This window comes from Paenibacillus sp. B2(2019) (genome assembly GCF_008370385.1).
In the GTDB taxonomy this organism is placed as follows: domain Bacteria; phylum Bacillota; class Bacilli; order Paenibacillales; family Paenibacillaceae; genus Paenibacillus_AQ.
The window spans coordinates 1,095,758-1,138,413 of the sequence record NZ_VTZR01000002.1; the positions used below are offsets into that span (position 1 = coordinate 1,095,758).

Genomic DNA, 42,656 nt, shown 5'->3' on the forward strand with positions numbered 1-42,656 from the left:
GGATATGAGTCAGTGCTAGAACCTGCTTTGCTTCATACCAAGTTTCCACACGCACAATTCGCATTTTTCGGAGCAGATATGAAGCATATTAAAGATTCTGGTGATAAGTTAACGTTCGCAAATGAAATCGAAAGAGGAATTCAAAAGTTAGCATTGGACGATGTTGTGTTTATTCGGTTAAAGTTTGTTAACGACTCGGTCATTTATTTGCTTAACGTTAATCCAGAACATTGGGACGAGCTTGTGATTGAACTCCGTTATCTGATCTCAGAAATAGAACATCGTGTGAGAGAAACACATTTTATTATCAGTCAGAGCTTCGCGCACTTTGAGAGACTTGGTGAGATTTATCGAGACAATTACTTGAAGCTTACACGATACAGTTTCTACTTGCCAGAACGAAGTCTGATTGAGAATGATCACTTGCCGGGTCTTCCGGGAGCATATCAGGAAATTGATATGGGAGAATTAATGGACCAGTTGAGACGTAAGCAATTCCAGAAGGCATTTACAGAGTTTCTTGAATATGTCCATCTGCGTTCAATGGATTATCGCATTGATATTTTCGAATTTAAATCGCTATTGGGCAACTTTATATTTAACGTAGCGACCACGCTGGGAAAAATGAAGTGTGAGATCGGAGGTCTGGAGGAGACCAAATACGACTACTTTCGAAAAATAGATGAAGCGATGTATGCAAGTGATGCTATTGCTGTTACCGAAGCATTCATTCGAGAAGTTGAGCGCACGATTGGTGAGACGAATTCATCGGTTAACCCCAATATGACAAAGCTACTCGAATATATTCAGAATCATTATGCAGATCCGATCACACTGACAGGGGTAGCTAGACAGTTCCACTTCAATGCTTCTTATTTATCGAGTTATTTTACTGCCCATAATGGAGAAGGCTTTAGTGAGTACCTGAATAAAGTCCGTTTGGAAAAAGCTATGGAATTGCTCGAGACAACAGAAAAATCAATTTCTGATATTAGCGCAAGCGTGGGATATTCAGATCAGAGTTATTTCACCAAGGTATTTAAAAAGCAGACTGGCATTTCTCCAAGCCGGTACCGGAGACGGGACGTAGAGCAGCCATGATTGGAAATTTCATTAACAATATTAGAAAGCAGGGCTTATTCCTCAAGCTGTTTCTCGTGACCCTAATTAGCATCGTAACTGTATCACTCTTGACGCTGGCTATTACAATTAGTATGTCGGAGAAATTATTTTTACAGACCTTTAGTATTACAAACGGCAAACTGCTGAATCAGATGAAGTCAAACCTGGAATCGTATAACAACATTATTGCTACCGGTGCTACTATGATGGCTCAAAATGAAGCTATCCGGAATTATTTATCTAGCGGAGAGACGGATGCAGTGAATCTTGCGATCAAAACATATCACATGACAGAGGGCATGCGGGCAATCCGCTCTAACCTCAGCGCCGTTGATGTTGGTATCATGATCGTGGGTGTAAATGGCAGGAGTTATTCAACAGATCCATGGTATTGGGACATTTCCGCAGATGAACTAATGGCTCACCCAATAACGAAGGAAACCATATCCCATCCTGATCAAATCCTGTATCAGCTCGATCTAAGGGAAAATAAAGAGAACGTGAAAGAGCCTATGCTGGTAGCTTCCAAAGCTTTATTTGATCATTCGACCGGAAGAATTTATGGCACCATGTACGTAGCCATTCGTGACCGAGATTTCAAGCCCTTTTACGCTAACTTTACGAGTGAGGGTAATGACGTCGTGTTGCTGAATAAGAAGGGATTAATTGTATCCAGCAGCAAGACAGAAATGATTGGGCTCCGCGATAAAAAGCTGCTGCAAGAAGTAGAGGATGGAGGTAAAAATGGCGATTCTACCTATGTGATGGGGAATGAACGAATTGTTTTCTCGGAATACTTACCTGAATTTGATTTTTATATGGTGAACCTGATAGATAAGAACGCCGTGACCGGACAGATGGTGAATGCCAAAGCGGTGACACTGACAATCATGGCTATCGTGGCAATATCGCTCATTATTGTTTTTTTGATTACCCGAAAAATGACGAAGTCCTTGCGTGTACTCGTTAAACAGATGTCGAGTATTCCTACAGGTGATTTCGATAATCATGTAGATGTCACTAATAGTAGTTATGAAGTTAAGGAGTTAGGTAACGCCTTCAATTTTATGCTTGATTCACTTCATGATTATGTTGATAAGCTGATGGAGACTCAAAAGCAACAACGTAATGCGGAGCTGGCGGCACTCCAAATGCAGATTAACCCACATTTTTTATATAATACGCTGGCTTCTATCAAATTTCTGGTGCAGCAGGGCAATAAGGAAAAAGCAGCTGGAACGATAAATTCACTAATCTCACTCCTGCAAAATACAGTAAGCGATGTTCATTCTACTATTCCTGTTAGTCAAGAATTGGAGTCGTTGAAGCATTATGTGTATATCAATCACGTGAGATATGGTGAGAAGATCCGTGTGAATTACTTTGTGGAGCCAGAGAGCTTGGATTATCATATGCCGAAGCTAATTCTTCAACCTTTTATCGAAAATGCATTCTTTCATGCATTCAACCTTAAAGATGAGGGAAGAATTCTCATCATGATTTCCGTGCAGGAAGAGCAACTAGTATGTGAAGTTGTAGATAACGGTGATGGAATGGATCTTGACCCGAATTTGCTGGAAGAGGAGCAGCTACCAGCTTCGAAGCACAAACGCCAACTGTTCTCTGGGATCGGTATACGGAATGTGGATGACAGAATCAAATTGTTATACGGTGAGAGATACGGGATTAATATTACAAGCAAACGGAATGAAGGTACACAAATCGTTGTTACGCTTCCATTGTTAAAAAACTAAAAATTTTACATGAATCTAAAAATAGTACCAGAGTCGATATGAGAATCAAAATAGGACCCAATAATATCACCAAAGCTAACAAAGATACTGCCAAAGAAAACGAATACAAAATGATAAGATGGAGGCGTAGCAGAGAAAACGCTTCCATCTTTATTATTTTTCAGACTATCAAGGGGGTTTACGTAGTGAAAAAATTATTATCCGTAATGCTAGCTAGTGTGGTTCTACTGTCGGCATGTTCCACAGGTGGAACGAAAAATGAAACGAGCAACTCTGGTAACTCCGGTGCCGAAGGTAGCAGCAAGCCAAAAGAGATTACAGTTTGGGCTTGGGACCCGGCGTTTAACATTGCCGCTATGAATGTTGCCAAAGATGCTTATGCGAAAGTTAATCCGGACGTAACGGTTAACGTCGTTGAGAACGCGCAAGCTGATATCGTTCAAAAGCTGAATACGGGGCTAAACTCTGGTTCCACGAAGGGTCTGCCTAACATTGTGTTGATCGAAGATTATCGTGCACAGAGCTTCTTACAAGCATATCCAGATTCTTTTTATGAATTGACGGATGTTGTAAAGGCTGCTGACTTTGCGGATTATAAGATTGGCCCTACCAGTGTTGACGGCAAACAATACGGTGTTCCGTTTGACTCTGGCGTAACTGGAATGTATGTACGGACAGACTATCTCGAGCAAGCAGGCTACAGCCTGGATGCATTACAGGATATCGACTGGAAGCAATATATCGAGATCGGTAAAGCTGTAAAAGAGAAAACCGGAAAAAGCATGCTAACACTTGATCCGAACGATCTAGGACTTATCCGAGTGATGATCCAATCGGCGGGCGCATGGTATACCGGAGATGATGGTCAGACTCCGACCATAGAAAGCAACCCTGCTTTGAAAGAGGCACTTGTAATGTACAAAGAAATGATGGATTCCGGTATCGTAAAAGTAATTTCAGACTGGAGTCAGTTTGTAGGTGCATTCAATGGTGGTGAAGTGGCTAGTGTACCTACAGGTAACTGGATTACACCTTCGATTAAAGCAGAAGCTTCTCAATCTGGTAAATGGGCAGTAGCTCCACTACCTAAGTTAGGAGCAACAGAAGGCTCTGTTCACGCTTCCAACCTTGGAGGTAGTTCCTGGTACGTAATGAATGTAGATGGTAAAGAAGCAGCAGCTGAGTTCCTATCTAAGACTTTTGCCTCTGATGCTGAACTGTATCAGATGTTGAATACAAAAGTTGGTGTTATCGGCACCTTGAAAGCTGCGGCGAGCGGTGAAGCTTACTCAGCTGCGGATGAATTTTTCAAAGGCCAAAAGGTCGTATCAGACTTTGCAGCATGGACCGAGCAAATTCCTAACGTCAACTATGGCATGAACACTTACGCAATCGAGGACATTATGGTTGTAGCAGTACAATCTTATCTAGGTGGCAAAGATGTAGATACTGTTTTGAAAGATGCGCAGAAGCAAGCGGATACTCAAATTCGCTAATCGCACTTAGGCTGTACAACCGATGCCCTTGCTCCTTCTTCTCCTGTAAATTGGATTTATACAGAAGGATAGGTAGCAGGGGCTTTCATCTCTAATATATAAGACAGAAGGGTGCGGAGTGGAGTGGAAACTATAAAGACAGGGCTAAGCCCGCAAAAACATAAGAGCTCTAAAGGGTCACGGCAGATCCGTCTGACGGGTTGGTTATTCGTCCTTGTGCCGGTCATTATGATCAGTATTTTCTATTTTTATCCAATGATCCAAGCGTTAATTCTATCCTTTAAGACGGGTAGAGGCAACAATCTTCAGTTTACCGGACTAGATAACTATATTCGATTGTTTAGCGATACTACTTTTCTTACTGCCGTCAAAAATACATTTATTTATTTGATTATTCAGGTTCCAGTCATGCTGGTACTGGCGCTCTTTATCGCCGTCCTGCTAAATGACGATAGACTGAAATTTAAGGGTTTTTTCAGAACGGCTATATTTCTGCCGACGGTAACCTCACTTGTAGCGTATTCCGTTGTTTTCAAGTACATGTTTGGAGCCGAAGGGATCATTAACAAATTTCTGGTGAATCTTCATCTAATCAGCGAACCGATTCAATGGATTACTGACCCCTTCTGGGCCAAAGTTACCATCATCATTGCCATTACTTGGCGCTTTACTGGCTATAATATGATTTTCTATTTATCATCCCTGCAAAATGTAGACAAATCTATTTATGAAGCTGCTCACATAGATGGCGCTAGTGCATTTACTCAATTTTTCAAAATCACAATTCCTCTATTGAAACCGATTATCTTGTTTACGACGATAACATCGACCATTGGAACACTTCAGTTGTTTGATGAGGTGGTTAACATCACGAAAGGTGGACCCGGCAATGCAACCATGTCGATTTCCCAATATATTTACAACCTTTCTTTTGAATACACACCTGACTTTGGATACGCTGCAACCGTCTCCTACTCGATTGTTGTTATGGTACTCATTCTGACGCTGATTCAGAACAAAGTAGGAGGAGACAAGAGATAATGAAAACTAAACGCATGTTTACTTACCTGTTTCTAGTCATCGCTGCGCTGATCTCTATCTTTCCATTTATCTGGATGGTTATTAGTGCCACAAATCAGTCGGTTGATGTAACTAAAGGGACATTACTTCCGGGTACGCATCTCTTTAAGAATATAGACAATCTCTTTAGTTCAGTGGATATGTGGCAGGCTCTTTGGAACTCTGCAAAAATCTCTGTTGTTACTACTTTACTTTCACTATTGGTAGCATCGGCGGCTGGATATGGTTTTGAAATGTACCGCAGCCGTGGTAAAGATATCGTATTTAATATCTTACTAGCCTCTATGATGATTCCGTTCGCGGCAATCATGGTACCTCTATTTCAAATGTTTGCCAAAGTATCGAGTGTTGTGCCGTTCCTTGGTATCGATACAGCAGCAGCAGTTATTATGCCGACATTTACAACAGCATTCTTAATTTTCTTCTTCCGTCAAAATACAAAAATGTTTCCTAAAGAAATGATGGAAGCCGGTCGCATCGATGGTCTTTCGGAATTTGGTTTATTCTTCCGCATATATATGCCAACGATGAAATCAACTTATGCTGCCGCGGCGATTATCACCTTCCTTAACAGCTGGAACAACTATTTATGGCCTTTGATCGTATTGCAATCACCAGAAAATATGACCGTGCCATTGCTAATATCGAATCTTGGATCGGGTTATGCGCCTGACTATGGTCTGATTATGTCCGCGATTGTCATTACGACCCTGCCGACTGCACTTGTATTCTTCATGATGCAAAAGCAATTTGTGGCTGGGATGACGGGTTCAGTTAAATAAGCTAACGATCATTTTAAAGCAGAAGGAGGAAAATTAGATGAAGCAGCAGGTTGAACGGGGCGTCGCTCCAAGTTTGGAATGGTTGTCAGACCCTTCCATTTATGCAGTAGGCAGAATACACGCGCACTCCGATCATCGGTATTACGAGACGAAATTTGAAGCTGAAGGGCTTGGAGATATGCGTTGGCGCCATAGCCTGAACGGAAGCTGGAAATTTAGCTACGCCCACAATGCTATGGAACGACAGGCGCATTTTTATAAGGAGAACGTGTCCTGTAGAGGGTGGGATGATATTGAGGTTCCTGGACATATCCAGCTTCAGGGTTTTGGGCAGCCTCAGTACGTGAATACGATGTATCCATGGGATGGTCATGAGCATCTTAGACCTCCAATGATATCTGAGGATCACAATCCTGTAGGCAGCTATGTTAAATATTTTGAAGTGCCTTTAGGCTGGGAGCAACGTCCACTGTATATCTCTTTTCAGGGAGTTGAATCCGCTTTTTATATCTGGCTAAATGGGGAGTTTATTGGCTATAGCGAGGATAGCTTTACGCCGAGTGAATTTGATCTGACACCGTACTTGACGACAGGTGAGAATAAGCTGGCGGTTGAGGTCTATCAGCGTAGTACCGGAAGTTGGTTGGAGGATCAAGATTTCTGGCGCTTCTCCGGAATCTTTCGCGATGTGTATCTATATACTGTGCCTGATGTTCATGTGCGGGATCTCCACGTTCAGACGGATCTGGATGAGCAGTTTGAGCAGGGAACGCTAACGGCTGTAATGCAGTTGATGGGTAAGCCTGCTTCGAAAGTGGTCCTTGAACTTAAGGATAAGGCAGGTAATCTTGTAGTTCGTAGTGAGACTGGAGCTTCAGGAGATTCCGTTTCGCTTACAGTTGAGGCATCAAAGGTTCATCTGTGGAGCGCAGAAGATCCTAATTTGTATACCCTTTACGTATCTGTCTTCAACGCATCCGGGGATCTTGTGGAAGTTGTGCCGCAAAAGGTTGGATTTCGAAAATTCGAGATGATCGATAAGATTATGCACTTAAATGGTAAACGTATTGTATTCAAAGGTGTCAACCGGCACGAGTTTAATTCGCGCTTTGGACGCAGTATTACGAAAGAAGATATGCTGTGGGATATAAAGACTTTGAAACAGGCGAATATCAACGCTGTACGGACGTCGCACTATCCGAATGAAACACTCTGGTATGAGCTGTGTGATGAATACGGTGTGTATGTTATTGACGAGATGAATTTAGAGTCGCATGGATCATGGCAAAAAATGGGTGTTGTAGAACCGTCTTGGAACATACCGGGCAGTAAGCCTGAATGGCAGGATATCGTAATGGATCGTGCGATTTCCATGGTGGAGAGAGACAAAAACCATCCATCGATTCTGATTTGGTCCTGTGGCAACGAGTCTTTTGCCGGAGAAGTCATTCGGAACGTAGCGAATTATTTTCGTGAGAAGGATTCTACTCGTCTGGTTCATTACGAAGGGGTGTTCCATAACCGGGATTATGATGATGCGAGTGATATGGAAAGCCGGATGTATGCGAAAGCAGCAGATATCGAAATGTATCTAAAAGAGAATCCATTAAAGCCATATATTAGCTGCGAATACATGCATGCGATGGGGAATTCCGTTGGAGGATTGCATAAATACACAGAGCTAGAGCAGAAGTATCCAATGTATCAAGGTGGATTTATCTGGGATTTCATGGATCAGGTCATCGTAAAAAATGATCGATATGGCAAACCTTATATGGCTTATGGTGGAGACTTCGATGACCGTTCAACCGATTACAACTTTTCCGGAAACGGAATTGTGTATGCGGATCGCAGATGGTCTCCGAAAATGCAGGAAGTGAAATTTCTATATCAGAACGTCAAACTTTCCCCTGACTGCTATGGGGTTATCATCAGAAATGAGAACTTATTTGTTGGCTTAGATGCTTATAAATTGAACTATTGTCTGAATTATGAGGGCGAGGAATTCCATCGTGGCATTGTATTCGCCCAGGTTAAACCCGGAGAAGAAAGATATGTAGAACTTGATTTACCAGAGACTAACCGGTCTGGTGAGTATAGTTTAGATGTTTCTCTTGTGCTCAAAGAAGATTCGTTATGGGCAAGCGCTGGTTACGAAATCGCTTTTGGACAGTATGTATTTCAAGTGGAGAACAAGTCAGAAGATGAGGTTATAACACAGCCTAAGGTAAGCACTAATGTAAATGATTTTCGCGTAGTTGAAGGGGATGTAAATATTGGCGTTCACGGTCGTGACTTCTCTGTAATGTTCTCGAAGCAGGCTGGTACACTAATATCCGTCAAATATTCAGGACGGGAAATGATCTCTTCGCCGCCGGCACCGCTCTTCTGGAGAGCGATGACAGACAACGACAAGGGGGCGGGAATGCATTTCGACTCTTCCACTTGGTATGCTGCAAGCTTGAGCCGAAGAACCTTAAGCTTCGAGCTTATGGAAGAAGAAGACCGAGCGACTGTGACTTACGTGTATAAACTGAGTGTGTCAGAGGGAGTACGAGTAAGTGTAACTTACACGGTGTTCTCCGATGGGAGCATAAAGGTAAAATCAAGCTACCATGGAGAGCCGGGTTTACCGAAGTTTCCCCTCTTTGCTTTAACCTTCAAGGTGCCAGCGGATTATTACCAGCTGAATTGGTATGCGAATGGGCCAGAAGAAAATTATATTGACCGTTCGTTTGGCGCGAGATTGTGTCGCTTTCAGAATCATGCGGTGGACAATGTATCGTCCTATTTGGTACCGCAGGAATCAGGCAACCGTACAGGTGTGCGCGAAGTATCCGTAACCAACGATCTTGGTCAAGGGATTATAATATCCTCACCAGTCTCAGCCCCTGTTGAAGCCAACATATCGCCATATTCGGCAATGGAGCTGGAGAATGCGACGCATCATTATGAGCTGCCGAACATTCATCATACCGTTGTTACGATTGCCGGTCGTCAAATGGGCGTTGGCGGTGATGACAGCTGGGGAGCACCAGTTCTTGATGAATATTTAATTGATCCATCAATAGATTTGGATTTTGAATTTACAATTCGCAGAGCATAATTAGAGACGGATAGCAGTTGCCTCAATGGATAAGGTTGGGGCAACCAAATCCTATTTGTGAATGATGTAATAATTTATTTATACATACTTGTAATCGTTTACATTTTATGGAGGAGGTGTTTGGAATCTAAAAAATAGTTTGCAATGTTGATCGGAAGATAGTAAAGAAGTGGGTTCTATGATTATTTTTATGAGAAGGGGGTAATCTGGATGATTACTACAGTTAAACGAAGGTTGACCATGTCTTTTCTTTCTATTTCTTTAGTCGCACCTATGTTTATGGGTTTAACAGGTCAGAAGGTAGATGCAGCGAATACTACGATTAAATTAGATCCAAACCATATGAAGCAATCTTGGGAGGGATGGGGAACCTCACTTGCCTGGTTCGGTAATATCACTGGTGGTTGGAACGATAAAGTCAAAAATGCAATGGCTGATGCACTATATTCTCCAGACGGATTGAATTTTAATATTGCTAGATATAATATAGGCGGCGGAGAGAATCCTGCTTACAATACGATGCGCCAAGGAGGGGAAGTACCCGGATTCTCGCCATCACCTGGAGTATTTGATTGGGCGCAAGATGCTAATCAGCGTTGGTGGCTGCAGGCGGCTAAAGAACGAGGTGCCAACATTCTGGAAGCGTTCTCCAACTCTGCTCCGTATTATATGACGGAAAGCGGAAGTACGACTGGTCACTGGGATTCGGGGAAAGACAACTTGAAGCCGGATGAGTACGAGAACTTTGCTAATTATTTGACAGAAGTGGTTAAGCATTTCAAAGATGACTGGAATATTGACTTCAATTATCTATCACCAGTGAATGAACCTAGTACGAGTTACTGGGGATTCGGTGGGGGACAAGAGGGTTCCCACTGGGATGTTGGTTCTCAAATGAAGATCATAAATACAACACGTGCTAAATTGGATGCAGCAAATCTACAATCTGTACAAATAGCTGCCATGGATGAATCTATTCTGGACACCTTTGTAAGTAACTGGAACTCTTATGATGAGACAACTAAAGCTAATGTTGGTAAAATGAATGCCCACTCCTACGGTGGTTCAAAGCGAGCTGAGATCAGAGATGCCGCCAAAGCTGCAGACAAAACGTTGTGGATGTCTGAAGTGGATTTAGGTCCTTCTGGGGTTGCCCACGACCATGATGATTTCGAACCAGCACTAGCATTGGCAGAAAGAATTATGACGGACATTACTTGGCTAGAACCTACGGCGTGGATCACTTGGCAAGCGTTTGAAAGCGAGAAGAATATGCAGAAGGATAAGGAGAACATGAACTGGGGTCTCCTTCATGCAGATTTCGACACGCAAGAATGGTGGTATACGAAGAAGTATTATGCCATGCAGCAATTTAGTAAATTTATTCCGCAGGGTGCACGTTTCATAGAGGATACAGACGATAACACGTTGGCCGCTTATGATCCTTCAACTAACAAAATTCATGTTGTATATAGAAATCCTAACGTAACCAGTCAAAATATTTCTTTAGACTTGTCACAGTTCGATACGATCTCTGGAGATGCAACGCCTTATGTTTCTTCCGCGACAGAGAATGTCGTACAGAAGACTAAAGTTCCTGTTCTGGATAATATGTTGCAAACGACTGTTGGAGCAAAATCCATCACAACCTTCGTAATTGATGGCGCTACCTATACAAGCGACTCTCTAATTCCTCAGAGTGATATGACGGCAACAGCAAGTAGCGCTCAGTCTGGTGAAGAAGCTGAGAGAACATTGGATGGAGATGCTTGGACAAATTGGCACACTTCATGGGACCCTTATAATGCGGGACCGCATTCGATAACCTATGATCTTGGAGCCGAATATGATGTCAACAAGCTGAGTTATATGCCTCGGCAAGATAAAGATGAGAACGGTATTGTAACGAAGTTTACCATCGAAGTGAGTTCGGATGGCGATAACTTCACACCGGTTGCGAAAGGAACCTGGAAGAACGATAAATCCGAAAAAACTGCAACGTTTTCTACGCAGAAAGCGAAGTTTGTAAGGTTAAACGTAGATGAAAGTAATGGGTCTGGAGCACAGTACGCATCGGCTGCAGAGATAAATATTATGAGAAAGTCCAATTTCACAGTGGATACGACTTCACTCGCTAATGCAATTTCTAGAGCAGAAGACTATATCTCAGCTAATAACGCAAATGTAAATGTATCGGATTTGCAAAAGTTGGTGGTTGAAGCCAAAGTTGTTCAAAAGAACACTTTAGCAACACAGGAAGAGATCACACAAATCCTTTACAAACTGAACGTCGAATATAGCGTTTTAGGCCAAGGACTTATCCCACAAAGCCAGATGACGGCAACGTCTGACAATTCCGCATCTGAGGATGGACCGGAGAAGACTATTGATGGCGATCTTTGGACCAAATGGCATACTGCATATAACAACGATTATTCAACACTTCCGCATTCCATTACTTATAATCTCGGTAAAGCATATAACGGTATCTATAAACTTCAATATTTGCCACGACAGGATGTAGACTGGAATGGTGTAGTCACTAAGTTCGAAGTTTCTGTAAGTGACGATGGTGATAAATTCACCAAAGTAGTTGCAGAAGGAACTTGGAATGCCGATAAGACAGAGAAAACAGCAACCTTTAATGCGCAGGGTGCTAAATATGTTAGATTTACTGCACTTGAATCGAGAAGCGATGCAGGTAAGCAATATGCATCTGCTGCAGAGATCAATATTTTTAACAAGCAGGGATATAAAGTGGATTTCTCCAGCTTAGACAGCGCAATTCAAGCTGCAGAGAAGTTCAAAACAGATTCTGGGAAAGATGAGTCTTACTTCAAGAATCTGGACGCGATCCTTAGTCGAGCTAGTACTCTGCTAAATAGCGCAACAGCGACACAAGAAGAGATCGCGAAATTTGCCAGCCGTATCTTAACTGAAATATCCAATATTCAAAACAGTGATCCAAATATTAAGGGAATGAGCCTTTTCTATACACCAGAAGCTTATTACGCGAATCCAGCCAATCTAATGGTGGATAACGACATATCTACCTACTTCGAATCGAACTGGGACAAGAATGGAGTGAAGTATAAATCTGGCGATTATATCGTTGTAGATCTGGGTGAGAGCATGCGTGACGTTGGTAAGGTGCTTGTTACACCAAGACAAGACAAGGCAAACGGTCGCATCAAACAATTCAAAATCTATTACAGCGATGTGAATCTGAAGGATTTACCTGCTGACGCTGTCGGTACGCAAGCTTATTTGGACAAGAATTTCAAATTTGCAGCAAATGGCTCTTTTGATGACTATAGCACGAGTGTTCAATCCGCAACGTTCAAATCCGTTGAAGCTCGGTATATCGCGATTCAGGCTATAACTACTGGCGGTGACGGTAACACACTCAGCGCTGCAGAAATTGCAGTTAGTCAGAAACAAACAGCGACTTTTGATACTAGTAAACTACAATCAGCAATCGATCAATTGCGTACGTTGTCAGACATTAGTCCAAAAGTGGAAGCTGCGATAGAAAAGCAAATTACAACGATCGGTGATCTTAGTGATTTAACCGAAGAAAGCATTTCGCAATACACCAGACAGATAAATGACTTATACAATCTCTATTTGACTGTAAATAACAGAAACTCCATAAAGAGCGGTGAAGTATGGTTGGATACGGAAGGCGTGCCGATTCAAGCACATGGCGGAGGCATTCTGTACAACGAGAAGAATAAGACATATTACTGGTACGGTGAAGACAAGACGGAAGGTTATCTTCCTACTGGAGTTCACGCATATTCGTCCAAAGATTTGTACAAATGGCAAAATGAAGGCATTGTATTGCCTGTCTTCAATAACCCTCAACTTGGCGAAGCTGTAGTGTCGGCTGGAAATGACCTGCCATTATATCTAGATGAAAATTCTGAAACGTACAAGAATAGCGGGGTTCCATACGATCCGGATAGGAAAGTAGAAATTAAAAGTAAAGATGAAGATTATACAGGTAACATGAAAGCACCAAACAATACGCTCAGTAAACATAATTCACCAGCTCGAATCGCTGAGCTAAATGCGCTGTATGCGAATTATTCGAATGAAGAGAAGCAAAAGATGTATAAAGATTTCAACTGGGATAAAGTTGTCGAGCGTCCTAAAGTCGTCTACAACAAGAAGAACAACAATTATGTGTTGTGGTGGCATCAAGACGGACCGATTGCTGGCGAATATTGGACAGCCGAAGGTGGTGTTGCTGTCAGTGATTCGCCGACTGGACCATTTAAATATCTCGGCTCATCCCGATTGCCAAATGTAGGTGATGAACATGGCAATGAAGGAATGCTTCGTGATATGACCTTGTATGTCGATGACGATGGTAATGAAGCGACGGATGACAAAGCCTACTTGATTTTTTCTTCCGAAGAAAATGCTACGACCATAATCATGATGTTGAACGATGATTATACTGGTCCAGCCCAGAATGAGAAGGGTGAATCCTTAGAAGGAACTCACTATGTGAGAGCGTTTAAAGATTGGAGAGAAGCACCAACGATCTTTAAGCAAGACGGAGTCTATTATATGATTACGTCCGGTTTGTCCGGTTGGGATCCTAACGAAGCCCAATACCGCGTCTCCACTGAGGGAATGTTTGGACCGTGGGAAAATAAAGGCAATCCTATGGTTAATGACAATAGAAATACCTTCAGGAGCCAAAGCACGTTTGTACTGCCTTATCGGGATGGTAATGGTGTTCTGGTACCGAATAAATTTATCTTTATGGCCGATCGCTGGTACCCGAGTAATTTGAGTGATTCCAGATATGTTTGGCTTCCGATTGAACTCGATAACGAGAATCGCAGAATTGCGGTAAGTTGGCATGATGAGTGGGATACTTCTCTATTCAAGACCGGTACGACTATTAACTTCAATAGTAATGGAGGAAGTTCGATTTCTTCCTTGTATGGGGTTGAAGTCGGTACGAAAATTACTGCGCCTACAGAACCGACTCGTGATGGATTTAAATTTGTGAATTGGTATCAAGACGCAGCCTTGAATACAGTATGGGATTTTACTGTTGATACGGTTCCGGCAAATGATATTACTCTCTATGCGAAATGGGAGCCTGTAGCTGCACCAGTGATTACAAATATCATGCCAGTCAATGTAGCTACGGTGATTGGAACTCCACCTGTACTGCCAACAGTTGTAACGGCTGTATACAGCGATGGAACAACCCAAAATAAATCAGTTGTATGGGACGTAATTGATCCTTCACAGTATGCCGAAGCGGGTGTCTTTAGCGTAAGTGGAGCGGTAGACGGCACAGTGATCCCAGCTGTTGCGAATGTAATCGTAAGCGATGATGTTAATAGAGCACAACTTGCCGCACGAATCGCAGATGCACGAGCCATTCATGATTTAGTCGTGGAAGGAACGGCTGTTGGTCAGTATGCAATAGGTTCGAAACAGAAACTGATGGATTCGATCATGGAGGCACAGCAAGTGCTTGACAATGATTCAGCTACACAGTCTGAGTTAGATCAAGCAACAAATGATTTGAATTCAGCAATTCAAGTGTTAGAGGCTTCAAAGAATCAACATGTTAAAGTACAGTCTATCTCAATCACGAGCGTTTCGTCGTCCATTGAAGTGAAGAAAGGAACTCTGCAGTTACAAGCGGAAGTCCAACCGGCTAATGCTACGAACAAAACCGTTACGTGGGCGGTCTATGAAGCAGATGGAAAAACTATAGCGGATAAAGCAATCATCAATACAAATGGGTTGTTAACGGCTGCGAAGAACGGCGTTGTGAAAGTCGTTGCAACATCCTTTGATAACACCACAGTTTACGGAATAAAAGAGATTATGATAAGCGGTCAAAATGACAGCCCAGAGCCTACTCCAAGCCCAGGAACAAATCCAGGCAACCCAACGACATCAACGAGTCCTACACCTACACCAACGACCCCTCCTACAAAAGAAGATCCACATCGTTATGTGCCAACTAGTAAAGAACTACAAAATGAAACTGCACAGAACGGAACAACAAGCCTGACCATTAACATTGATAAGGAAGCTTTAGCGAAGAAGTTAGAAGCACTTAACAAAACTACAGGAACCCCTAATCTTGACATCGAGATTCCGGGAATGAATTCATGGAATGCAGTCAATTTGCCATTGGATGTCTTGTACAACAGCCTGAAAGCAAATAAGGAAACAATCATAACACTAAGAAGCCATTTAGGCAGTTATGAACTTCCACTTGCCAATCTTAATCGTGAAGAACTTGAGAAAGCAGCTAAAGTTGCGGGTGCAACCTTAATCATTCGAATGGATAATGTGACTTCACAGCATGAGCAGAAGTTTGAACAATCCATAGTAGAAAAAGGAATGAAACGAGTAAGCGACATCATCGCGTACAAAGTCATTCTTAAATCGAATGATAAAGAAGCAGAGCTTCAACGTTTCGGAAATCCGTTTATGACACGTGTCATAAATATGGATGGCGTTATTCAAGATCCATCGACTGCGACCGCTGTTATGCTCGATCCGGTTACAGGACAAATGCGGTTCGTACCATCGGTGTTTAATGTGAAGAACGGCAAGACTGAAGTCTCGATCTTCGGACATGAAAATGGTCTATACACCATCGTTCAGAACAAGAAAACCTTCGATGATATGATTGGACATTGGGCACAAAAGGATGTTGAAACCTTAGCCTCTAAACTGATCATTAACGGAATGTCGGATCGGACGTTTGCACCAGCAGGCCAAGTTACACGTGCTCAATTTGCGGCACTACTGGTAAGAGGACTGGGGTTATCGACGGAGTCGTTAACGAATATGTTTGCAGATGTTAGTACAACTGCGTGGTATGCACAAGATGTGAATACAGCAGCGAAACTTGGTTTGGTTCAAGGCATTGGTGAAGGGAAATTTAGTCCGGATTCACGGATTACGAGAGAGCAAATGGTTGTGATGATCATGAACGCTGTTCAGCTCGTTCAAGGAGATCATAGAACTGAAGCTCAATTGCGCACTCCATTTGCCGATCAAGCAAGTATCTCTGATTATGCTACCCAAGCCGTAACAGAAGCAGCAAACAAAGGGTTAATCAAAGGCAAAACAGAAACAACATTTGCTCCGCAAGATGCAGCCACACGTGCTGAGGCAGCGGTTATGATCAAACAAGTTTTGCAATACTTGAAGTTTATGAACTAGATAAATGTTAGAAATTGTGCTCGGTTCACACTGATCTGTGAACCGAGCACAATAATTATCAACTAGTTATATAAGGAGGAGGGAATGATCTTGATTAAAATCAAACCTTTAGCTAAACATTTGATCGTGAGCGCTTTATCATTGAGCCTAATTATTCAGCATCCTTTATCTATCCCCATAGCTAAAGCGAATCCTGTAAGCGTTATCACCGGATTGTCCGATGCACCGAAACATAAATTGTCCCTATGGTACCGACAACCGGCGATAAATTGGGAAACTGATGCGCTTCCAATTGGCAATGGCCTTATGGGAGGGATGATCTTCGGTGGCATCGAGCAAGAACGCATTCAGTTAAATGAAAAAACGTTGTGGTCCGGTGGTCCAGGTTCTTCTTTTGTATATACTTGGCCTTCCACGGATGAACCAACAACTTCTAACCCGTATACATTCGGTAATCGCGAGGGTAGTGCAGATCATTTAGAGAGAGTCCGAGCTAAACTCCGCGCAGGGGATATCGATGGTGCTCACAAAGAAGCGGATGAGAATCTTACAGGCTTGAATGAAGGCTTAGGAAGTTATCTAACCTTTGGTGACTTGTACCTGGACTTTGAGAAGTCCTCAACAACCAATGTAGAGAATTATCGCCGGGAGCTTGATCTTGAAGACGCGATATCTCGAGTTAAATACACGCTGGATGGAGTAGAGTATACACGTGAATACTTTGTCAGTTATCCAGATAAAGTAATGGTTACTCGCCTGACAGCCAATCAGCCGGGTAAGCTGTCCTTAGATGTACGCCCGACAAGTGCTCAGGGAGGGACCGTCACGGCGAATGGCAACAACATTAATATTAGGGGTAATGTACTAGACAACAATATGCTATATGAAGGTAACTTCCGCGTCCTAAATCAAGGTGGAAATATAACATCAGGTAACGGAAAGATCCATGCAGCGAATGTAGATTCATTAACCATCCTTACATCATTAGGCACCAACTATGCCAACAGCTATCCTAATTATAGAGGCACTGATCCGTATAATGAGGAAGTGGCGATATTGGATGCCGCTGAGAGTAAATCTTACGAAACATTACTTGAGAATCATATGAAAGATTATAAGTCATTATTTGATCGTGTGAAATTAGATTTGGGCGAGTCCAAGCCTACGATTCCGACAGACGAGCTCTTAGCCACCTATGCAGGAACGAAAAGTAAAGCGCTTGAGGTTTTATTTTATCAATATGGCCGATATTTGTTGATTTCATCTTCTCGTCCCGGTTCACTACCGGCCAACTTACAGGGCGTGTGGAATAATTCTAATAGAGCGCCTTGGAGCAGCGATCATCATTTTAATATCAATATTCAAATGAACTATTGGCCAGCGATGGTAACGAATCTCTCGGAGACAATGACACCACTGATCGATTACATAGATTCGCTGCGTACTCCTGGGCGTATTTCTTCCGAAAAATATTATGGCATTACTAATGCGTGGTCGATTGGAGTGGCAAACAATCCGTTCGGATATACTGCGCCGGGTTGGAATTTTGATTGGGGCTGGTCACCAGCATCCAATGCTTTTATCTCGAATAACATTTGGGAGAGTTATAAATTTTCCGGAGATATCGATCTACTAAAGTCACGTGTTTATCCAATATTGAAGGAAACGACGCGATTTTGGACCCAGTATTTAGTAGAAGATACGGATGGGACATTGGTATCCACACCTTGTTACTCACCAGAGCAAGGTACGATCAGTACAGGATGTGCCTATGACCAGCAGCTTGTACAAGACTTATTTACTAACTACTTGGAGGCAAGTACAACATTAGCTGTCGATTCCGATTTTCGTGAGGAAGTACAAAGTAAATTAAATCAGGTGTCTCCAATCAAAATAGGAAAGTACGGTCAAATTCAAGAATGGAAAGAGGACATCGACGATCCGAATAACAAGCATCGCCATTTGTCCCAACTAGTTGCTTTATATCCAGGCAAGCAAATTAACAAAAATACACCTGAGCTTATGGAAGCTGCCAGAGTGTCATTGCAGCATCGCGGAGACGAGGGTACCGGGTGGAGCAAAGCTAACAAAATTAACATGTGGGCTCGTGCGCAAGATGGCACACATGCACATACGATTCTAGAGGGTCAGCTTACTGGAAGTACATTAAACAACTTATTCGATACGCATCCACCATTCCAAATCGATGGCAACTTCGGAGCTACGTCCGGCATGTCTGAAATGCTGCTACAAAGTCATTTGGACAATATTGATGTTTTGCCAGCGCTCCCTGCTTCATGGCCGAAAGGAAGTTATTCGGGCTTTGTTGCCCGCGGGGGATTTGAGGTCAGTGTGAATTGGAACAATGCTAGAGCTACAAGCATCAGTGTCAAATCTAATAAAGGCAATCGTGCGGTTGTTTCTTATCCAAGCATAGCTGGAGCAACTGTCATGAATCAAGCGGGACAAAGTGTAAAGTATTCCGTAGACAATAACAATCAGATTTCTTTCGACACTCAAGTTGGAGACGTTTACACGATTGGCTCAATTCCTTTACAAGATGGACAATTGTTGACAATGACAATGAAAAATAGTGGTTATTTGCTAGATATTGAAGGGGCATCGGAGCAAGAACAAGCAGCGGTTGTTCAAATGACAGCAGGATCGTTATCACAGAGTCAGCAGTGGTATGCAGAAAGCGTAAGTGATGGATACTACAAAATCACAAATAGCTTGAGCAGTAAAGTGATTGCTGTGCTAAATGAATCAATGTCTGATGGTGCCAAACTCGTACAGCAAACCTATACTTCAGACACTACTTATAATGATGAGTGGCGTCTCGTTGATAAAGGGAGCGGTTATTATCAGTTGGTTAATCGCGGAAGTGGTAAAGCTCTTACAGCATCAACCAACAGCACAGAGACAAGGAAGCAGTTGATCCAATCTTCAATAACAGATTCAGATGAGCAATTATTGGAAATTGATCCTGCAAGTGATCCGTTTGATCAACAAAAGTTCAACCTTACGGTTCAACACAGTAATCTTCGTATGGACGTGAACGAGGATTCCAAATCAGATGGCGCTGCTATCATCCAGTGGTCCGAAAGTTCGGGTCAGAATCAACAATGGATGTTTATGAAGACAAACCCGGGTTATTACAAAATTACCTCAATGAGCAGTTCAAAAGCACTTACTGTAGAGAATGCGTCAACAGCGGACGGTGCAGGAATCATTCAAGCCACGTATACCGATGATGCTACCTACAATGATGAATGGTCAGTCGTAGATGCAGGTGATGGCTATTATCAATTGAAAAATCGGGCTAGCGGAAAAGTGATTGAAATACCTGACAACAGTGTTTCAAGTGGTGAACAATTCGTACAAAACAAAGCTGGTACGGGCAGTAACCAGAAGTTTGCATTCTCGTTAGATAGAACCGTGAATGACAATGTAACCGGGTCAGGAAGTGACCAGTTTGTATACGGTGCGGGTTGGGATTATAGTTCTTCGGAATCTGGGGCTTTCAGTCGTGATAACCATTATTCTAACAAGGCGAGTTCATACGCGCTCTTACGGTTTTCAGGCTCAAAAGTGCAATTGTATGGAGCTAAAGACAATAATCAGGGTATCGTTGCATTCTCTATCGATGATGGTCCTGAACAATTGGTTGATACTTACGCCTCTTCACGTTTAGATCAACAACTGCTCTTTGAAAGCTCTGAGATGTTGAATCAGGAGCATGTACTCAAAATTCGGGTGACAGATCAAAAGAATGACAATTCGAACAACACATATATTTCAGTTGATCGAGCGGATATTCAGTCTCGTGTAGTTAAGAGCGTGGACAAAGCCGAAGATTATTATATACAGACTATAGAAACAATTAACGGAGTTAATCATAGCGTAATCACCCTGAATTATAAAGGTGAAGACGCAGGTGATGCAGTAAAAGCGGCAATCGAGGCTGCCAAAGCGGCGCAGAAGCCTGTCATCCTAGACTTTCCTACAGAAACGTATCATTTTAAAGCATCAACCGCAAATCAAGTGCAATATTTCATTTCAAATACAACCACAAAAGAACAGACACCTAGTAGCGCTCGTAAGGTAGGTCTTATATTCAAGGATATCGATGATCTTACCATTCGAGGGAACGGTTCGACCTTGTTATTCCATGGTGTGATGACACCTATCGTATTCGACCATGCAACAAATATTAAAGTGAACGGAATTAACATCGATTTCAACCGTCCTGTCGTATCGGAGATGACTGTTACTGAAGTAGGCAACAACTACATGAAAGCGAGTATACATCCGGATTCATGGTACTCTATTCAGAATAATCAATTAGTATGGTTCGGTGAGGAGAACTGGACAGAGAACGGAACACAAAATGTACGCGCTGTGCAAGAGTATAACCCAGCTACGAAACAGACATGGAGAGTGGCCAATCCTCTAGACGGCACAACAAGCACGAAGGATCTCGGTAAACGTGAGGTGCAATTCAACTTCCCTAAGAGCCCAGATTTGTCGGTAGGAAACACGTTTCAGTTTCGGGATACAACAAGAAGAGAACAAGGTGCGTTGATCTATCGAAGCAAGAATATTGCGTGGTCAGATGTTAACTTTTATGCTGCACCTGGGCTTGGAATTATCAGCCAATATAGTGAAAATGTATCGCTCGATAACTTGAACTTTGCACCTAAGACAGGCAGTGGACGGACGAACGCATCAATGGCAGACTTCTTGCAAGTTTCTGGAGGCAAGGGTGAGATTCGGGTGTTAAACTCTTATTTTTCCGGAGCTCACGATGATGCGATTAACATTCACGGCACTCATCTGCAAATTGTGCAAGTAATATCATCCCATCAGGTGAAAGTACAATTTATGCATCCTGAGAGCTGGGGCTTTGATGCATTTGCCGTCGGAGATACGATCGACTATATCAACAAGTCGACTTTACTTTCGAAGGAAAGTGCAGTGGTCACCGATGTGACACGTGTAGATGATACTCAAATTGTTCTTACACTAGATAAACCGGTACCATCTTCGATAACTCCGAATGAGTATGTGGTTGAAAATGCCACATGGACACCGAATGTTACCGTTAAGAATTCAACGTTTGAATCGATACCGACTAGAGGCCTCCTCGTGACAACGCGCGGCGTTGTTCGCATCGAGAACAATACGTTTAATGGCATGCAGATGAGCGCGATCTTGATCGCTCATGATGCTAGTAGCTGGTACGAATCCGGAATGGTGAAGGACGTCTTGATCCGTAACAATACGTTTAATAATAACGGGAACGCGGTGATTAGTATTGATCCGAATTCTTCCCTGACGAATCCAGATAAGACCGTGCATAGTCATATTGTGATTGACGGCAACCAGTTTAACAAGGTGGGCGGCAATTCTGAGATTTATGCAAAGAGTGTAGATGGGTTAACTTTTACGAACAATACTGCGAATCAAGGTGGTTTTGAGCTTTCATATGATGCATCTAAAGACGTTACTGTTACGGGGAATAGTGTTAAAGAAAGCGATGTTGACAAAAAGATCAACTTCAATCGCATGATCGTGGGCACGGACTCCGTTGAGGAAAGTCAAGGATTTGACATTACACGAACAAATGACTATACACCTGCTGGCTCGGACGCAAATGAGATTCCGCAAAGTGAAATGGCTGTGAAATCAACCAGTCATTACATCGGAAACGAAGCGGATAATGCCATTGACGGAGACCCTTCGACGATCTGGCATACAGAATGGGATCCTATAGCGGAATTACCACAGTCGATTACTCTAGATCTTGGGAAACCGAGAATGATATCAAAACTAAAGTATTTGCCAAGGCAGGATGGTTCACAAAACGGCAACATTACTTCTTATGAATTATCGACAAGTTTGGACGGAACATCATTTACACGGTTTGCAAGCGGAGATTGGAGTGATGACAGCAATAAAAAAACAGCACAATTCACTCCGGTAACAAGTAGATATCTGAAGCTTACTGCTACTGCAGGCTATGGCAATTTAGCTTCAGCTGCGGAACTCTATGTAAGCAAAGATGCTAGTGACGTACAGTATCAGGAGCTTGCTAAACTTATAACGAATGTGCAAGGCAAGCATGATAGCGCTGTTGAAGGCATCGGCAAGGGGCAATACCCGGTTGGTTCAAAACAAACGTTACAGACAGCCATAAATGAAGCGAAAAAGGCAGTTAACAGCAGTTCGATTACACCGGAGCAGTTACAGAAGACTTTAAATTCTTTGAATGCTGCGCTACAAACCTTCGAATCGCTTATAATCACTGATCCGAATGGCAAATCGATCAAGATCACAACCGAATCTAATCGTATCAACGTAAAGGGTGGAAGTCTTTCGTTAGAAGCAGTCGTGCTTCCGGTTGATCAGCCAATAACATGGGCTGTCTATGAAGTTGATGGTACTGCAACAGATAAAGTGCTTATCGATCAATCTGGCAAGCTAACAGCTGTGAAGGATGGAAGCGTGAAAGTCGTTGCTACAGTAACGGACGATTCTTCGCTTACCGATGAAAAAGTCATTATCATCACAGGGCAAGAGGATCAGAATCCAACTAATGATCCAACGAATCGAGAGGAATTGAATTTCAATACAGGCTGGTTATTCAAACGTGAGGATGTAAGCGGAGCCCAAGAATTAACATTCGATGATAGCGGCTGGGAGGGTGTTAATTTACCTCATAGCGTACGTCTAGAACCGAAAGTCAACGGGGGCATCAATCAAAGCTATCAAGGCTTTGCATCGTATCGAAGACATTTCTCGCTTGATAATTCTTACAGTGGCAAGAAACTGTTTATCGAATTCGAAGGGGCGATGACCAACGCAGAAGTGTGGATTAACGGCACGTATCTTGGCATTCATCACGGCGGATATACTCCTTTTACATTCGATATTACAAAGTATGTTCAATTAGGTGATGCAACGAATGTCATCACAGTAAAGCTTGATAACAGGGATGATCCGCAAACCCCGCCAGGAAAGCCGCAAAGCGGTTTGGACTTTGCATATTTTGGCGGACTTTATCGAGACGTTAAGCTGCATGTCATGGATAACTTGCACGTCACCGATGCTATATACGCAAATAAGGTGGCAGACGGCGGCATTTTTGTTACCTACCCACAGGTAAGTAAAGACGAAGCGACGGTGCAGGTGAAGACAAATATCATCAATGAAAACGCGAGCGCTAAGAACACAAGCGTTAAAACCACGATCGTCGACAGCAACAATCAAGTGGTCGCCACTATGGTGAGCGATGCTCAAAATATAGGGGCGGGTAGCGACCATACATTTGTCCAATCGACGAAGATTAGTAATCCGAAGCTTTGGCATCCTGACCATCCTAATTTGTACACAGTGTATACTTCAGTGAATGATGGGATCACTTTTGTGGATAGTTACAAGACCCGAATCGGGATCCGGCGGATTCAATTTACTCCTGATCAAGGATTTCTCATCAATGGAGAGAAACTAATGTTATATGGCGCGAATCGGCACCAAGAGTATCTGTATGTCGGTAACGCGATGCCTAACTCAGGACAGTACCGAGACGCTAAGCAGCTTCGAGAAGGTGGTTTCAATAACGTACGCACGGGTCATTATCCGCAGGATCCATCTTTCTTAGATGCGGCGGATGAACTTGGATTGACCGTAATCTCCCCGACACCGGGGTGGCAATTCTTCGGAGATTCTGTCTTTGAGGAGCGTTCCTATCAAGCCATCCGAGATATGGTACGTAGAGACCGAAATCATCCGAGCATCATTATGTGGGAATCCAGCTTGAATGAAACGGACTACTCGCTGGAGTATGCACAAAACGCGCATAAGGCTACTCATGAAGAATATCCGGGAGATCAGACGTATACGTCTGCGGATTACGGATTTTTTGGAAAAGAAGTTTATGATGTGAACTACAGAGAAGCGGATACGGCGTTAAAGCCGCTTTTTACAAGGGAATGGGGAGACGATTGGTCGGAAGCCGCGACAAGCCTCACGGGGTATCGATCAGTCCGCAAATTAGGCGAAACCGACATGCTCAACTCCCTCATCTTGCGTCAAAAAGGTCTTAATGGTGAAGGTCATTACGACTGGGCGGGACTCAATGCCAATCCACGTATAGCTGGACATGCTGTCTGGAGCTTTAGCGACAACAACCGCGGCATGGATACCGACCCGGCCTATGCAGGTCTGGTGGATCTGGACCGGTATCCGAAATTTAATTACTATTTCCTCCAAAGCCAGCGTAATCCTGGCTTGAAGCTAAGCGGCGTCGACTCTGGACCGATGGTCTTTATAGCCAATTATTGGACACCATCTTCATCAAGAAACGTCACAGTGGCGAGCAATACGGAGCAAATTAAGCTTTATTTGAACAATAAACTCATTGATACCCAAAATCCCGATAGCGGGCTTAAGCATGTAGCCCACCCGACATTTACATTTAATAATGTACCTTGGGCGGCTGGATCGTTACGGGCAGATGGTCTAATTGGCGGGGTGGTTGTGGCATCACACACCGTGAATACGCCGGGACAGCCACATCATCTGAATGTAGAGTACGATACGAAAGGGAAGGGGCTCGTTGCGGATGGTTCGGACCTGGTAATGGCTTACATTACAGTACGTGACGCAGACAATAACATTGTTCCGACGAATTCCGTTTCTGTCTCCTTAAACTTGAGCGGCCCGGGAGGGCTAGTTGGCAATGGTGTAACGCGAACTTTTGCAAACCCAGTTGCAGTGGAAGGAGGCATAGCCGCCGCGTTCGTGCAATCTTCTCGTACGCCTGGCACCTTAAAGCTGACGGCGAGAGCGAATGGTTTAGTCGCTGGAATTGCTGAAATCACTAGCGAGGCAAGTCAAAGCGTGTTCGTGCCAGGTGGAAGTGACGGAGGGGAACATTGGTTTGAAGGTGAGAATGTCGCTTTAAACAAAAGCATAACAACAAGCAGTGAGCAAACTGAAAATCCAGGCTCGAATGGTAATGATGGGAACGAGACGACCGCATGGATAGCTGCAAGCAGCGATCCAGGACAATGGTGGGAGGTCGATTTGGGCAGCGTCTTTAATATCACGGGCTCGGAAATTGTCTGGGGAAGTGGAAATTCCTATAATCAGTACAAAATCGAGGTATCTGAAGATCAAGGAAATTGGACGACGATTTTGGACAACACCCAAAATAAGACAGCAACGTCGCATCAAAGGGATAAGCTGTCTGCTAATGCACGGTATGTACGCATTATGATAACGGGGGCACAAACGGGTCAAGCCAGTTTCAACGAGTTGAAAGTGTTTGGAGTAGCGCCGTTTCAAAACGAGGCAACGCAGCATCCGGAATTGGTAAATGTCGCGTTAAATAAGTCCGTCAGCGCAAGCGGCTCGGCAAACGGTAATGAACCGTCCAAGGCGAATGATGGCATCAACGCCTCGTGGTGGGAGGCTAACAGTAGTGCGCCTGCATGGTGGCAGGTGGATTTGGGTGCTTCTTACAATTTGGTAGGCAGCAAAATCCTTTGGGGAAGAGACAACATGCATTATACCTACAGAATCGAAGTTTCCTCTAATGGTAAAGAATGGTCGCAAGTGGCGGGCCGTACGGCTTCGGGTCAAGATATGAATCCAGATAATTATACTGCAGCGGGGGTCAGGTACGTCCGAGTAACTGTGGATTCACTTGCTGGAGGTAGTGGTACGCAGAAGCCAGGGTTCAAAGAAATTCAAGTCTACAGCGCCCCTCACAACATAGCGCTTAATAAACCCGTAACCGCAGATAGTTCACAGTGGAACAACCCTGCTGAGGCCGGTAACGATGGAAATGAATCGAGTCGTTGGAGCGCAGACGACGGAAACACGGGACACTGGTACAAGGTTGACCTTGGGGCGATTTACGATTTATCGGGTACCCGGGTGAAGTGGGAAATGCACAATAAGAATTACGAATATCAAATTGAGGTTTCAGACGATGATGAGAATTGGGCGGCAATAACGCAAAAGACAAGCTCACATCAAGTGCAGTTCGACTATTTCAATACTCGCGCAAGGTATGTACGAATCCAAGTGACGGATATGTCTGATGGATGGGCAAGCTTTTGGGAATTTGACGTATATGGCGCGGTTCCGGTTGACACGTCGTTGATCCCACAGTCGCAAATGACTGCTACGGCAACGAGTGAAGAGACAAGCGGAGAAAATAATGATGCTTCGCAAGCCATTGATGGTAATCCGTCGACACTCTGGCATACGAAGTGGGATTTGTCTAATCCGCTCCCACAATCCATCACGCTTAATCTTGGTAATTCGCATGTCATTTCGAAACTAAAATATTTGCCTAGGCAAAATGGGGCACAGAACGGAAATATTACTTCTTACGAGATATTAACAAGCTTGGACGGTGAGAACTTCACACCAGTTACAGGCGGAAGCTGGGATGATGACAGCACTGAGAAAATCGTAGAATTCGCTCCGGTCGCAAGCAGATATCTGAAACTTACTGCCATCGCAGGTCATGGTGGTTTAGCTTCAGCGGCAGAGATTAACATCATGAAGAATGAGATGGATGAGGACTATCAAGCCCTTCAAGCGCTTATCACAAGTGTGCAAAGCAAGCACGACAGTGCAATAGAAGGGAATGAAGAGGGTCAGTATCCAGAAGGTTCGAAACTAACTTTACAAAAAGCCATTGATCAAGCGAAGGATGTACGCGATAGCATCTCTGTTACGCAACAGCAATTACAGCAGGCGGTGAAGGATTTAAATGCTGCATTGCAAGGGATGGAGGAGAGTATCAAAAATCATGTTAAGGTTCAATCGATCACGATCACAAGTGAATCATCGGTGATTACGACGAAGAAAGGAACTCTTCAATTAGGCGCTGCCGTGCTACCTACCCATGCTAATAAGTCTGTAACATGGGCTGTGTATGAAGTAGATGGCATAACAGTAACGGACAAAGCGAACATTGAACTATCCGGTTTGATGACGGCGGTGAAAGATGGAACCGTGAAGGTGGTAGCCACAGCAACGGATGGTTCTAATGTTCAAGGTGAGTTAGCTATTACCATAAGTGGTCAATCGGACATTATCGATCCGGGCACTGATCCTGTGAATGTTGAAAAGATTAACATTTCAAGTTCAGGAGATGTGTCAACGATTACCACTAAGAGCGGAAGCCTTCAACTTGGTGCTACCGTGCTGCCTGCTAATGCTACGAATAAGTCGGTAACATGGGCTGTATATGGAGCGGATAGCGTATCTGCAACGGATTTAGCAACCATTAATCTATCTGGACTGCTGACGGCGGTGAAAGATGGAACCGTGAAGGTGGTAGCCACAGCAACGGATGGTTCTAATGTTCAAGGTGAGTTGTCTATTACCATAAGTGGTCAATCGGACATTATCGATCCGGGCACTGATCCTGTGGATGTTGAAAAGATTAACATTACAAGTTCAGGAGATGTTTCAACGATTACCACTAAGAACGGAACCCTCCAATTTGGGGCTAACGTATTTCCTGAAAATGCTACGAACAAGTCTGTTATTTGGACAGTTTTTGGAGCGGATGGAGTAACACCAACGGATCAAGCAATTATTAATTCGAGTGGTTTATTGAAGGCTGTGAAGAACGGTGTTGTGAGAGTAGTGGCGACTTCCGTTGAAAATCCATCAGTTTACGGGATAAAAGAGATTACGATCAGTGGGCAAAATGATAGTCCAGAGCCTACTCCAGACCCAGGAACAAATAATCCAGGTACAAATCCAGGCAACCCAACGACACCAACGAGTCCTACACCTACACCAACGACCCCTACTACAAAAGAAGATCCACATCGTTATGTGCCAACGGGTAAAGAACTGCAAAGTGAAACTGTACAGAACGGAACAACAAGCCTGACCATTAATATTGATAAGGAAGCTTTAGCGAAGAAATTAGAAGCACTTAACAAAACTACAGAAAACCCTAATCTCAATATCGAGATTCCAGGAGTGAATGCATGGAATACAGTGCATCTTCCACTGGATGTCTTGTACAACAGCTTGAAAGCGAATAAGGAAACAATCATTACACTTAGTAGTCATTTAGGCAGTTATGAACTTCCGCTTTCCATTCTGAATCGTGAAGAACTAGAGAAAGCAGGTAAAGTTTCGGGTTCAACCTTAATCATTCGAATGGATAATATGACTTCACAGCTTGAACAGAAGTTTGAACAATCCATAATAGAAAAAGGAATGAAGCGGGTAAGCGACATTATCGCATTTAAAGTCATTCTTAAATCAAATGACAAAGAAGTAGAGCTTCCACGTCTCGGAAATACGTTTATAACACGTGTCATAAATATGGATGGCGTTATTCAAGATCCATCGTCGGCGACCGCTGTTATATTCGATCCGATCACAGGTCAAATGCGCTTCGTGCCATCGGTGTTTAATGTGAAGAACGGCAAAACTGAAATCTCGATTTTCGGTCAAGCAAATGGCTTATACGCAATCGTCCAGAACAAGAAAACCTTCGAGGATATGATTGGACATTGGGCGCAAAAGGATGTGGAGACCTTAGCCTCTAAACTGATCATTAACGGCATGACGGATCGGACGTTCGCTCCAGCAGGCCAGGTCACACGCGCTCAATTTGCGGCACTCTTGGTAAGAGGACTAGGGTTAACGACGGATTCATTATCGAATGTATTTGCAGATGTTAGTGCTACGGCGTGGTATGCACAGGACGTGAACACAGCAGCTAAGTTAGGCTTGGTTCAAGGCGTTGGTGAGGGTAAATTCAGTCCTGAGGCAATGATTACAAGAGAGCAAATGGTCGTTATGATCATGAAGGCTATTCATCTCGTTCAAGGTGATCAGGGGACGGAAGCTCAAATACGTACTCCATTTGCAGATCAGGAACGAATCTCTGATTATGCTACCCATGCAGTAACAGAAGCAGCGAGCAAAGGATTAATCAAAGGAAAAACAGAAACAACGTTTGTTCCGCAAGAGGCAGCAACACGTGCTGAAGCTGCTGTAATGCTCAAACATGTTCTGCAATATTTGAAGTTTATGAATTAAATAATATTAAATAGGCTCGGTTCAAACGATAAGTTTGAGCCGAGTTTTTTTGTTTCGTTGTAGTATGTAGGTACTCCGTACTCAGTCAGTTAATGGAATGGAGAGAATAAATTCAGTTCCTTCTCCTGATTTACTTCGTACAGTTACCTCACCGTTCATCGAACGGATCAGTTGATAAGAAAGCGTAAGTCCTAAGCCCGTTCCTTTGCTTTTAGTTGAAAAATAAATGCTACCTAGTCGCTCCATTTGCTCGCTACTCATTCCAACCCCATTATCATTTATTATTATTTTTGCCAAATTGGATTGACGCTCGATATGGATGCTTACACTACCTGTTGCTTGAACAGAGCAAGCTTCTATCGCATTTTTTATAAAATTAATGAATAGTTGTTTGATTTCAGTAGGGTTTGCAGATACATATAGTTTATCCTCTAAATGTTGGATCTCCAAAGTAACATTATTCATATTGGCGTATGGAGTTATGATATCTACAATCGAGTAGATTTGCTGCACAAGTTCAATTTTCTCTACCATTGAATGATTGGGTTTAGCTATCGATAAATATTCAGAAAGAATAACTTCTGTCCGCTTAATCTCTTCAAGGCAAATTTCAATATATTTCTGACTCTTTTCTCTTGTGATCGAATCATCCTTCAATAATTTTAAAAATCCCATTACGGCTGTAAGTGGATTACGAACTTCATGGGCTAGAGAGGCTGCGACATGAGCGATCGTCTCCGATTTTTCGCTTTGAAGATACCTGAGATATAATTCCTTATCAGAAACTGCTTTATTAAAAAGGGAAATCAATATCCAAATTCCGAGGAAGTTTTGCACGGGCATAACGAGGATATTGAACTTTAAATGCTGTATCATGTATTGGTATTCCGTGGCATACATAGTACCTATTGGAATAATGGAAAAGCATATCCCTGCAATGAAGGTAATCAGTTTTCGATATTCGGAACGACGACGGTATAGGATGGATAAGAGGGTAGATAAGGTAAAGGTGATGGAGAGGATAATAATCGCGGAAAATAGTCCCTGCCCACCTATAAGCAAGCGGTATGTTAGAAACTCAACGAGAAGAAACACTCCAGTAGTTATGCCGCCATACACCATTCCGAAAAACATGATCACGTATCGAATGTCGAATATGATTCCATTTTGTACACTAACAGGAAAGGTCATCGACATAAAAAGGCAAATCATACAGGTAATCGTAATGAATTGTTTTGAATAGTTTACGGCTTTGTCACGATAGTAAATCGTATAAAGGACAAAGGGAGTTAGGGCAAACAATAATTGCAGCAAAATATCCTTTACATACAGCATAGTAGCTCTCCCACCAGTTTTAAAAGATTTTGATATACTGTTATTCGTTATAACTATGAATTCTTCCTTCTGTAGAGAAGGTGTAAAAGCACAAGTCATAACTATTGAGTAGAAAGATACATATATTTAATCATTTCAAGTAAAGAGGCTGATGAACAACTTTTAATTATTAAAAGTTGTTCATCAGCCTCTAGTTGATCACCTCATCTGAGTTTACTCCATCTTAGATATCCCACCACTGGTCAGATTCACCTTGATATCAATCTTGTCGATGCTACTTGAATCGAGCGGTAAGACTCCCTTATCATTCAATTTGTTCCACTCCTTCGGAAGGTTGCGATAGAATATGCCCGATAGTCCATAGACATCAGCATTTATTTCTAAACCTTTCAAGTAAGTCTCCATAATCTGTTCATTAATTTCTTTTATCGCTTTCAGTTCAAGATCATTTTTATTGAGATTTGCACTCAACTCTGGAAGAGTGCCCTGCATAGAAACTTTTATGTCGAAGGCAGGTTTGCCATCCTTCATCTTAGGATGAATAGAAGATTTAATTTTGTTCATAACGATCACAGCAAGCACGGTTTGCTTTTCTTTGAGAAACAGAGGCGTCCTTTGCGTCTTTTTTTCCAACCATCGAACCCCTAAAATATCACTGGACTTCAGGCAGCCACGAAATTGCTCATTTTGCAGAAAACAGATCCCCGTCGTGCTAATGTTCGGAGAAGGTGCGATGTTGCTGGTCCAGTCTGGCGAAATTTCAATAAAAGGCAATTGAACCGTTTCGGCTTTCTCTTTCCATTTCCATATAAACTTGTACAGATACAGCGGAGCGATAATTGAGCTCTGTTCATAGGTTCGCATGGGACTGTTAAGCTGCGAGTAAATTACCGATAGATCAGCGATTGACGGAGTAGTCAGCGCTTTTTCCATGGGATCTTTGGTTGCCATTGTCCAAACAGTATAACGAAATTCATAATATCGATCCCACACGTCTAAAACTTGATTGATAACCCTACTCTCCTTTAGTGCAGCTTCACTAAATACGATCGTTTTCACATTGCTCCAGACAATTCTTTGTGGACTAGTAGCATATAAATTAAAGATTGCGGTATCAAACGAATCTCCTTCTGCTTTGCCGATGAAGGTTTTTTGTTCTTGGGTCTGACCCGCTTCTTTCTTTGCAATGCCACTAAAGTTAACCATTTGGATATAAACAACGACTTTGTTATCTACATAATCGACTCCTAATGTATTTACATAGATCATATGTTCAATTTCCTTTGATCCCCAACAACCTGTAAGCAGCATGGAGAGCAGAGAGGTAACAAGAATACATCGGATCAATTTCATGATCGTCCTCGTCCTTTATTTCCCGTATTGTCTGTGAACTTTCCCTTACCCCACGGCATTCTGAAGATAACCTTATAAAATTCCTTGAAGTGCGGCGGGGATAGAGGGGAAAGATAGTAGGTGCCGAATGAACGCAAATTGACCATAAAAAGGATCAGTGCAAGCAGACTTGTCATCGTACCAAATAACCCCAGAAACCCGCTAATCAAGAGCACCGCAATTCGAAGCAAGCTAACGACGCTAACTAATGACTGATTCACCAAGGTAAAGGTGGCCAATACTGAAATGGCTATAACCACAATCGTACCTGGACCTGCAATGCCGGCACTAATGGCTGCCTGACCGATGATTAAACCTCCTACTACCGATAAGGTCTGGCCGTAAGCAGTTGGTAATCTCATACCTGCTTCCCGAAAAATCTCGAATAAAATGAGCATCACAATCGCCTCCAAGGGAACTGGAAGAGGCACTCCCTGTCTCGAATTCACTAACGTTGCAAGCAACGTAAAGGGAATTTGATCCTGATGAAACGTAGTGAGTGCAACCCAAAAGCCCGGTAAAAATAAGGAAAGCATTACTCCGAATACTCTTAACAACCTAGTAAAACCAACAAAAACATTTACCATATGTGCATCTTCCGAAGTATTCAACAAAAAGCTAAAGCTCACTGGCGCAATAATCACCGTAGGTGAACCATTCGTCAAGAGCACAAATTTGCCATGAAGCAGTGAATTCGCAGCATAGTCAGGCCTGCCCGTATATGCGAATAATGGAAAAAATGAAAATCCAGTTAGGCTTTCTTCAAGCTGGGTACTACTCACCAATCCCTGGATTTGAATACTGGCTAGTTTTGACTTGATCTCATTTAGTACATGAGGTTTAATCGTCTCCTTGAGATATAAAAGATGAACTTCAGTCGCGGTTTGGATTCCAATACTGAATTGTTCAACAGCCAATAATTCGGTCTTGAGTCTTTTTCGAATAAGGGCAATATTGGTAAATGATTCTTCCGTAAAGCCATCCTTAGGCCCTCTTGTTGACACTTCTGTATTGGGTTCTTCAGGTTGCCGTTTAGGTGGATCAGCCAATTTCACAACATAGTATTGATTCGATGGCGTAAAAAGAAGGAAAAGATCACCATTAAGCACAGTATCAATCATTGAAGCATTAATCTCTTTTGATGGAAGGAGGGTCATGTGAAACGGAACCTTTTGCATAAGATCGAGTTCAGATGATGTGAGAATAGATTCCGGGATCTTTTTTAATTCCGGTATGATATATTCTTCCACTTTGATTTCATCGCACAACCCCTGGCAATACACCAGTTGAACGGCATTGTCCGAGTCAGACAAAGAGATAGTTAGTTTCTTAATGTCTGAACTTGAACCAAATACTCGTGTGAACACATCCTCGAACGTATTGGATTCCTTTTGCTCAGGCTCTTTCATGATGTTGCTTTCCCCTTTCGTTGAGCCAAGCTAATCAGCCCTGCAATAATTACAGAAAAAGCGAGTACCCCCCAAAAAGAAAAGGGAAGTACATAGTGAGCTAACATACTCAGAAAAAAATGGTCACTAAATGGAATGGCTGTGAACACTACAATAGCAAAAGAAATGCTTCCAAGAACCAACATTTTCACTTTTTTACTTTGAATTTGGAGTATATCGAGAATTAGAAACATAGTTAGAGAAATTCTCAGAAAAGCACCACTGAACCATTGATAAACGCTAAAAAAATCTAGATGCTCAATGTATTGTCCAATCGTCAGCAATCTCCATTCTTCATACGCGGGAAATCTGAGTTTATCAGCCTCATCCGGACCAAATTCAACAATTGCACCAATTATCGGACCCATGGTTAAACCTAAGATAAGCAGGATCATGATCATAAACGATAGATATGACAATCGGGATTTGATGTGATGTTGCATAAAGAAAAGCATGATGACCTCAACAAAACCTGCTCCTACGTACACGCTCCCTTTCCAAACGGGCTGCATACCGTGCTCAAGCATCGGTCTTAATAAGGAATAATCTTTATGAGTTGTATTAGAGAACATTATAAAAAAACCCAATATAATAACAAAAGGCAGCAAAATAGCAGCGGTATTCGCGAGCGAGTGAATACCTAAATAAGCATTTATCACAGAAATCAAAAGTAATACAAACGTAAGGACCAGTATAGGTGTCTCTGGTGAGAAGGTCAGATGCACCCAGTATACAGTGTCTCTAGTTGTAATCATGCATAAGACAAACAAGTATACACTAGCGACTACCGCAAGAATACGGCTCACGATAGGAGGGTAAGCTTTAGCCAGCCAAGCGAAAAGATGCTGTTTTTTGATTTTAGTAGTACTAATGTGCAGGATAAAGATCCAAACTAGCGCACATGCCCCAGCAAGCAGCACTGAGATCCAGGCGTCACGTTTTGCCGCGTCCAATAGGATGGGGATGATAATGACATGATTTAGAAGGCCTGTACTCAGCATAATAATCATGATGGATTGAATAAACGTAATATTTGTTTTGATTTTCCTCATCCTCCTAAATAAACCGGACCCACATCTACCTTATAATGCCATTCTTGGAGGTGATTTATTCTGGAGAATTGAGCAGTGCAAAACGTAAAGAGCCGAGCGGATATCCGCTCGGCTCAAAGTGTTATTATTTAGCGCTCCATAAGGCAACACGATCCTGCACATATTTGGTATAGCCTTTCTCCATTTTTTCTACTCCGGCTTTCTCCAAAGCTGCCATGTAGTCAGCCCAGATTTTATCGAAATCTGCTGGTTTGGCAAGAATGGCTTCCGGAATACGTTTCCATGTAATATCTCTCATTTTGTTACCTAAAATGGTGACCTCATCTTCACCTGGAATCGCGATATTCCACGCTGCACCATAGGCCTTTTCAGTGAATTCTTCTTCTTTCGGGAATAGATCCTTCCAAGTGGTTGCCTTGTAGGCAGCTAAAGTTTCTTTCTCAACATCGCTATACCCAAGTACAAGTTGTTCCGGGAAGTTTTTAGTGTAATAATTTCCACTTGCATCCTTAGCGCCGTCTCCGTAATGAACCATCATATTCCAGTAGAAGCCGATTCCTGTCTCCTTGGTGAAGGCTGTGTTGTCATTGTTGATGCGATCTTGTACATCTGTCGGAACGATCCGTTTGCCGTTCTCTACCACATAATGCTTACCTTCAATTCCCCAGTTATTCAAGATTTGTCCTTCGTCAGAAGCGAGAAAATCCAGGAACTTAATTGTACGAATCGGATCCGGATTTGTGCTGGAGATCGAGATGCCATAACCACCCATGAAGCCGGTAGGCCAGAAGCTAGTTTCCTTGTATTCTTTCGTTAATGTTACCGGATAATGACCATAAGTTTGATCGAACTTTCCTGCCGTTTTCAACGCTTGTTGAGCATCATTATAATCCCAATCTTGATCAATCAAGCCAAGCACACGTCCTGTGGCTACTTTAGCTTTGTACTGGTCATACTTTTGCACGAAGCTCTCTTTGTCTAGCAATCCGATATCATTCATATGATTCAGCCAGCGGAAATACTCTTTCTCCTCCGGACGGCGAAAGTGGTAGATCGCCTCATGTGTCTGTTGATCTACGTAATATTCCCCGTCATCCGAACCGCCTGTCGTTGCAACAGCAGGGTTAGTGACGGAAATGTACATATGCCAATCATCCGCGTTCAGGGAGACTCCGATGTTCTTGTTGCCGTTCTCATCAGTTGGATGTTTCTCAAGATAGGCTTTAATTACATTCTCATAATCGGTGACTGTTCTGATTTCAGGGTATCCGGCTTCCTTCAAGACGCGATGTTGAAGCTCAAATCCGCCGCCAGCCACGAATTTCTTCTCATCAACCGCTGCCCAGGTAGGAATGGCATAAATCGATTGGTCTTCATTCGTGTATTTTGCCCGGGCAAGGTTGTCACCAAGCACACGTTTAATATTTGGTGCATACTTGTCGATTAACTCCGTTAAATCGATGACTGCTCCAGCATCTACAAGTTTACCGATATCAGCTTTGGCAGAGATGATATCCGGATAATCACCACCAGCAGCGATTAAGGCGATTTTTTGTTGTGGATCACCTACCGCAAATTCCGCATCGAGTGTGACGCCTGTTTTCTCTGTAATCACTTTACTGATGTCGTCTTTCATATTGTTCCAGTTCGGATTTGGATCTTCAGCGAAGAAGGAGAGTGTAAGCGGGCTTAAATCTTCGGCTTGTGCAGTTGCTTCCGCGGTAGCCTCTGCAGTGGCACTAACTTCATTTCTTGGTTTAGTTCCTGCGTTGTTATCAGTCGTTTTGTTGCCTGATCCGCTACAACCTGCCAGCACACTAATTAGTAAAGTCAAGACCATCAACATCACATGCGATTTTACTGTATTTCTTGTCATGAATAGAAACCCTCCCTTTTTCTGGTCAAAAAATGTATTGTGTATACAGGCTAAGCCTGCTTATACCATTAGCGTACTAACTCTTTACTGAACCCAAAGTCATACCTTTAACAAAGTAGCGCTGCAAAAACGGATAGACGATTAGAATAGGCACAGTGACTACGATCGTGATTGCCATTTTGACTGATTCCGGAGAAATTTGTGCCATAACCTCTGTCATATTGCGACCTCGGAAATTGTCTGCATTAGTTGTCGTACTCTGTATGACCTTCATTAGCTCGAACTGGAGGGTAGTCAACGCATCCTTGGAACCATTGTAAAGATAAGTATCAAGCCATGAATTCCATTGGCCAACGGCGAGGAAGAGAGCGATGGTTGCCAGCGCAGGTTTGGTCAGCGGAAGAATAACCCGCCAATAAATCGTGAAGTCATTAGCCCCGTCCAACTTAGCGGATTCCTGCAGCGCATAGGGCAAGCCATCGATAAAGGAACGGATGACAAATACATTAAATGCGCTGACTAGACCGGGGAGGACATACACGCCAAAGGTTCCTATCATATGAAGATCTTTAATCAGAATGTAGCCAGGGATGAGACCACCTGAGACATACATCGTAAGCGCGAGAAATGTAGAGACGAACTTTCGGGCTTGGAAGTCTACCCGACTCAGAGTGAAAGCTAACATGGAGGCACTGACCAACCCAAGAATCGTGCCAATCACCGTACGTAATATAGAGATTTTGAGTCCGGTCATCAGCCCGGAATAGGCAAAGATCGTCTCATAGTTCTTAATAGTGAAGACGCGTGGATATATCGTAATTCCACCCTTAATGCTGTCAGTGGAGTCGTTAAAGGAAATTGCCAACACATTCAGAAAAGGATATAGCGTAACTATGGTCACTACAGTGATCGCAATATAGACTACCAGATCGAAGATGCGGTCCGACCATGACACGGCGGCCAGTTTTTTACTTAGCATAAGGGCCTCCTATATGATGCTTTCTTTGGTTATTTTTTTGAATATCCCGTTGGCGACAAACAGCAGAATCACACTTACCACAGAATTGAAGATATTAATGGCTGTACCGAAGGAGAATCGGCCCATGCCAAGCCCGTAGTTCAATGCGTACAGATCCAGCGTCTGTGAGTAGTCGCGCACCAGGTTATTGCCTAGCAGGAACTGCTTCTCGAACCCAATGCTAATTAAATGCCCGATGGAAATAATGAGCAGAATAATGATGGTTGTCTGAATACCTGGAAGTGTAATGTTTCGTACTTGCTGCAGGCGGCTTGCACCATCTACTCTTGCTGCTTCATAAAGCTCTGGACCTATACCTGAGATGGCTGCAAGGTAAATGATTGTGTTCCACCCGGTTTCCTTCCAAACATCAGAAGCTGTGACGATCCCCCAGAATAAATGACCTTTAGCCATGAATTGTATAGGTTCACTAATAAGATGAAGACTTAGCAGCAGGTCGTTTACCGCACCGTTATCGGTAGAGAGCATCTTGGTAATAATTCCGGCAGCAACCACCCAAGATACGAAGTGGGGGAGATAGGAGACTGTCTGTACAAACCGTTTCAGAAACTGAAGCCGTAGCTCGTTAAGAAGGATAGCAAAAATGATGGGAATAATGAATCCAGCCAACAAGCCCATGATGCTCATAGCGAGTGTATTGCGAAGTGCATTAAAGAATTGATCATCCTGAAAAAGCTCTCTGAAGTACTGTAAGCCGACCCATTTTTGATCGAAAAAGGATTTCCCGGGTTTATATTTCTGAAAAGCCATCGTCCAGCCCCATAAAGGCAAATAATTAAATACAAATGCCCAGAGCACAAATGGGAAGGCCATCATATAGAGGTATTTCTGCTGTATAAAAGTTGGCCAAAAGCGTGAAACAGGCTTCTTCAGCTCCGGTTGAGTTTTTGAGGTAATCGCTTTCATTTATGTCCCTCCTTCGATATGCCATAATCATAATCTACAGAAAGTGAAAGAAACACCCGAATATTTTATATAAAAAACAGGGGTATATCTGTTATTTTCGTAAGCGTTTTCTGAAAAATATTGAGTCTTTTTCAATTCTTTCTGCGGTAGTCGGAGGGAGAGACACCTTCGTGCTTCTTGAATTTTTCACGAAAATAATCTACATCACTGATGCCCACTTCGTTTGCGACCTGATGGATTTTGTAGCCTTGAGTAAGCAGTTCCTTGGCCTTCTCCATGCGGACATTATCTAGATAGCTGTTAAAGGAATACCCCGTGCTGTTCTTAAAAAGCTTCCCTAGATAAGCGCTACTATAACTAAATACATCCGCTAGCGTGTCGAGCTTAAGATTCTTATTATAATGTCGATGGATGAGATCCAGCATCCGCTTTAGGAAGACCTCCATATCGTCGCGGGTAATGCCTTTTGCATAATACTCAAGAAGAGTGGAGGCATAGCGCTGCAATTGAGGCAGAGAGGTATGTTTATAGATTTGTTCAATTTGCTCATCCATGTTGCTGTGCAGAGGACTCAGCTCCTTATATTGAAACGAGAGTTTGTTGAGTAGATAAGAGACGATACGCACATAACGCGATTTCACGGCCATCTCGGAATAATCGGCGGTAATCATAAGTTCTCCAGCTTCTTGAATCAGGGTGAAAAGTAACGCGCAATTGCCGGTATCCATACAAAAAAACATCCGTTCTAGAACGGACTCCAGCCTGTTCTCTATTTCCTCTGAACTAACTGTCAGCCCATTCTTTATTTTCATGGAATCCGGTCCAATCATCCCCGTCTCGTCATAGAAGAAATGCTCTTTCATCCTTGCCAGCGCCGATAGGTGGGAGACGGAGATATCCTCCAGAGAGTTCACCATATCACCTGCGGTGATGATACATTCAAGTTCATTGTCAAATACTACTTGCTGTATATTCTGGACCATTAACTTATGTACAAGTTCTTTCTGAAATGAGGGCTGAAGCAGAACCCCCAAATAAGAATCTAGCAAGAATACTATGCCCCAGTTATTTTCTTCAAAGCTTTTTGCAAGTCTCGCCTTTACGACTGTTGAAGGTCCATGATCCGCATTGTCCTGAAGTATCAGCCTAATCAGAACCACTTGATAGGAATCCCATAGTAGTTCTGCTTCAAGAATGGTTGCATCCATTATTGACGGAGTCTGCGCACTTCGATCCATTAACAAGGATTGAACTAGCATTTCCCGGTTCCATACTTTGACTGCGGCCTGTTTCTTACGATCAGTAATACGTGCATCCAGCTCAATGGACAGATTCTCCAAGTATAGCTGTAGTTCATCTTCATCTACAGGCTTGAGCAAATAGGTATCAATGCCAAAGGATAACGCTCGCTTAGCATAGTTAAAATCCGCATAGCCACTGAGGATGATGATGTGCATTTCCGGATCAAGTGCTCTCAGCTCTTCAACAAGCTCTAGACCATCTCTACCGGGCATACGGATATCTACGATCATTAAATCAGGGGAGTAAAGTTCATATTTATGTTTAGCTTCAATGGCATTTGCGGCGGAATCGATGACTTGATATCCAATACTCTCCCAGTCTAGCAGAGCAACTAGTCCTTCACGGATCGCCAGCTCATCATCCACTATCAACACGCTATACATAAGAATCACTCCTTAATGGAATCGCAAAGCTGATTTGCGTTCCGAATCCGATTTGACTTGCTAAGGTCAGCCCAAATTGTGGACCGTAGGTCAGCTGCAGCCGCAAATGAATATTGCGCATCCCAATATTATTAGTTTCATAGTCATCATTGTTATTCAACATCTTCCTAATTTCTTGTATCCGTGTTTTTGAAATACCCACTCCATTGTCAGATACCTGAACCTTTAGATAACTGTCTTCTAAGCGGATTTCCACCCGGACCATGCCGCCTTCAATTCGATTCTCCAATCCGTGGATGACACAATTCTCTACCAGGGGCTGAATAATTAAAGGGGGAATTTGAAAAGGATTCGCCTTTGGGTCCACAAGTAGCTCATAAGTGAGTCTGTCATCATAGCGGAATTTTTGGATGACTAGGTAACTGTTTACGGTTTCTAGCTCACTTTGCAGACTGATCCTCCCATTGCCGACCTCAAGGTTTTTACGCATCATTTTTCCCAGCAGTCGAACGACTTGAGAAATATCCGCTTGTCCTCTGACAAGAGCTTTCATGCGGATTGATTCTAGGGCATTGAAGAGGAAGTGAGGATTGATCTGGCTGGCCATCATCTTGAATTTAATTTCATTTTGCTTAAGCTGAGTCGCATTTTTCTGTCGATTAGATTCTTGTACCTCACTCATTAGTTCATTAATGTTCCGAACCATATGATTGAATTGTCTGGCAAGCTGACCGATTTCATCTTTACCGTCAATAACAAGCGTGGCTCCTAAATTTCCCGCAGCGACCTTAGAAATATGTTTGCTCAAATGTAGCATCCTTCCGGTGAGTAGCCGTGAGACATAGTAAATCAACAGAATAGCCATAATCATTGCCGAAAGAATTACAATTGAAGCTAGAAAGATAATTCGGTTGGGCTCATCGACGATGCTTGCTACAGAAAAAATGGAAATGATACGCAGGCTATTCAAGCTTCCTCCGGGTTGCCAGTGATCGATCACCATTTTGAAGGGTTTGCCATCAATGGTTACATCGTGGGGACCTTGCCCTGTAGCGGATAAGGTTGCTAGGTCAATATTCGACAGTGATTTATCTTGTGTATCTACACGATTTGAGGCGACAATATTGTCGTTCTCATCCATAATAAGAGTTTCAAAAGATTCTTGGTTGAGGATCGCATTGAGCTTTTTGGTATTCACATTCACGACTAGCACACCGGTGGTTCTCGCCTTAAAAAAATTGACCTTTCGGATTAGACTTAAATAATATTGTCCATTACGGTTGTCTCGAATATAATTCCAGCAGACCAGTCCCCTTTGGGCTAGTGCGGTTTGGTACCATTGTTCCTGCGTAACACTCTCATTCGTCTGTAGAAACTCCCAGTTGTTGAGAACCGTTGGGTTATCGATATATAAGCGGATACTGGAAACTTCGTTGTATAGTCGAACAAAATCACGGAAATCAGGATAGTTCCAGTAAGCTTCAACAACATCATAGACAGACTCATAACGATGATTGGCAACCTCTTCAAGCCGGCTATCATTCGATAGGCGATAAGCAATATCAAGCGGGATGTTGAGCATTTCGCCAGTCCGTTTTTTCACTCGATCGACGTTGGCGGTAATCTGCTCAAGCGCATTAGCCATTGCCATATTCCGTAGTTCATTTGTAAGGAACAGCCCTACAATTAAGACCGGGATTAGAACAACACAGCCAAATGACAGAAATAACTTCGTTCTGAGTCTTAGATTATTCATAAGAGTGATGATACGAGCATACACGACTAATGGCCACCTCCTGCAACAGAATGTTAACGCTTACATAAAAGTATATCGTTAAACGAACTTCCATTATATGTGATCATTTAGGGATTTATTGTCTTCTGTTATGGAGTTTTGGAAAGAGGATATATTATATAAAAATCTACAAAAAAAATAGAAAACCACTGATCTAGTCAACTAGATCAATGGTTTTTATCCAATTGAATGGTCTCGATTTTCTTTACCGAAGAATAATTCTTAAAAAATATCTCGGTGAACCGTATCACAAACAAAAGCAATCTCTCTGAAGAAAAACTTGCAGAAGTCTGTATTTACAGAATGCGGACCCTTATGAGGATTTGGTTTGAATGACAGACTCATTCTTTAAAATAGGGTGTAATCCCTTTTGAATATAGGTTCTCTACTAACTTGAAAAATTCTTCTGACGATAAATCCTTTTGACGCTGGAGCCAAAGACGAAATAAAGAAAGGGCAGTTGTCAGGTAAA

The 42,656-nt window shown here is 42.8% G+C and carries 17 protein-coding genes (1 of these 17 cut by a window edge); 8 read left to right on the forward strand and 9 right to left on the reverse strand.

Annotation, left to right across the window (positions count from 1 at the left end; genetic code table 11):
- The 8 genes from PAENI_RS05470 to PAENI_RS05505 form a co-directional block, all read left to right on the forward strand.
- Positions 1-1,101: the 3' portion of a response regulator transcription factor gene (locus tag PAENI_RS05470; RefSeq protein ID WP_149644522.1), read on the forward strand. It extends 459 nt beyond the left edge of the window; 1,101 of the gene's 1,560 nt are visible here — the last part of the coding sequence; the start codon falls outside the window, past its left edge; it ends in the stop codon at positions 1,099-1,101.
- Positions 1,098-2,876 (forward strand): sensor histidine kinase, encoded by a 1,779-nt coding sequence (locus PAENI_RS05475; protein ID WP_149644523.1) that lies wholly within the window; start codon positions 1,098-1,100, stop codon positions 2,874-2,876. The genes PAENI_RS05470 and PAENI_RS05475 overlap by 4 nt, the downstream gene beginning before the upstream one ends.
- Positions 2,877-3,061: 185 nt before the next feature.
- Positions 3,062-4,372: an ABC transporter substrate-binding protein gene (locus PAENI_RS05480; protein ID WP_149644524.1), complete on the forward strand. Its 1,311-nt coding sequence runs from the start codon at positions 3,062-3,064 to the stop codon at positions 4,370-4,372.
- Positions 4,373-4,600: 228 nt separating this feature from the next.
- Entirely contained in the window at positions 4,601-5,413 is an 813-nt protein-coding gene (locus tag PAENI_RS05485; protein ID WP_371915743.1) for a carbohydrate ABC transporter permease, read from the forward strand.
- Positions 5,413-6,234, forward strand: a complete 822-nt coding sequence (locus PAENI_RS05490) for a carbohydrate ABC transporter permease (RefSeq protein ID WP_042188171.1) — start codon at positions 5,413-5,415, stop codon at positions 6,232-6,234. Before PAENI_RS05485 ends, PAENI_RS05490 begins: the two co-directional genes overlap by 1 nt.
- A 37-nt stretch (positions 6,235-6,271) precedes the next feature.
- On the forward strand, positions 6,272-9,340 hold the full coding sequence (gene lacZ, locus PAENI_RS05495) for a beta-galactosidase, LacZ type (protein ID WP_149644525.1): 3,069 nt from the start codon (positions 6,272-6,274) through the stop codon (positions 9,338-9,340).
- Positions 9,341-9,550: 210 nt separating this feature from the next.
- Positions 9,551-16,561: a discoidin domain-containing protein gene (locus tag PAENI_RS05500; RefSeq protein ID WP_149644526.1), complete on the forward strand. Its 7,011-nt coding sequence runs from the start codon at positions 9,551-9,553 to the stop codon at positions 16,559-16,561.
- A gap of 90 nt (positions 16,562-16,651) precedes the next feature.
- Positions 16,652-29,656 (forward strand): glycosyl hydrolase family 95 catalytic domain-containing protein, encoded by a 13,005-nt coding sequence (locus tag PAENI_RS05505; protein ID WP_188114482.1) that lies wholly within the window; start codon positions 16,652-16,654, stop codon positions 29,654-29,656.
- A gap of 81 nt (positions 29,657-29,737) precedes the next feature.
- Here the strand turns inward: PAENI_RS05505 and PAENI_RS05510 are convergent, their stop codons facing one another.
- From PAENI_RS05510 to PAENI_RS05550, 9 genes are all read right to left on the reverse strand, one after another.
- Positions 29,738-30,991, reverse strand: a complete 1,254-nt coding sequence (locus PAENI_RS05510) for a sensor histidine kinase (protein ID WP_149644528.1) — start codon at positions 30,989-30,991, stop codon at positions 29,738-29,740.
- Between the two features lie 213 nt (positions 30,992-31,204).
- Entirely contained in the window at positions 31,205-32,344 is a 1,140-nt protein-coding gene (locus PAENI_RS05515; RefSeq protein ID WP_149644529.1) for a Ger(x)C family spore germination protein, read from the reverse strand.
- On the reverse strand, positions 32,341-33,792 hold the full coding sequence (locus tag PAENI_RS05520) for a spore germination protein (RefSeq protein ID WP_149644530.1): 1,452 nt from the start codon (positions 33,790-33,792) through the stop codon (positions 32,341-32,343). Before PAENI_RS05520 ends, PAENI_RS05515 begins: the two co-directional genes overlap by 4 nt.
- On the reverse strand, positions 33,789-34,883 hold the full coding sequence (locus PAENI_RS05525; RefSeq protein ID WP_149644531.1) for a GerAB/ArcD/ProY family transporter: 1,095 nt from the start codon (positions 34,881-34,883) through the stop codon (positions 33,789-33,791). Before PAENI_RS05525 ends, PAENI_RS05520 begins: the two co-directional genes overlap by 4 nt.
- Positions 34,884-35,007: 124 nt before the next feature.
- Complete coding sequence (locus tag PAENI_RS05530; RefSeq protein WP_149644532.1) at positions 35,008-36,759, reverse strand: ABC transporter substrate-binding protein; 1,752 nt, start codon at positions 36,757-36,759, stop codon at positions 35,008-35,010.
- Between the two features lie 76 nt (positions 36,760-36,835).
- Positions 36,836-37,738, reverse strand: a complete 903-nt coding sequence (locus tag PAENI_RS05535) for a carbohydrate ABC transporter permease (protein WP_149644533.1) — start codon at positions 37,736-37,738, stop codon at positions 36,836-36,838.
- Positions 37,739-37,747: 9 nt separating this feature from the next.
- The gene (locus PAENI_RS05540) at positions 37,748-38,704 is read right to left on the reverse strand and encodes an ABC transporter permease (protein ID WP_149644534.1); all 957 of its coding nucleotides are present in this window, start codon (positions 38,702-38,704) and stop codon (positions 37,748-37,750) included.
- 131 nt (positions 38,705-38,835) lie between these two features.
- On the reverse strand, positions 38,836-40,389 hold the full coding sequence (locus PAENI_RS05545) for a response regulator transcription factor (protein WP_149644535.1): 1,554 nt from the start codon (positions 40,387-40,389) through the stop codon (positions 38,836-38,838).
- Positions 40,382-42,145: a cache domain-containing sensor histidine kinase gene (locus tag PAENI_RS05550; RefSeq protein ID WP_262495507.1), complete on the reverse strand. Its 1,764-nt coding sequence runs from the start codon at positions 42,143-42,145 to the stop codon at positions 40,382-40,384. The genes PAENI_RS05545 and PAENI_RS05550 overlap by 8 nt, the downstream gene beginning before the upstream one ends.
- Positions 42,146-42,656: the final 511 nt, after the last annotated feature.

Bases quoted from the DNA above. Each gene is read 5' to 3' on its own strand.
- PAENI_RS05475 (WP_149644523.1), top strand. From the start codon at position 1,098: ATGATTGGAAATTTCATTAACAATATTAGAAAGCAGGGCTTATTCCTC.
- PAENI_RS05485 (WP_371915743.1), top strand. From the start codon at position 4,601: ATGATCAGTATTTTCTATTTTTATCCAATGATCCAAGCGTTAATTCTA.
- PAENI_RS05490 (WP_042188171.1), top strand. From the start codon at position 5,413: ATGAAAACTAAACGCATGTTTACTTACCTGTTTCTAGTCATCGCTGCG.
- lacZ (WP_149644525.1), top strand. From the start codon at position 6,272: ATGAAGCAGCAGGTTGAACGGGGCGTCGCTCCAAGTTTGGAATGGTTG.
- PAENI_RS05500 (WP_149644526.1), top strand. From the start codon at position 9,551: ATGATTACTACAGTTAAACGAAGGTTGACCATGTCTTTTCTTTCTATT.
- PAENI_RS05510 (WP_149644528.1), bottom strand. From the start codon at position 30,991: ATGCTGTATGTAAAGGATATTTTGCTGCAATTATTGTTTGCCCTAACT.
- PAENI_RS05515 (WP_149644529.1), bottom strand. From the start codon at position 32,344: ATGAAATTGATCCGATGTATTCTTGTTACCTCTCTGCTCTCCATGCTG.
- PAENI_RS05520 (WP_149644530.1), bottom strand. From the start codon at position 33,792: ATGAAAGAGCCTGAGCAAAAGGAATCCAATACGTTCGAGGATGTGTTC.
- PAENI_RS05525 (WP_149644531.1), bottom strand. From the start codon at position 34,883: ATGAGGAAAATCAAAACAAATATTACGTTTATTCAATCCATCATGATT.
- PAENI_RS05530 (WP_149644532.1), bottom strand. From the start codon at position 36,759: ATGACAAGAAATACAGTAAAATCGCATGTGATGTTGATGGTCTTGACT.
- PAENI_RS05535 (WP_149644533.1), bottom strand. From the start codon at position 37,738: ATGCTAAGTAAAAAACTGGCCGCCGTGTCATGGTCGGACCGCATCTTC.
- PAENI_RS05540 (WP_149644534.1), bottom strand. From the start codon at position 38,704: ATGAAAGCGATTACCTCAAAAACTCAACCGGAGCTGAAGAAGCCTGTT.
- PAENI_RS05545 (WP_149644535.1), bottom strand. From the start codon at position 40,389: ATGTATAGCGTGTTGATAGTGGATGATGAGCTGGCGATCCGTGAAGGA.
- PAENI_RS05550 (WP_262495507.1), bottom strand. From the start codon at position 42,145: ATGAATAATCTAAGACTCAGAACGAAGTTATTTCTGTCATTTGGCTGT.